Genomic DNA, 56588 nt, shown 5'->3' on the forward strand with positions numbered 1-56588 from the left:
ACAGCACCCCACCCAAGCCAGTACTCATGAACTCGTCCGGCGCCCCCGGCTTTTCGAGGACGGACATACCGCCGCGTCCCCACCCCGCCCCACCCACCACCGGCCCGCACGCACCCACGAGCCGAACGGCCGCCCCCTCAACCTCAACTCAGCCCACGCACACCCGAGTCGAGGAACCCCACCAGCTCCGCACTCACCCGCTCCGCCCGCTCCAGGTTGGGCAGGTGCCCCGCCCCCTCGACCACGACGAGCACCGCATGCGGGATCAGCTCACGCATGGCCTCGGCATCGGCGACGGGCGTATAGACGTCATCCGCACCGACCACGATCAGCGTGGGCACCCGGACCCCGGCGAGGGTGTCGCGATGATCGCGCCGCTCGGCCCGCCCCCGCAGCGCCGCCGCGGCACCCTCCGGATCGGTACCGCGCATCATCCCGAGGACATGCGCGGCAACATCCGGCAGCGCGACAACATTCCGGGGCGCAATCATCTTGTCGATCACCTCGTCCGCGTACCCGCCCATCCCCTCAGCGAGCAGCCGGTCCGCGAGGCCGTTGCGGAAGGCACGGCCCTCCTCGGTCTCGGCGACGGGCGAGGTGTCACAGAGCACGAGCCCCCGCACCCGCTCCGGATGCCGGTGCTGGAACTCCATCGTGATCTGCCCGCCCATGGAGACCCCACCGATCACCACCCGGTCCAGACCGAGCCGGTCGAGCAACCCCGCGATGTCATCGGCGAAGTCCCCGAGCAGCACCTTCCCCCGCACGACCTCGCTCTCCCCGTACCCCCGCAGATCGGGCACGATCACCCGGTACCCGGCCGCGGCGAGCACCTCGGCCTGCGGCGCCCACAGCGTCCGGTCGAACGGATGCCCATGGACCAGAACGACGGGCACCCCCGCCTCAGGCCCATGGTCGTCATACTGAAGCGTGACCCCGCTCACGACCACCGTGCCGTTCACCATCAAGTCCTCCACCCCACCCGGAAACGACGAAATCCCGCCCGATCAGAATGATCGGACGGGATCTCTTGTGCAGTGGACCTGAGGGGATTTGAACCCCTGGCCCCCTCGATGCGAACGAGGTGCGCTACCGGACTGCGCCACAGGCCCTTGCAACGAGTGAAACTCTAGCATCCCCATCCGGGTGCTTGGAAATCCGTTCCTGGCTGGTCAGGACGGCGGACCTCACGACGTCTCACACGCCGCTCACCGGTCGCTCATCCGCTCGCTCATTCGTTGGCCGCACGCGGCCGGTCACCGTCGGCGTACTGGTCGAACAGCGGGGTGCGGCCCCGCTCGCGGGCCCGCCGCGCGGAGGCGGCCCGCCGCGCATCACTGCGCCCACCACTCGCACCGTCGGCACTGTCCGCATCACCCCCCTCAGCGCTTCCAGCACTCCCAGCACCTCCAGCGCCTCCGGCCTCCCCGGCCTTCCGCTGCTCGGCAGCGGAAGCCGCGGCAGCAGCATCGGCCGCCGCCGTCGGCTCCACCGTGCTGGACCGCGCCGAACTCCACGCATCGGGAGCACCGAGGTCCACCGACCCGGTGGCACGCGGGGCGACCGGAGCGGTCACATACGTCGGCAGCGGCACGGGCACCGGGTCCCAGCTGTCACCGCGCCCCGGACCGCGCTGCCGCTCGCGCTGCTGGTCGACCCACTCCGCGTGGTCGGTCTGCTCGACGAGGGCGCGGCGGTCGGCGGCGAGCGCGGAGAGCCCGGTCTCCGTCTCGGGCGCCGGTCCCTCCTCCGCCTCGTCGGCCGCGACCGGCTCCGTCGTCGACACCCGCCTGCGCGGCTGCCGTTCGCGCTCCCGCAGCCGCTGCGCCGCGACCTCGGCCCGGCGCCGGTCCATCGTGTACGTGAAGCGACGCCGCTCCTGCCCGCGCAGATACACGATGTACGCGCTCAGCAGGAGAGCGGGCGCGGCAGGCGCCCAGAGGAACGCGAGCCCGCCGACCGCGGCGACGATCGCGCCCAGCGTGAAGGCGAGGAACAGCATCACTGTCGTGCGCCGACGGCGCGCGAGCACCTTCGAGCGCCGGGCGCGCGCGGCGGCCTCCGCCGGACTGACGCGTCTGCCGGACACCGACTGCCCCTGCTGCCCGTGCTGTGCCTGCTGCCCTTGCTGTCCCTGTTGCCCGTGCCGCTCCGGGGACTTGGGCCTGACCCGCTCCTCGGCGGGCGGCTCGGCGCGCTCCTCGTGCGGCACTTCGGCCCGCACGTCGGCCCGCGCTTCGGGACGCGCTTCCTGCCGGGACGGAGGCGCGGCAAAGGACCGGACGTCCACCGAACCGGTGGCGCCGTCCGGGTCGCCGCGCGACTCCCCCTCTTCAGGCGAGCGCGCTTGCAGGTCCTTGGCGTATCGGCGCTCCATCCCCGCCCGTCCGGACAGCAGCCGGATGGCGGTGCTGAAGCGTTCCGTCGGACGGGCTTCATTGAGCTCGTCCTGCCTACGGAGCCACATCGGCACCAAGTAGGCGGCCCAGGCCCCGACGATGACTGCGTAGATGAGGCCGCTGCTGCTCACGCCTCACACGGTAGAGGGGTTTGCGTGAGGCCATCTGCCAATTGGGCCGGTGTGTCGCACGATCTGGCTGATATCTCGAACTTTTTTTGTGACTGATGCGATCAACAGGCCGCCGAGACGGCGAATTTAATGGCTCAGGCAGCTTCGAGACGGTCGTTCAGCGATCAATTTCGAACACTTATTTTATTTAGGCCGGGACGAGTACCGGTCTAGGCCGTCTTTCGGGGTCGTGCCTGGTGCCAGCGGCGCAGCAGCCCTTCCGGCACCTCTTCCGCGGTGAGCGCGAACACGAGATGGTCGCGCCAGGCTCCGTCGATGTGGAGATAGCGTGGACGCAGTCCTTCTTCGCGGAATCCGAGTTTCTCGACGACCCGGCGGCTCGGCCCGTTCTCCGGCCGAATGCAGACTTCGATGCGGTGCAGACCCACGGTCCTGAAGCAGTGGTCGACCGCGAGCGCCACCGCTGTGGGCATCACTCCGCGCCCCGCCACCGACTCGTCGACCCAGTAGCCGACGTGGCCCGAGCACATCGAGCCCCAGGTGATCCCGGCGACCGTCAACTGCCCGACCAGGCGGCCCTGGTACTCGATGACGAAGGGCAGCATGCGCCCCGCGTTGGCCTCCGCGCGCAGGTGGCGGACCATCTGACGGTACGTCGGGCGGTGGGCGACGGGGCCGCTGGGCGTGGGCGGCGGGATGGTCGCCTCCCAGGGGCGCAGCCAGTCCCTGTTGCGCCGGTTGACCTCACGCCAGGCCCGCTGGTCGCGCATCTTTATGGGGCGGAGGGCGATGTCGCCGTCCCGCAGCTCGACGGGCCAGGAGGGCGTGTTCAGCTCGCACCCCCGGCGGGCCCGTCCGGCCGGGGGTGGTCGCCGCCCCGCAGCTGGTCGACGGCGTGCGTCAACAGGGGCTCCAGGACGGCGAGGCCGTCCCGTACGCCACCGGTCGAGCCCGGCAGGTTGACGATCAGGGTGCGGCCCGCGACTCCGGCGAGGCCGCGCGAGAGCACCGCCGTCGGGACCTTCTCGCGGCCGTACGCACGGATCGCCTCGGGGATGCCGGGGACCTCGTGGTCGATGACGCGGCGCGTGGCCTCCGGTGTCTTGTCGGTGGGTGAGACGCCGGTGCCGCCGGTGGTCAGGATGACGTCGTACGCGGCCTCGGCGCCCGCGCGCAGGGCCTGCTCCACCGGGTCGCCGTCCGGGACGACTTGGGGCCCCTCGACCTCGAAGCCGAGCTTCCTGAGGCCCTCGGCGATGATCGGGCCGCCCTTGTCCTCGTAGACCCCGGCCGCCGCGCGGTTCGAGGCCGTCACGACGAGGGCGCGGTAGGGCGCGCTCATGCGCCGGTTCCTTCGCGGCTCCACGTACCGGACTTGCCGCCGGTCTTCTCCTCCACCCGTACGTCGGTGATGACGGCGCCCTTGTCGACGGCCTTCACCATGTCGATGACGGTGAGGGCCGCGACGCTCACCGCGGTGAGGGCCTCCATCTCGACGCCCGTGCGGTCCGTCGTCTTCACCGTGGCGAGGATCTCCACGGCGTCGTCCGCCACGGAGAGGTCGAGCTTCACTCCGGAGACCGCCAGCGGGTGGCAGAGCGGGATCAGGTCGGGGGTGCGCTTGGCGCCCATGATGCCCGCGATCCGCGCGGTGGCCAGGGCGTCGCCCTTGGGGACTCCCTCGCCGCGCAGCAGCTCGATCACACGGGGGGAGACGAGGACGCGGCCGCTGGCGCGGGCGGTGCGCGCGGTCACGTCCTTCTCGGAGACGTCGACCATGCGGGCGGCGCCCGCTTCGTCGATGTGCGTCAGTCGCTGCTGCTCAGGGGGTCCGGGGGTCTCCCCCCGGGAAATGGCGGTCATGTGCTGTGGCGCTCCCGGTCCGGGCCCCTGGTGGCGCGGCACGCGGGGCCTGTTGTGCGCGACACGGTACCGCGCGGGAGGGGGCGTCAGCCGAGCAGCACCACTTCGACGTCCGCTCCCGGCTCCACCGACGTGGTGTCCTCGGGGACGACGATCAGCGCGTCCGCGTGCGCGAGGGCGGCGATGAGGTGCGATCCGGAGCCGCCGACGGGGGCGACGGTGCCCGCCTCCGCGTCGTACCGGCCGCGCAGGAACTGGCGCTTTCCGGAGGGGGAGGTGAGCGCCTTGTCGGTCGTCAGGGCCGCGCGGACGGTGGGGCGGTGGACCTCGGGCAGGCCCATCAGGGTGCGCACGGCGGGCCGGACGAAGATCTCGAAGGAGACGTACGAGGAGACGGGGTTGCCCGGCAGGGCGAGCAGCGGGGTGTGGTCGGGGCCGATGGAGCCGAAGCCCTGCGGCTTGCCCGGCTGCATGGCGAGCTTGCGGAACTCGACGCCGCTGCCCGCGCCGATGCCCTCCTCGTCGTCCGGGTCGCCGATGGCGGTGAGGGCCTCCTTCACCACGTCGTACGCGCCGACGCTGACGCCGCCCGTGGTGACGATGAGGTCGGCGCGGATCAGCTGGTCCTCGATGGTGGCGCGCAGCGTCTCGGCGTCGTCGGCCACCGCGCCCACGCGGTAGGCGATCGCTCCCGCGTCGCGGGCAGCGGCGGTGAGGGCGAAGCTGTTCGAGTCGTAGATCTGGCCGTCCGCCAACTCCTCGCCGGGCTGGACCAGTTCGGAACCCGTGGAGAGCACCACCACGCGCGGGCGTGGGCGCACCTTCACGGTGCCGCGGCCGATCGCGGCGAGGAGGGCGACCTGCGGCGCCCCGAGCACCGTGCCCGCCGACAGGGCGCGGTCGCCCGCCTGGACGTCGCTGCCCCGCGCGCGGACATGGGCGCGGGCCTGTGCCGGGCGGTGCACGCGGACCTCGCCGGAGGCGCCCTCGGGGGCGGCGCTGTGGGCGCGCATCCCGGAGGCGGGGCCCTCGCCCAGGCCGCCGTCGGTCCACTCCACGGGGACGACGGCCTCGGCGCCGGGCGGCAGCGGGGCGCCGGTCATGATCCGGGCGGCCTGGCCCGGGCCGACCGTGGGCTGCTCGCCCTGGCCCGCGGCCACGTCACCGATGACGGTCAGGACGGCGGGGAACTCCTCGCTCGCGCCCGCGACATCGGCGACCCGCACCGCGTACCCGTCCATGGAGCTGTTATCGAAGGGGGGCAGCGAGACCGGCACCGTGACGTCCTCGACGAGGACGCAGCCCTGAGCGTCGAGGAGTTGCAGCTCGATGGGCTCGAGCGGGCGGACGGTCGCGAGGATGTCGTCCAAGTGCTCGTCCACCGACCAGAGGTGGTGCTGACCGGTGTGGTGCGGGGTCGCGCTGCTCAAGGTGCTACATCTCCTCGGTGACGTAACTGCGAAGCCAGGTCCGGAAGTCGGGGCCCAGGTCTTCACGTTCGCACGCGAGTCTGACAATGGCACGCAGATAGTCGCCCCGGTCACCGGTGTCATAGCGGCGGCCCTTGAAGACGACGCCGTGCACCGGGCCACCGACCTTCTCGTCGGCCGCGAGCTGCTGGAGGGCGTCCGTGAGCTGGATCTCGCCGCCGCGGCCCGGCTCGGTCTTGCGCAGTATGTCGAAGACGTGCGGGTCCAGGACATAGCGGCCGATGATCGCGTAGTTGCTGGGCGCGTCCGCCGCGTCCGGCTTCTCGACCAGGTCGGTCACCTTCACGACGTCACCGTCGGCCGTGGGCTCCACGGCCGCGCAGCCGTAGAGGTGGATCTGCTCGGGCTCGACCTCCATGAGCGCGATGACGCTGCCGCCGTGCCGCTCCTGGACCTCGACCATGCGCGCGAGCAGCGGGTCGCGGGGGTCGATCAGATCGTCGCCGAGGAGGACGGCGAACGGCTCGTGGCCGACGTGCGGGGCCGCGCACAGGACGGCGTGCCCGAGGCCCCTGGGGTCGCCCTGGCGGACGTAGTGCATGGTCGCCAGGTCGCTGGACTCCTGGACCTTGGCGAGGCGGGCCTCGTCGCCCTTCTTCAGGAGGGCCGACTCCAGCTCGTAGTTGCGGTCGAAGTGGTCCTCCAGGGGGCGCTTGTTGCGGCCCGTGATCATGAGGACGTCATCGAGGCCCGCGCCGACGGCCTCCTCGACCACGTACTGGATCGCCGGCTTGTCGACGACCGGCAGCATCTCCTTCGGAGTGGCCTTGGTGGCGGGCAGGAAACGCGTGCCGAGACCGGCTGCCGGAATGACAGCCTTGGTGATCCGTGGGGGGCGAGACTCAGTCATGCCGTAACCATAACCGGTGCCTATGTGCGGAATCTGTGGCTCCGGAACATTGGCTCTGGTATGGGCCAACTAGGAAGGGTTTGTGAGTTCGCTATGGATCACACAGGGGGCGACATGACGGATCAGGCCGCGTCCGGCAAGGCAACCAAGAGGACATTGCGCGCGGAAGTCCTCGCGGTAAGACGCCGGTTGACTGAGGATGACGCACAGAAGGCCGCCGCGGTTCTCGCCGAACGGGCTCTGGAGCTACCGGAGCTGGCCGGAGCGGGCACCGTCGCCGCGTATGTCTCGGTGGGCGGCGAGCCCGGCACCCGCGCCCTCCTGGACGCCCTCCACGCGCGCGGGACGCGGGTCCTGCTGCCCGTGCTGCTCCCGGACAACGATCTGGACTGGGGGACGTACGGCGGCGAGGGCTCACTCGTGCGCGTACAACATGCCAGAAAAATGGCACTGTTGGAGCCCTCGGGGTCGCCCCTGGGGCCGGACGCCGTCCTGGAGGCGGACGTCGTGCTGCTGCCGGGGCTCGCGGTGGACGGGCGCGGGATGCGGCTCGGACGCGGCGGGGGCTCGTACGACCGGGTGCTCGCACGGCTGGAGCGCGAGGGCGTCGATCCCGCGCTCGTCGTGCTTCTTTACGACTCCGAAGTGGTCGCCCACGTCCCCGCGGAGGCGCACGACCGGCCGGTGCGCGCCGTGGTGACGCCCGCAGGGGTACGGCACTTCGGCTGAGCCCCGGCTCTCACGCGAACTGGCCCTCCACGCGCGCGTGGAGGGCCAGTTGAACAATCACCGGACGGCTAGCTGTCGGGCGTGAGCACCAACGTGTCGCTCGTGCTGTTGTCGACGGCGTCCTTCGAGTAGGCCCACGGCAGGAGTTCACCCTTGGCCCACTTGCCCGTCTGGTCGGTGTAGTGCGCGCTGTACGCGTGCCCGGAGGCGCCGGTGAGGTTGATCCACTTGGACTTGTCGAGGTCCTCCAGGTTCACCACCATCCGCATCGACGGCACCCACTGCACTCCGTAGCCGCCCGCCGCGTTCCAGCCGGTGGCGTTGACCGCCGCCTCACCGCCACCGAGGTTCCAGGGGCCGCGGTTGAGGATGAACTGGAGCCAGCCGGGGCCCTCGGTGCCGAGCGTCTGGTTCTTCAGCGTGAGGCGGTGCAGACGGCCCCAGCTCCACGTGTCGGCGTCCTTGCCCAGCTTGGCCGTCAGGTCCCAGCGGGCGTCCGCCATGGCCCGCTTGAGCAGCTGGTCGCGGGTCTTGGTCTCACCGTCGAGGCGGGTCTTGGGCGACTTCCACCAGTCGTTCTTCTCGTCCTTGAGGATCTTGCGGATGACCTCGAAGTAGCGGTCGCCGCCGTCCGGCTGGGCCGAGTCGGCGTCGCGCTCGCCGCACTCGCGCACCTTGCGGTCCTCGTCCGCCGGGCCGGTGTTGCCGGCCGGTTCGACGTTCAGGCACTGCCCCTTGACGCGCAGCTCCTTGGGGAGCTTGTTGCCGATGGCGAGCTTCAGGAGGCTGCGCCAGACCGCGTTGAAGTACGCGGCGGCCGCCGAGTCGGCGTCCTGGGTGTAGTCCCAGCCCTCCAGGAGCTTCTGCGCCTCACGGACGTACTTGTCGTCCGAGACGTCGATCTTGAGCAGGTAGGGCGTGAGCAGCTTGGCGATCTCGCTGCTGTTGTCCATCTGCATGAGGCGCATGTCCTCGGTGGAGATCTTGCCGCCGTTCTTGATCTTCGACTTGATGAGGTCGTCGATGCGCTGGCTGCGCGCTCCGTAGCCCCAGTCCGAGGTGAGCTTGTACGGGTACTTGTCCGGGTCGACCACGGCCTGGTTGGCGGTCACGATGTAGCCGCGCTTCGGGTTGTACTCGTACGGCAGCGCGCCCTGCGGGATGTACTTGGTCCACTTGTAGGCGGAGTCCCAGCCGGGCGCGGGGAGCGCGCCGTCGCCCTTGCCGCGGACCGGGATCTTGCCGGGCGCCTGGTAGCCGATGTTGCCCTTGGTGTCGGCGTAGATGAGGTTCTGCGAGGGCACCTCGAAGGAGGCGGCCGCCTTGCGGAACTCCTGCCAGTCCTTGGCCTTGTTCAGCTCGAAGACGGCGTCCATGGAGCGGCCCGGGGAGAGCGCGGTCCAGCGCAGCGCGACTCCGTAGCCGTCGCCCCGGTCGGGGGCCGCGGTGTCGACGGTGGCCTTCTTGCCGACCTTGACCAGCTCGTCGTCGCGGTCGGACACCAGGGGGCCGTTGTTGGTCTCGCGGACGGTGATCTTCTTGGGACTGCCGCCGGCGACCTTGATGGTCTCCTCGCGGGTCTTGAAGGGCAGCGTCTTGTTGTCGTACTGGTAGCCGTCCCCGCTGAACTTCTCCAGGTAGAGGTCGGTCACGTCCGCGCCGAGGTTGGTCATCCCCCAGGCGATGTCCTTGTTGTGGCCGATGACCACGCCCGGCATCCCGGAGAACGTGTACCCGGAGACGTCGTACTGGCAGTTCGAGGAGACCGAGCGGCAGTGCAGGCCCATTTGGTACCAGACGGACGGCAGCTGGGGCGCCAGGTGCGGGTCGTTGGCGAGCAGCGGCTTGCCGGTGATGGTGTGGTCCCCGGAGACCACCCAGGAGTTGGAGCCGATGCCGTTGCCGTTCGGGCCGAGGCCCGCGGAGGGGACCCGCTCCAGGATCTTGGAGAGGCCCGAGAGCTGCGACTGGAGGCCGCTGGGCGCCTGGGTGTTCCCCGCGAGCCCGGTGCCCGCCGCACCGCCCGTGGAGGCGCCCTGGGTGCCCGTGGCCTTGTCGTCGTAGGAGTTTGTGGCGCTGTTGTAGGCGCCCTCCTGGACGATCGGCTTGTTCCGCTTGTACGGGTACTTCGGGTACAGGTCGTCGATCTGCTTCGGGCCGAGGCGGCTCGTCATCAGAGAACGGTCGATCTCGTCCTGCATGTTGCCGCGCAGGTCCCAGGCCATGGCCTTGAGCCAGGCCACGGAGTCGACGGGCGTCCACTTCTGCGGCGCGTAGTCGTTCTCGAAGCTCAGCGCCGCGTACTCGACGGAGAGCTCCTTGCCGCTCTTGCCGTTCAGGTAGGCGTTGACTCCCTTGGAGTACGCCTGGAGGTACTTCTTGGTCTCCGGCGAGAGCTTGGAGTCGTACTCCTCCTGCGCCACCCGGTGCCAGCCGAGGGTGCGCAGGAACTCATCGGTCTTGACCTGGCTCTTGCCGAACATCTCGGAGAGCCGCCCGGAGGTCATATGACGGCGTACGTCCATCTCCCAGAAGCGGTCCTGCGCCTGGACGTAACCCTGCGCCATGAAGAGGTCGGCGTCGGAGTTGGCGTAGATCTGCGGGATGCCGTTGCCGTCGCGCTTGACGTCGACGGGACCGGCGAGGCCCTCGAGCTTGATCGTGCCCTTCGTCTGCGGGAAGGAGGCACGCACCGTGCTGATGCTCCAGTACGCGCCGAAGCCGATGCCCCCCACGATGGCCAGGACCAGGACGATCACGATGAGTCGGGCTCGGCGCCCCTTCTTCTTGCCCGACTTATGGCCGGAAGAGGCGTTGGTGTTGGAGGGCATCGCTGTCCTTGCTGTCCTTCGCGAGCGGCAGGGCGGGCTGTGCTGTCGGCTGGGCGGCTCTGGGAGCGCTGGAGCAACTGTAGGCGCAGGGCAGTGCGCGCCCGGACGCGGAGTCAGGAACCGGCAACGGATGCACGTTCGAAGATGTGGGGGGCGGCGTCAAGGAAACGTAAACGATTAGGTAAGGTAACGAAGTACCTGGCTCGTGACGGAGGAAGGAACGGCCCCTGACTGTCCACCACCTCAACCAGCTCCTGCTCGTCTGCTCGCTCGTGCTGCTCATCGCGGTCGCCGCGGTACGCGTCTCGTCGCGCAGCGGGCTGCCGAGCCTGCTGCTGTACCTGGGCATCGGCATCGCGATAGGCCAGGACGGCGTCGGCAACGTCACGTTCAACAACGCCGAACTGACGCAGGTCATCGGCTACGCGGCACTCGTCGTGATCCTGGCCGAGGGCGGCCTCGGCACCAAGTGGAAAGAGATCAAGCCCGCGTTGCCCGCGGCTGCGGTGCTCTCCCTCGCAGGCGTCGCGATCAGCGTCGGCGTCACGGCGGCGGGCGCGCACTACCTGGTCGGGCTCGAGTGGCGCCAGGCACTCATCATCGGCGCCGTCGTCTCCTCGACCGACGCGGCGGCGGTCTTCTCCGTGCTGCGCAAGGTGCCGCTCCCCTCCCGCGTGACCGGCGTCCTGGAGGCGGAGTCGGGGTTCAACGACGCCCCCGTCGTGATCCTGGTGGTGGCGTTCTCCACGGCCGGACCGGTGGACCACTGGTACGTGCTCATCGGCGAGATCGCCCTGGAGCTGGCCATCGGTGCGGCGATCGGCCTCGCGGTCGGCTGGCTCGGCGCCTACGGCCTGCGGCACGTGGCGCTGCCCGCCTCCGGCCTCTACCCGATCGCGGTCATGGCCATCGCGGTCACCGCGTACGCCGCCGGCGCCATGGCGCACGGCAGTGGCTTCCTCGCCGTCTACCTGGCGTCGATGGTGCTCGGCAACGCCAAGCTGCCGCACTGGCCCGCGACCCGGGGCTTCGCGGAGGGGCTCGGCTGGATCGCGCAGATCGGCATGTTCGTGCTGCTCGGCCTGCTGGTCACCCCGCACGACCTGCTCGACGACACCTGGCCCGCCCTCGTCATCGGCCTGGTCCTGACGGTGGTGGCGCGGCCGCTCGAAGTCTTCATCAGCCTGCTGCCGTTCCGGCTGCCCTGGCAGGAGAAGGCCCTGATGTCCTGGGCCGGCCTGCGCGGCGCCGTGCCCATCATCCTGGCCACCATCCCGATGGTGAACGGCGTCGAGGACAGCACCAAGATCTTCAACATCGTCTTCGTCCTCGTGGTCGTCTACACCCTCATCCAGGGGCCCACACTGCCCTGGCTGGCCCGCAAGCTGGAGCTCGGCAACGGCACGGAGACCGCCGACCTGGGCATCGAATCGGCGCCCCTGGAGAGGCTGCGCGGGCACCTCCTGTCCGTGTCGATCCCCAAGGGTTCGCGGATGCATGGTGTCGAGGTCGGCGAGCTGCGGCTGCCCAAGGGCGCCGCCGTCACCCTCGTCGTCCGCGACGAGACGTCCTTCGTGCCGTCCCCGACGACGGTCCTGCGGCGCGGGGACGAGCTCCTCGTGGTGGCGACCGACCCCGTGCGGGACGCCACCGAGCAGCGGCTGCGCGCGGTCACCCGGGGCGGCAAGCTGGCCGGCTGGCTGGGGGCGGGGAACGGGCCGCGCGGCGGGAACCAGGGGGCGGGGACCAGCAGGTCTCCTGGCGCGAAGTAGCGGTTACCAGGAGTTCAATCCCAGGCGACGTGCGCTCCATTTCTCGCAATCGCAGGCCCGACGGGGCCGCTCCCTGTACGATGAAGGCACCCAGATCGAACCAACTCTGCCTGAAGCAGAGCTGGCGCGACCGTATGGCGGCCGCGGTGCCCTCGCAGTGGGCGGCCCGGTATCTACCGCAGTTCCGCGCAAGAGGACAGCTCTCGGCGCCCCCGCACAGGCGCGCTACCAGGCGGCAGAAAGGCACGGGCCGTGGCATCCACGGTCACCTCGAAGTCGTCCCGCCCGGGGTACGGGCAGCTGCTGCGCACCCGCGGCGCCTGGACGTTCCTGCTCCCCGGCTTCGCCGCACGTCAGCCGTTCGCGATGCTGACGATCTCCATCGTGCTGCTGGTGCAGCACACCACCGGCTCCTACGGGATCGCGGGCGCCGTCTCCGCCGTCACCGGCGTCTCGATGGCGCTGTTCGCACCCTTCAGCGGCAAGTTCGCCGACCGGTTCGGGCAGCGCGCCGTGCTGCTGCCCGGCGTCCTCATCCACTCCGTGTCCGTGCTCGCCATGACGCTCCTGGCGCTCTCCCACGCCCCCTTGTGGGTGCTCTTCGCGGCCGCCGTGCCCGCCGGTGCCTCGACCCCGCAGATCGGCCCCATGGTGCGGGCCCGCTGGAGCGTCAAGCTGCACGGCACTCCCCTGGCCCAGACCGCGGTCGCCTTCGAGTCGGTCACCGACGAGCTGACCTTCGTCCTCGGCCCGCTCTTCGCGACGGCGCTGTGCACCGGCCTCCACCCCTCGGCCGGGCTCTTCACCGAGGCCGCGCTGACCCTGGTGGGCGGCCTGCTGTTCGCGGCGCAGAAGGGCTCTCAGCCGGTGCCCTCGCGGTCGGCGGCGGCCGCATCCGACGAGCACGCGCGCGTGGAGCACGTCTCGGCGCTGCGGATCCCCGGAGTGCGCGTCCTGATCGTGACGTTCCTCGGGATCGGCGCCGTCTTCGGCGGCATGCAGGTCTCGCTCGCGGCCCTCACGGAGTCGATGGGCAAGCCCGGCCTGAACGGCGTTCTGTACGGCATCTTCGCGGCGGGCAACATGCTCTCCGGAGTCGTGTGCGGCGCCGTCGCCTGGAAGGTCGCCCCGCAGCGGCGCCTCGTCGTCGGGTACGCGGCGCTGACCGTGATGGCGTCCGGCCTGTGGGCCGCGCACTCCTTGGTGCTGCTCGCCGGGCTCGGCCTCCTTGTGGGCGTCTGCATCGCGCCCGCGCTGATCACCGGCTACACCCTGGTCGACAGCCTGGTCCCGCCGACCGGCCGCACCGAAGCCTTCACCTGGCTCACCGGAGCGGTCGCGCTCGGGCAGGCGGCCGGGGTCACGGTCGCCGGTCAGCTGGAGGACGGCTTCTGGGACGGCGCCGGATTCCTGGTGCCGCTCGGCGGTACGGCCCTGGCGTTCGTCGTGCTCGTCTCGCTGCGTTCGCGGCTCGTGCCGCGGCCCGCGGGGCGCACGGTGGCGCGTGGCGTGGGTCACCGAGTTCCGGTCACGGTGGACTGATCTCGCGGAATACGTCACTATGGACCGTCGTTAGCACTCATCGAGTGAGAGTGCCAGGAGGAAGCAAGTGCCGACGTACCAGTACCAGTGCACCGAGTGCGGCGAGGGCCTCGAGGCGGTGCAGAAGTTCACCGATGACGCCCTGACCGTGTGCCCGAACTGCAACGGACGCCTCAAGAAGGTGTTCTCGGCCGTCGGCATCGTCTTCAAGGGCTCCGGCTTCTACCGCAACGACAGCCGTGGCTCGTCGTCGAGCAGCTCGCCTGCCTCGTCGTCGTCCGCCACGTCCACGTCGTCCTCCTCGTCGGACAAGAAGGCTTCGTCCTCGGACTCGAAGTCCTCCTCCTCGTCGTCGGGCTCCTCCGGCTCGTCGTCCAGCTCCTCCAGCACGTCCGCCGCGTAGGCGCAGCGCACTCGCTTCTTCCGAGGACCCCGCCGTCACGAGACGGCGGGGTCCTCGGCGTTCCGGCGCCCTGGTGCCGCCCGGCTACTGTGCTCGGCATGACTGACATGGCGAACGCGGCGCAGGCGGAGATCGGTGTCATCGGCGGCTCGGGCTTCTACTCGTTCCTGGAGGACGTGACCGAGATACAGGTGGACACCCCCTACGGAGCACCCAGCGACTCCCTCTTCCTCGGCGAGGTCGCGGGCCGGCGGGTCGCCTTCCTGCCCCGGCACGGTCGCGGCCACCATCTGCCGCCCCATCGCATCAACTACCGCGCGAACCTGTGGGCGTTGCGCTCCGTGGGAGTGCGCCAGGTGCTCGGCCCGTGCGCGGTGGGCGGGCTGCGCGCCGAGTACGGACCGGGCACGCTGCTGGTGCCCGACCAGCTCGTGGACCGCACCAAGTCCCGTGCGCAGACGTACTTCGACGGGGTGCCGCTCGTGGACGGGACCGAGCCGAACGTGGTGCATGTGTCGCTGGCCGACCCGTACTGCCCCGTCGGGCGGGGGGCCGCGCTGAAGGCGGCGCGCGGGCGGGACTGGGAGCCGGTGGACGGCGGGACGCTCGTGGTGATCGAGGGGCCGCGGTTCTCGACCCGGGCCGAGTCGCGCTGGCATGCCGCGCAGGGCTGGTCGGTGGTCGGCATGACGGGCCACCCCGAGGCGATCCTGGCCCGTGAACTCGAGCTCTGCTACACGTCGTTGACGCTGGTCACGGACCTGGACGCGGGGGCGGAGACCGGCGAGGGAGTCTCGCACGACGAGGTGCTGCGGGTGTTCTCGGCGAATGTGGACCGGCTGCGGGGCGTGCTGTTCGACGCGGTGGGCGCGCTGCCGACGGGTGAGCGGGACTGTCTGTGCGCACAGGCGCTGGGTGGGATGGATCCGGGGATTCGGCTGCCGTGACTTCTCCCTCGAATTGCCCCTTCGGGTGAGGGAGTTGTCCACAACCGGCGAGTAGCGCACGGGGCTCAGCGGGATGTGGCGCGGGCCTGCATCGTGAGATCGAAATCCGAGCTCCTCACGGCAGGCGGTGGTCGCCATGGCCCAGTTCTCTCACCGGTCCTCTTCCCCCACCCAAGTCCCTTTCCCCGCGCGTCCGTACCCGGGTGACGCGCCACAGGTCGGGCAGGTGCCGCTGTTCCCGCCCCTGCGGGTGCGCGGGGACCGGCTGCGGCTGCGCCGACTGCTGCGCCAGCGGCGGCGGGTCATCGCCGTGGGCCTCGCCATGACCGCCGCCGCGCTCGCGGCCACGGGCCCGCCGGACGCCGGGCGGGCCCGGGCGCAGAGCGGGCGGCCGGACGACGGGCGGGGCGTGGCCGTCGCACCCGCGCGAGAGCAGTCGGCGGCCGAGGCGAGGGTGACGGCCCCAGTGCGCATCGCGGACGCCGGGGCGGCACGGCTCCTGCGGCCCGGCGACCGGGTCGACGTCATCGCCGGGGACAGTGGTGGAGGCGGGGCGCCACGCGTCGTGGCGGCGGGCGCCCGAGTGTCCGAGGTGCCCGAGTCGCGGGAAAGCGCGGGCGAGGGCGGGGCGTTGGTGGTCCTCTCGGTGCCGCGCTCGACGGCGACGCGGCTTGCCGGAGCCGGGGCCACGTCACGGCTGGCGGTGACGCTGTGCTGAGCCACACCGCGGGAGGCTTCCCGAGCGCCCGGCCTGACGCGCTGTCAAGTCCCTCGTTCGTGTTGCCCAATTGGACAGGGCTGCCACGGCCTGCCGTAGGTTGCCATGCTGGTCGCTCCATGCGCACCGGCGTCAACCGCACATGCAACGAAAGGTCTCGTGGTGAGCGAGAAGAAGGAACCGGGCGTCTGGGAGGGCTTCAAAGCCTTCTTGATGCGCGGCAACGTCATCGACCTGGCGGTCGCGGTGGTCATCGGCGCGGCCTTCACGAACATCGTGAACTCCGTGGTGAAGGGCGTCATCAACCCGCTCGTCGGCGCCTTCGGCACGAAGGATCTCGACCACTACAGCTCGTGCCTGAAAGCGCCGTGCGACGTGGCGAAGGACGGGACGGTCAACAGCGGGATCCCGATCATGTGGGGCTCCGTGCTCAGCGCGGTCCTCAGCTTCCTGATCACCGCGGCCGTCGTCTACTTCCTGATGGTGCTGCCGATGGCCAAGTACCTGGCGCGGCAGGCCGCGCAGAAGGCCGCGAAGGAGGGCACGCAGGAGATTCTGGAGGTGACCGAGCTGGAGGTCCTCAAGGAGATCCGCGACGCGGTGGTGGCGCAGCGCGGCTCGGGCGGGAACAGCCCGGGCAGCGGGACCGGCAGCGGGAGCTAGCGCAGCCTCACAGGTGGTGGGGCGGCTTCTCGTCGAGGAAGCGGGCCAGGTCGGCGGCGCTGTCGCCGCTGCTGGAAGGCCGCTCGCCCCACCCCTGGTCCGTATCGTCCGAGGACTGCTGGGACAGCGGGTCGTCGAAGACCAGGCCGTTCTTCGGCTTCTTCGGCGCCGTGTTCTGCGGCTTCTTCGACGACGCGTCCTTCGGATCGCGCGGTTCGGGGGCGGGGGCGGTGCTCATGCCTCCAGGGTACGACCGTGGGGTGCTCCCCCGCCCCGGGTCAGCTCGGGGCCTCGGCGCCCGGGCGGGCGTAGAACCACCAGCAGACGGCCAGGCACGTGACGTAGAAGCCGATGAACAGCCAGAGCGAACTGGTCACGGCGAAGTTCGCGAACATCGCTGGGATGAAGAAGAAGCCGTACGCGGCGATCGCGGCGGAGAAGCCGGTGACGGCGCCCGCCTCCATCTCGGCCTGCTTCAGCGCGGCCTGCTCCGCCTCCGCGCCCTTGCCCTCAGCCTGCTTCAGGTGGTGGTCCCGGAAGATCACGGGGATCTGCCGGAAGGTCGAGCCGTTGCCGATGCCGGAGAAAGCGAAGGCGCACAGGAAGCCGACGTAGAAGGCCCAGAAGTTGCCCTGGTTGCCGCCGGACGGCAGGGCGTTGATCACCACGATCAGCGAGGCCGCCATGCCGACGAAGGCGACCATCGTCACCCTGGCCCCGCCGATCTTGTCCGAGAGCCAGCCGCCCGCCCAGCGGGTGATCGCGCCGACGAAGGGGCCGATCCAGGCGTAGGTGGTGGCCTGGTAGCCCTGTGCGGCGAAGTTGTTCTTGATCAGCAGCGGCAGGCCCGCGGCGAAGCCGATGAAGGAGCCGAAGGTGCCGACGTAGAGCCAGGTCATCAGCCAGTTGTGCTTGCGCTTGAAGATGATCTTCTGCTGGCTGAAGGGGGCCGCGGCGACCTTGAGGTCGTTCATGAAGAACCAGGCGAGCAGCGCCATGATCACCAGGAGCGGTACCCAGAGGAAGGCGCCGTTCTGCAGCCAGACGTCCTTGTTCTTGACGGTGTCGCGCTGCGAGTCGCCGGCCGGGGCGCCGAGGACGGCCGCCGTGACGACCAGCGGGGCGACCAGCTGGACGACGGAGACGCCGAGGTTGCCGAGGCCGCCGTTGAGGCCGTTGGCGCTGCCCTTCTCCCGCTTGGGAAAGAAGAAGCCGATGTTCGCCATGGAGGAGGAGAAGTTGGCGCCGCCGATGCCGCAGACCGCGGCGATCAGCGCCAGCTCCCAGTACGGGGTTCCTGTGTCCTGCAGCGCGAAGCCCAGCCACAGCATCGGGGCGATCAGGATGATCGTGGAGAACGCGGTGAACTTCCGCTCGCCGAAGATAGGCCCGATGAAGGTGTAGAGGATCCGGAAGGTGCCGCCGGTGATGCCCGGGATCGCCGTCAGCCAGAACAGCTGCGACGTGGTGAGGCCGAAGCCGACGTCGTTGAGGCGGACGGCGGTGACCGACCAGACCTGCCAGACGACGAAGCCGAGCATCAGGGCCGGGATCGAGATCCACAGATTGCGGTTGGCGACCTTCTTGCCGGTCGTCCGCCAGAAGGAGTCGTCCTCGGGACGCCATTCCGCGATGGTGGATCCGGGACGGTAGGTGTCGCCCGTCCGCCTGTGGCTGGTGGGAGCACTCATGGGGCCACGGTAGGTAGGGCCTGCCGGGGCCGCCTGTCCGCTGGGCCATTCGGGTGGCCCGGGCCCTTGGAGCGGGCCCGGTGCTCAGACGGCCTTGAGGCCCTGGGCCTCGAAGATCTCCTTGGCTGCGGCCACCTGGTCCGGGGTGGGCGAGGGGGTGTCGTGCAGCGTGAAGTTCTTGCCGAGGGCCTGCCACTTGGCCTCGCCCAGCTTGTGGAAGGGCAGCACGTCGACGCGGGAGATGTTGCCGAGGGAGGCGGCGAAGCGGGCGACGCCCTCGATGTTCTCGGGGTCGTCGGTCAGGCCCGGGACGAGCACGAAGCGGACCCAGACGTCCTGGCCGAGGTCGGCGAGACGGCGGGCGAAGTCGAGGGTCGGCTGGAGCGGGCGCCCGGTGACCTTCTTGTAGGTGTCGGGGTCCCAGGACTTGATGTCGAGCAGCACCAGGTCGACGTCGCGCAGCAGCGCGTCCGTGGCGCGCGCGCCGAGGAAGCCGGAGGTGTCGAGGGCGGTGTGCAGGCCCAGCTCGTGCTTGAGGCGGTGCAGCAGTTCGCCGGTGAAGACGGGCTGCAGGAGGGGTTCGCCGCCGCTGACGGTGGCGCCGCCGCCCGCGGCCGAGATGAACTTCGTGTACTTGGCGGCCTCGGCGATCACGTCGTCCGCCGTGGTGCGCTTGCCGTCGCGCATCCGCCAGGTGTCGGGGTTGTGGCAGTACAGGCAGGTCAGCGGGCAGCCCGAGAGGAAGGTGACGAAGCGGGTGCCCGGTCCGTCGACGCCCGTGGACAGGTCCCAGGAGTGGATGGAGCCGGTGACCGGCCGGTGGGTGGCGGCGGCGGCCGGGGTGGCCGCGTCCTCCTCGCACCCGAGGGGACGGACGGGGATGTCGCTACCGAGAAGCACAGCCATGACGGAACTCCCGAAGTACTGCTGGCAGAAAGTGGAGTTCGCGGCCTCCGGGGCCGGGGTGAGGGCCCGGCCCCGGGGCCGCGAGTCTGGGGTGGCTCAGAGGGAGCCGTGGAAGGTGCGGTTGATGACGTCCAGCTGCTGGTCGCGGGTGAGCCGGATGAAGTTCACCGCGTAGCCGGAGACCCGGATGGTGAGCTGCGGGTAGTTCTCCGGGTGCTCCATGGCGTCCTCGAGCGTCGCCTTGTTGAGGACGTTGACGTTCATGTGGAAGCCGTCGCTGGCCATGAAGCCGTCCAGCACGCCGGAGAGGTTCTCGATGCGCTCCTCGGGAGTGCGGCCGAGGGCGTCCGGGGTGATGGTGTTGGTCAGCGAGATGCCGTCCTCGGCGTCGTCGTAGTTGAGCTTGGCGACCGACATCGCGGAGGCGATGTAGCCGTGCTCGTCACGGCCGTTCATCGGGTTGGCACCGGGGGCGAACGGCTCGCCGGCGCGGCGGCCGTCGGGGGTGTTGCCCGTCTTCTTGCCGTAGACGACGTTCGAGGTGATCGTCAGGACGGACTGGGTGTGCAGCGCGCCCCGGTAGGTCTCGTGCTGGCGGATCTTGCCCATGAAGTCCGAGACGATGCGCTGGGCGATCTCGTCGGCACGCTCGTCGTTGTTGCCGTAGGCGGGGTAGTCGCCCTCGATCTCGTAGTCGACGGCGAGGCCCGTCTCGTCGCGGATGACCTTGACCTTGGCGTGCTTGATGGCCGAGAGGGAGTCCGCGGCGACCGAGAGGCCGGCGATGCCGCACGCCATGGTGCGCAGGATGTCCTGGTCGTGCAGGGCCATCTCGATGCGCTCGTAGGCGTACTTGTCGTGCATGTAGTGGATGACGTTCAGCGCGTGCACGTACGTCTTGCCGAGCCAGCCGAGCATCGCGTCGTACTGCTGGGCGACGGTCTCGTAGTCGAGGTACTCGCCCTCGATGGGCTCGAAGCCCTTGACCACGAGCTTGCCGGACTTCTCGTCGCGGCCGCCGTTGATCGCGTACAGGAGGGCCTTGGCGACGTTCACGCGGGCGCCGAAGAACTGCATCTGCTTGCCCACGGCCATCGCGGAGACGCAGCAGGCGATCGCGGTGTCGTCACCGTACTTGGGGCGCATCAGCTCGTCGGACTCGAACTGGATGGCCGAGGTGTCGATGGCGACCTGGGAGGCGTACTCCTTGAAGCCCTGCGGGAGTTCCTGCGCCCAGAAGACCGTGAGGTTCGGCTCGGGGGCCGGGCCCAGGTTGTAGAGGGTCTGCAGCGCCCGGAAGGTGGTGCGCGAGACGAGCGGGCGGCCGTCCTCACCGATGCCGGCCATCGACCAGGTGACCCAGGTGGGGTCGCCGGAGTACAGCTCGTTGTACTCGGGAGTGCGCAGGAAGCGGACGATGCGGAGCTTGATGACGAAGTCGTCGATGAACTCCTGGGCCTCGGCCTCGGTGATGAGGCCGGCCTCGATGTCGCGCTGGAGGTAGATGTCGAGGAAGTTGTCGATGCGGCCGATCGACATGGCCGCGCCGTTCTGCTCCTTCACCGCGGCGAGGTAGGCGAAGTACAGCCACTGGACGGCCTCGCGGCCGGTCTTGGCCGGGCCGGAGATGTCGTAGCCGTACGACATCGCCATGTTCTTCAGCTCGCCCAGGGCCTTGATCTGCTCGGAGATCTCCTCGCGGTCACGGATGACGTGCTCGGTGGGCCACTCGTCGGCGAGCTTGTCCTTGTCGGCCTGCTTGGCGGCGATCAGGTGGTCGACGCCGTAGAGGGCGACGCGGCGGTAGTCGCCGATGATGCGGCCGCGGCCGTAGGCGTCCGGCAGGCCGGTGATGATGCCGGAGGAGCGGCAGGCGCGGATCTCGGAGGTGTAGGCGTCGAAGACACCCTCGTTGTGGGTCTTGCGGAGGTGCGTGTAGACGTCCTTGACCTCGGGGTCGGCCTCGTAGCCATAGGCGTTGAGGGCACCCTCGACCATGCGCCAGCCACCGTTGGGCATGATCGCGCGGCGCAGCGGGGCGTCGGTCTGGAGGCCGACGATCAGGTCCTTGTCGGCGTCGATGTAGCCCGGCTTGAAGGCGTCGATGCGGGACGGGGTCTTCACGTCCACGTCGTAGATGCCGCGCTCGATCTCGGTCGGGAACATCGAGAGGAGCTTGTCCCAGACGGCCGTGGTGCGCTCCGTCGGCCCGGCGAGGAAGGAGCTGTCGCCTTCGTACGGGGCGTAGTTCTGCTGCACGAAGTCGCGGACGTCGATGGCGTCCCGCCACAGCCCGCCCTTGAAGCCCTTCCAGGCTTCACCGTGCACTGTCGTTTCCGCAGGAGTGGCAGTCATGGCCTGCACCTTCCGAGTCGCTTCTTCGCTACGCCTCCATTGCACTCCCGTTTGATCGATCAAAGGGGCCGCAATGGTCCTCGATTCCGGGCCGGAGGGCCCTATTCGGAGGGTCGGGGCGACAGCGGCACTGCCCTGACCTGGTGTTTCTCATGGGACTTTGGGCCTAAGTTCGCTTGTGAAAGCATTCACAAGAATTTCCGGGCTTTCCTGTGGTACGCCCGGAATGCCGGTTCAGGCCAGGAGTTCCGCGATCCCGAAGCCCGTGAGGACCGAGACCGTGACGGTGACCAGGCCCGGCAGCATGAAGGAGTGGTTGACCACGAAGCGGCCGAGCCGGGTGGTGCCCGTGCGGTCGAAGTTGATGGCCGCGAGGAAGGTGCCGTAGGTGGGCAGCAGGAAGTAACCGTTGACGGCCGGCCACATCGCGATGAGCAGCGGGGCCGGGATGCCGAGGGCGACGCCGAGCGGCATCAGGGCCTTGGTGGTCGTCGCCTGGCTGAACAGCAGGGCGGACAGGACCAGGAGCATCACCGCGAAGAACCACGGCTGGGAGCGGGCGACGCCGCCGAGGGCGTCGGTGATGCGGTGCTCGTTGGCGCCGATGAAGGAGAGGCCGAGCCAGGACAGGCCGAACACCCCGATGACGGCGACGAGTCCGGAGCGGGCGACGTCGGAGCCGGGGATCTTCTTCGCGTCGACCTTGCACACAAGGAGGATCAGCGCGGCCACGGCCATCATCAGGATCTCGATGGTGGCCGCCATGGACAGCGGCCCCTTGCCGTCGGCGGCTCCGGGGCGCAGGGAGGGGAAGAGGCCGCTGAGGACGACGGCCGCGGTGCCGAGGAGGAAGAGGTAGGCGGACCAAGCGGCGCGCGGGGGAAGGGGGTTCGGCTTCGCGAGGGGGTCGAGGGCAGGCGTCACCTCGGGGCCGGGCACCGGCTCCAGTTCGCCCGCGGCCAGGCGGCGCTGGTACTCGGCGTCCTGCTCCAGTGGCTTGCCCACGCGGCTCTGCACCGCCGCCGCGACCAGGACGCCGACGAGGGTGGCAGGGACCGCGACCGCCATGATCTTGGGCAGCCCCCAGCCGTCCTTGTCGAACAGCACGATCATGGCCGCCATCGCGGCGGAGACCGGGGACGCGGTGATGCCGACGGTGGCGGCGATCGACGAGACGGCGATGGGGCGTTCGGGCCGCACACCGCCCTCGCGGGCCACGTCGTGGATGACCGGCAGGAGCGGGTAGAAGACATGCGCCGTGCCCGCGCCGAGGGTGAAGAGCCAGGAGACGACGGGTGCGATGAAGGTGATGCGGGACGGGTTGCGGCGGATCACGCGTTCGGCGACGCCGACCAGGTAGTCGATCCCCCCGGCCGTCTCCATGGCCGCGGCGGCCATGATCACGGCGAGGATGATCAGCATCACGTCGACGATGCCGGAGGTGTCGGCCGGGGCCACGCCGAAGACGGTGGCCAGGACGAAGACGCCCACCGCGCCCCACAGCCCCATCGCCACCCCGCCCCTGCGGGAGCCGAGGGCGATGGCGCCCACCATCACGGCGAGTTGGAGGAACATGCTGAGCACGGCGGTGGCCCTTCACGGTTCAACGGCGGGTGCGGGACATGGCGGAGGGCCGGACGGTTTCCCGGCCGGCCCCCTGGAATCCGTACGAGCGTCGGATCAGCTCGGCGACTCCGCGCCCTTGCGGGCGTAGTACCACCAGCAGACGACGATGCAGCTGGCGTAGAAGCCGACGAAGCCCCACATCGCGCTGGTCACGGCGAAGTTGGCGAACAGCGCCGGGATGAAGAAGAAGCCGTACGCCGCGATGGCCGCGGTGAAGCCGGTGACGGCGCCCGCCTCCATCTCGGTCTGCTTCAGCGCCTTCGCGTACTCGGGCGTGCCCTCCGTGAGGCCCTTCAGGTGCTGGTTGCGGAAGATCACCGGGATCTGGCGGAAGGTCGAGCCGTTGCCGATGCCGGAGAAGAAGAAGGCCGCGAGGAAGCAGAGGAAGAAGCCCGCGAAGTTGCCCGAACCGGAGCCGGAGGGCAGGAAGTTGATCACGCCGATGATCGACGCGGCCATGCCCACGAAGGACAGGATGGTGACGCGGGCGCCGCCCAGCTTGTCCGCGATCCAGCCGCCCGCCCAGCGGGCCAGGGCACCGAGGGCGGGGCCCATCCAGGCGTAGGTCGCGACCGAGTAGGACGGGAACGTGGTCTTGATCAGCATCGGCAGGGCCGCGGCGAAGCCGATGAAGGAGCCGAAGGTGCCGACGTAGAGCCAGGTCATCAGCCAGTTGTGCTTGCGCTTGAAGATGATCTTCTGCTGGCTGAAGGAGGTCGAGGCGGTCTTCAGGTTGTTCTGGCCGAACCAGGCGATGAGCGCCAGGACGATCAGGACCGGGACCCAGATGAAGGCGGCGTTCTGGAGGTAGACCTCCTTGCCGGTCTTGCTGTTGTGCTGGCCCGAGCCGAGGGCGAGCACCGAGCTGGTGATCACGATCGGGGTGAGCAGCTGGACCACGGAGACACCGAGGTTGCCGAGGCCGCCGTTGATGCCGGTCGCGTTGCCCTTCTGCGCCTTCGGGAAGAAGAAGCCGATGTTCGCCAGCGAGGAGGAGAAGTTGGCGCCGCCGATGCCGCACAGGGCGGCGATCATCGCCATGGTGGTGAAGGACGTGGAGGTGTCCTGGATCGCGATGCCCAGCCAGATCAGCGGGACGATCAGGACGACCGTGGACAGCGCCGTGAAGGTGCGCTGGCCGACCTTCGGGCCGAGGAACGTGTAGAAGATCCGGGCCGTACCGCCGGTGATGCCCGGGATCGCCGTCAGCCAGAACAGCTGAGAGGTGGAGAAGCCGAAGCCGACGTCCTTGAGGTTGGTCGCGGTGACCGACCAGACCTGCCAGACCACGAAGGCGACCAGGAGCGCGGGGACCGCGATCCACAGGTTGCGGGTGGCGACCTTCTTGCCGGTGGCCTTCCAGAAGAGTTCGTTCTCCGGCTCCCAGTCGGTGATGGTCTTGCCGGGGCGGTATTGCGCGGGGTCGTACGACGTACCAGCGTCGGCGGCCTGTGCCTGAGTGGCAGCGGATCTCATGACGTGTCCCAGTTCGCTACGGGTCCTGACCTATCCACGATCCGTCCCAAAGCGCTGTCGGAGCAGAGGCGTTGGACACCCGCTGAGCAGCCTGAAGTCACCCATGTAAAGGGGACTTCAGACCCCGCGCACCCGGATCCCGCGCACTCAGACCTCGTGCACTCAGACCTCGTGCACCGGCAGCGTCACCGACGGGTCGTCCAGGCACGCCCCGGTGCGCAGGTCGAACTCCTGCTTGTGCATGGGCGAGGCGACGACGGGGACGCCGCCGCGGGTGCCCATGACGCCGTTGGCGATGACGTCGGCGCCGGAGAACGGGTCACGGTTGCCGAGGGCGTACACCTTGCCGTCCTCGTCCTTGAAGAGGGCGGCCTCGGTGCCGTCGGGCAGCACGGCGGCGCGCCCACGGCCCGGCTCCAGGAACTCGGGGGCGCCGCCGAGGTCGTAGCCGACGTCGATGCGGCCGAAGCGGGCCAGGGCGGCCGGGTCCTCCAGGACGGCCTTCCACTCGTCGCGGTAGGCGGCCACGTGCCGCTCCATCTGCGCCTCCAGCTCGGCACAGAGGCCCAGCTCGTCCTCGATCAGGACGGCCTTGAGGTGGTCCAGCCCGCCCATGCGCTCGAACCACGGGGCGGTGCGCTCCAGGCGCTCGCCGGTGCGCAGGTAGTACATGAGGAAGCGGTCGATGAGGCGGAAGAGCTCGGCGGCGGTCAGGTCGGCGGCGAGGAGGTCGGCGTGGCGGGGGGTGGTGCCGCCGTTGCCGCCGACGTAGAGGTTCCAGCCGTTGGCGGTGGCGATGACGCCGATGTCCTTGCCCCGGGCCTCGGCGCACTCGCGCAGACAGCCGGAGACGCCGCCCTTGATCTTGTGCGGGGTGCGCAGGCCGCGGTAGCGCAGCTCCAGGTCGATGGCGAGCTGCACGGAGTCGCCCTGCCCGAACCGGCAGAACTTGGACCCGACGCAGGACTTCACCGTACGCAGCGACTTGCCGTAGGCGTGGCCGGACTCCAGGCCCGCGTCCACCAACCGCTTCCAGATCGCCGGGAGTTGTTCGGCGCGGGCGCCGAAGAGGTCGATGCGCTGGCCGCCGGTGATCTTCGTGTAGAGGCCGTAGTCGCGGGCGACCTCGCCGATCGCGATGAGCTTGTCGGGGGTGATCTCGCCGCCGGGGATGCGCGGGACGACGGAGTAGGTGCCGTCCTTCTGGAGGTTGGCGAGGAAGAGGTCGTTGGAGTCCTGGAGGGTGGCCTGTTCGCCGTCGAGGACGTGGCCGATGCCCAGTTCGGGCGCGAGCGTGCCGAGGACGTTGCCGACGACCGGCTTGCACACGGCGCAGCCCGCGCCGCCCCGGCCGTGCTTCTCCAGGAGCTCGGTGAAGGAGCGGATGTGCTCGGTGCGGATCGTCTCGTAGATCTCCGAGCGGGTCAGCGCGAAGTGCTCGCACAGGCCCCGGTCCTTCTCGATGCCCGCCGCTTCCAGTTCGGCGTCGAGCACGGCCTGGAGCGTGGAGACACAACCGCCGCAGCCGGTACCGGCCTTGGTGCACTTCTTGATGCCGCCGACGTCGGTGAGGGAGTTCTCGGCGACGGCGGCGCGGACGGCGCCCTTGGTGACGTTGTGGCAGCTGCACACGACGGCGTCGTCGGGCAGCGTGTCGGCGCCCGGCGCCTCCGCCCCGGAGTTCGGCACCACGTACGCCTCCGCGGGCGCCGGGAGGGCGCGGCCCGCGTGCGGCTTCAGGGTGCCGTACGCCTCGGCGTCACCGACGAGGATGCCGCCGAGCAGCTGTCCGTCGGGGCCGAGCAGCAGCTTCTTGTAGACGCCCTCGCGGGAGTCCGAGAAGACGACGGAGACCGCGCCGTCCTGCCCCTCGGGGGCGAACGGGTCGCCGAAGGAGGCCACATCGGCCCCCATGAGCTTCAGCTTCGTGGAGGTGTCGGCGCCGGTGAAGACCGACATCCCGTCCCCCGCGAGGGCGCTGGCCGCCGCGTCGGCCATCTGGTAGCCGGGCGCCACCAGGCCGTAGACGCGGCCGTCGGCGGTCTGCGCGCACTCGCCGATCGCGTAGACGTACGGGTCGGTGGTCCGGCAGTGCTCGTCGACGACGACGCCGCCCCGGTCGCCCACGGCCAGGCCCGCCTCACGGGCGAGCCGGTCCCGGGGACGTACGCCCGCGGAGAAGACCACGACGTCGGCGCTGATGGTGCGGCCGTCGCTCAGGTGCAGGGTGCGGGCGGCGCCGTCCGCGTCCGTCTCGACACTGCTCGCGCCGACGCCGGTGTGCACGGCCACGCCCATGCCCTCGATGGTGGCGCGCAGCGCGGCGGCGCCCCCGTCGTCGACCTGCAGCGGCATGAGCCGGGGGGCGAACTCGACGACGTGCGTCTGCAGCCCGAGGGTGCGCAGCGCGCCCGCCGCCTCCAGGCCGAGCAGGCCGCCGCCGATGACGACGCCGGTGCGCTTGTCGCCGGCCTTGGCGTACTCGGTGAGGGACTCGACGTCGTAGAGGGTGCGGTAGGTGAAGCAGCCGCGGGCGTCGGCGCCGTCGATGGGCGGCACGAAGGGGTAGGAGCCGGTGGCGAGGACCAGCGCGTCGTACGAGAAGCGCGTGCCGGAGGTGGTGGTGACGGTGCGGGCCGCGGTGTCGATGTGCTCGGCGGGGTCGCCGAGGCGCAGCTCGATGCCGTGGCGGGCGATGAACTCCGGGGTGCAGAGCGAGAGTTCGTCCTCGCCGGAGCCCGTGAAGGCGGAGGAGAGGTGCACGCGGTCGTACGCGGCCTTGTCCTCCTCGGCGAGCACGACGACCTGCCAGCCGGGGCCCGCGGGGTCGGCGGGGTCGATGAGGGCACCGCGTTCGGCGAGGGTCTCCAGGAGACGCTGACCCACCATTCCGTGGCCGATGAGCACCAGGGTCTGGATCATGAGGGGCACACTCCGTCGTACTGGGGGCTCCGCCTTCGGGGGCCGCTGTGTCTGCCTGTTCGAGGGCCGCTGTCTCTGCCTGCGAGGGCCACGCCTACGAGGTCTCTGCCTGCGAGGGCCACGCCTACGAGGGCCGTTTCCTCTTCGACGGTAGGCCGGGGGCGGGGTGCGTCCCGTCCGGGAAAGGCCCCTGTGCTGGGGACCAAGGGCCCCCGGGGTCAGGGCCTTTGGCGCGCGGGACGGGCGCTCGGGAGGCATAGCGTCGTAAGGGACGGGCTGCTCCCCGACCGAGAGCGCGGCCCGCACGATGCGGCTTCCGGAGCGGGAAATGCGGCGACACCGTTTCCCGCTCCGGTTCCCGCTAGCCCTGCCGTGAGGGCTGAGGTCGAGAGGTTCCCTTCCCCGATCCCGCCCCTTCCCGAAACCGGCTTCGCCGATGGGGGTGCCGTATGTCACCGGCTTCGCCGAGTCCGTCCCCGAGCGCAGGACGGGCCGAGAGCGCCGGGCGAGTGGTCTCAGACCTCGTCCTCGCCGTGCACGGCAGCGCGCTGCCCGCCGCCTCGGCCACCATCTCCCGCCTCTGCGACGCCGTCGAACTCCGGCTCGGCATACGCCCGTTGGTCGGCCATCTCGACCACCAGTCCCCCTCCCTCTCCGAAGCACTCGACTCCGCAGGGCCCGGTGCCGTCGTCGTCCCCCTCCTCCTCGGTGACGGGTACCACCGCACCATCGACATCCCCGCCGTCGTCGAGGGGCGCGGCTGTGTGCTCACCGAGAGCCTCAGCGGTGCGCCCGCCGTCGCCGCCGCACTGCACGGCCGCCTCCGGGAGACGGAGAACGCGTACGGGGACAGGGCCGACGCCGTCGTCCTCGCCGCCGCCGGATCCTCGCGGGCCGGGGGCAACGACGGGGCCCAGATCGCGGCCCGGCAGCTGCGCGCGCGGCTGCCCGTGCACGGGGCGCCCGTGGAGGTCCCCGTCGTGGTGGCGTACTGCTCGGCGGCCGAGCCGACCGTTCCGGACGCCGTCGCGCGGCTGCGCGCCGCGGGGTACCGGAGGATCGCGATCGCCACGCATCTGCTTGCGCCCGGGCGGTTCACCGTGGCCCTCGCGCGGGCCGGGGCCGACCTGGTCGCCGAGCCGCTCGCGGACCACCCGAGGATCGCGGAGCTGGTGGCGGACATCGTGGGGCGTGCGGGTGTCCGTGCCGCTCCCGTGGGTGCCGCAGCCTGAATCGGCGTTCCGGTTCTGCTGTCCTTGGCCCATGACGCCAAGCAGCGACCTGCCGTCCGGGTCCTCCGGGCCCCACACCGCACCCACCGCACCCACCGCACCCACCGCTCCCGCCGCACCCGCCTCTCCCGCCGCCCCTCCCCCACTGCGCCCCATGGCCGCCCGCGGCCGCGAGGAGGAGCACCGCGCGGCGACCCCGCTGGAGCTCTTCTTCGACCTCTGCTTCGTCGTGGCGGTGGCCCAGGCCGGTGCCCAGCTCGTGCACGCCGTCGCCGAGGGGCACACCGGCGAGGGCGTGCTCAACTACGCGATGGTGTTCTTCGCCATCTGGTGGGCCTGGATGAACTTCTCCTGGTTCGCCTCCGCGTACGACAACGACGACGTGCTGTACCGCGTCGTGACCCTCGTGCAGATCGCCGGGGTGCTCGTGCTCGCCGCCGGGGTGTCGAAGGCGTCCCAGGACCATGAGTTCCTGGTCGTCTGGCTGGGCTACGCGATCATGCGCGTGGCGATGATCTCCCAGTGGCTGCGCGCCGCCCGGTCCACGACGGGGACCGAGCGCGGCACGGCGCTGCGGTACGCGGGCGGGATCGCGCTCTGCCAAGTCGGCTGGCTGGGGCTGCTGTTGCTGCCGGAGGCGGGGCGGCCCTGGGTGTTCCTGGTGATGGCGGTCCTGGAGATGTGCGTACCGGCGTACGCCGAGCGGCGCTTCACCACGGCCTGGCATCCGCACCACATCTCGGAGCGCTACGGCCTGTTCACCATCATCGTGCTCGGCGAGACGATCGCCGCGGCGACGGTCGCGGTGAAGGAGGGCATCGACGAGAACGACGCGCTGAGCGAGCTGCTGCCGCTCGCCGCGGGCGGACTCCTCGTCGTCTTCGCCGCCTGGTGGATCTACTTCGTGGTGCCGATCCAGGGCCATCTGCGCTCCAACAACCAGGCGTTCCTGTGGGGTTACGGCCACTACCTGATCTTCGCCTCGGCGGCCGCGATCGGTGCGGGCATCGAGATCGCCGTGGAGCAGGACCTCGGCAAGGCGCACATCTCGACGACGGCCGCGTCCGCCGCCGTGACGATCCCGACGGCCGTCTACCTCCTCACGGTCTGGCTGCTGCACTCGCGCTATTTCAAGGTGGGGCTCGCCCAGCAGCTGGTGCTGCCGGTGACGGCGGTGGCGGTGCTCGCGTGCACGTTCGCGGGGCGGTCCGCGGTGCTGCTCGCCGGGATCGTCTCGGCGCTCGCGGTGGTGACGGGGACGACGCTGACCTCCCGGATGGTCCGCGCGGAGGCCGGGGCGGCCGCCTGAAACGCCCGCCCCCGCCCGCCTCCCGCCTCCCGCCGCCCAACTCCCGTGATACGTATGGAAGATGGCCACTACAACCGGCACCCCAGGCGCCACCGCCAAGAACCCGGCGGGCGCCCTCACCGACATCCCCGGCCTGCGCGTGGGCCACGCCACCCGCACCGGTGACGGCTACCTCACCGGCACCACCGTGGTCCTGGCCCCGCCGGGCGGCGTCATCACCGCGGTGGACGTGCGCGGCGGCGGCCCCGGCACCAAGGAGACCGACGCCCTGGACCCGCGCAACCTCGTCCAGCGCATCGAGGCGATCGTCCTGACGGGCGGCAGCGCGTACGGGCTCGACGCGGCGACAGGGGTGATGGCGTGGCTGGAGGAGCAGGGGCGCGGCGTCCCCGTCGACCCGTCCGACCCGGCGCGCGTGGTGCCCGTCGTCCCGGCCGCCGCCGTCTTCGACCTCGGCCGGGGCGGCGACTTCACGGCCCGCCCCGACGCGGAGACGGGCCGCGCGGCCGTCCTCGAAGCGGCCCGCAGCGAGGCGGGCGCCCCGGTCGCGGAGGGCAGCGTCGGCGCGGGCACGGGCGCCCTCGTGGGCCGGATCAGGGGCGGGGTCGGCACGGCGTCGACAGTGCTGCCGTCGGGAATCACGGTCGCCGCCCTCGTCGTGGCGAACGCGGCGGGCTCGGGCGTGGATCCGCGGACGGGGGTGCTGTACGGGCGGTACTTCGAGGACCCCGGAGATGTCCTCGGCGCGCCCGCGCTCCCCGCGCACCCCTCCCCCGAGGCCCACGCCGCCGCCACCCGCCGCCTCGCCGACCTCGCCGCCGCGAACGGCCCGGCACCCCTCAACACCACCCTCGCCGTGGTCGCCACGGACGCCGACCTGAACCGCGCCCAGGCCCAGAAGCTCGCGGGCACCTCGCACGACGGCATGGCGCGCGCCGTCCGCCCGGTGCACCTCCTCAACGACGGGGACACGGTCTTCGCCCAGGCGACCGGCGAGCGCCCCCTCGCCGAGGGCAACCCCCTTGCCCTCAACGAGATCCTGGCGGCGGGCGCCGACCTGGTGACGCGGGCGATCGTGCGGGCGATCCTGGCGGCCGGGTCGGCGCGGACTCCGGGCGGGACGTTCCCCTCGTACGGCGATCTCTACGGAGATATCTGATCCAACGGGGCATATTGCACATATAGCAACACACGCCACGAAAGGGCTCAACTCCAGCCACTCAGGCTGGAGTTGAGCCCTTCTTGTGCTCTCGCTCACATCAAGCGGAGGGAACCTTTCCGACCCTGAGCCTCTCTTTACTCGTACTGGAACAGACCCCACGTTCGCCGCCTACCTCGCACAAATGGGAGCAATCCGTGTCCAAGCGCATCCTTCTGGCCACCGCCGCACTCGCCGTCGGCGCGCTGACCCTTACGGCCTGCGGCGGCGACGCGGACGCCAAGGACGACGGCGGCAAGAAGGGCTCGGCCGCCCAGGGCGCCGACATCAGCATCTCCTCGAAGGACGGCGCGACCGACGCCTCCATCAACGCCACCGGGGTCAAGGTCAAGGGCGGCAAGCTCACCGACGTGAAGATGACGCAGGTCAGCAGCGGCGCCGCCGTCGAGGGCACGCTGGCCTCCGACGGTTCCAGCTGGAAGCCCAAGGCCCAGCTGGAGCGCGGCACGAAGTACAAGGTCACGGCCAACGCGAAGGACGGCAGCGGCAACGAGGCGACGGAGAACGCGACGTTCACGACGGTCACGTCCGCCAACAGCTTCATCGGCACCTACACCCCGGACGACGGCAGCAAGGTCGGCGTCGGCATGCCGGTCTCCTTCACCTTCGACAAGCCGATCACCGACAAGAAGGCCGTGCAGTCGCACATCACGGTCAGCTCGGACAGCGGCCAGAAGGTCGTCGGCCACTGGTTCGGCACGCAGCGCCTCGACTTCCGGCCGCAGGAGTACTGGAAGGCCGGCTCCAAGGTGACGATGAAGATAGCCCTGGACGGCGTGAAGGGCGCGAACAACGCGACGGGCGTGCAGAACAAGACGGTGACGTTCACGATCGGCCGCGCCCAGGTCTCCACGGTCGACGTCAAGTCCCACCAGATGACCGTCGAGCGCGACGGCAAGGTCGTCAAGACCATCCCGATCTCCGCGGGCAGCCCGTCGAACCCCACGTACAACGGCCAGATGGTGATCTCCGAGAAGTTCACGCAGACGCGGATGAACGGCTCGACGGTCGGCTTCGGCGGCGAGTACGACATCAAGGACGTGCCGCACGCCATGCGCCTGTCGAACTCCGGCACCTTCATCCACGGCAACTACTGGGGCGCCCCGTTCGGCAGCGGCAACACCAGCCACGGCTGCGTCGGCCTCCAGGACGCGCGCGGCGCGGGCGACCCGGGCACGCCGGGCGCCTGGTTCTTCAGCAACTCGATGATCGGCGACATCGTGACGGTCAAGGGCTCCCCGGACAAGACGATCGCCCCGGACAACGGCCTCAACGGCTGGAACATGGACTGGAGCGCGTGGACGGCGGGCAGCGCGGTCTGACGCGCCCGCGCACCACACCGGGACACCGGGGCGCCAACACCACCGAGCCGCGCGGGAACTTGCCCGCGCGGCTCGCACGTTTTCCCGTTCCCGGGCATGATGTCCGACCGAGGGGCTACGTTATGCACCCACGGGGTGACATGCAGCAACGCACAACGCCGGGAGGTGCCTTGAGCGTTCCGTACGAGACGGCGTACGAGTACGAGCCACCCGAGTCGCACGAGCCCATCGCCCCTGATGAGCACCTCGCGCGGCTGCTCGCCCGCGCCATGAATTCCTTCGATCTGCCGGACGAGACGGTGCACCGCCTGGAGTTCGCCCTGGCGTACGACAGTTCGCTGCACTCCGCGCACCACAGCGCGGGCCTGCACCGCGAGACGTACCGGCACACCTGGCTGCTCAGCGACGGCAGCGCGCTCACCCTCTGGGAGCTCGCGCACAACACCGCCCCCGGCAGCCGCCCCCAGCACGAGGTGTACGCGGACGAGGAGGAGGCCGGCGTCGCCACGGCCCGGCTGCCGCTGCCCCCGGACGCACCGGTCTGCGAGTTGCCCGTGGCGCTCCAGCTCCCGGCCCGCACCCTGCCCCGGCACACGTACGTTCCGGACGACTCGGCGGATCACGGGCGCCGGCTGCTGCGCCGCGCGGAGAACCCGCCGGGCGCGGACCGCCCCGGCGAGGAGACGGCGCGGCTGCTGCGCTCGGCGTTCGCGCACCAGATCACGCAGGCGTTCGGCCGCCCCTGTGTGGCGGGCGAGGCGCGGCTCGGCTTCTCGCTGTACGAGCACGCGTTCCTGCTCTTCGACGGCTCGGAGCTCAGCCTCTGGGAGGTCGAGCACACGGCGACGCCGGACGGACGGCACATGTGCGAGGTGTATGTGAGCGAGGCCGCGGCCCGCGCCGCGATGGAGTGCCGGGCGTCGTCGGCCGCTGCGAACGGCCTGTATCAGCCATAGCGGCGGACAGCCTCTACCAGCCGCAGCTACCTACGAACGGCCCTCGCTGAACTGCCGGACCAGACCGGCGAAGGCGACGCGCTCGGTGGGCGTCAGCTCCACCGTCTCGATGTGCGGCGGGCCCGACTGCGCCGGGAGGCCCTCCAGGGCCTGGGTCTGGCGCCAGACCTCCACGTCGAAGCGGTCCTTGCGCAGCACCCGCACCAGGCCGACGGCCCAGACGACGGTCGCCACGGCGAGAACGGCCACGCCTATCTGCTGAACGATCGAGACACCCTGGAACATGCGGCCCAGTAGACAACACGGTCCGGGACTTCGGACAGGGGGGTTATGGGACTTAGGTCCTGAAGTGACGCAAGTCGCATAACCCCCCGCAACTCAACCGCTGCCGCGGAAGGCCCCGGACCGCCTCAGGCGGCCACCGCGACCTTCGAGTCCCCGGCCGTCTCCGCCGCCGACTCCGTCGCCGCCGACTCCGACTCCGACTCCGACTCCGACTCCGACTCCGAAGGCACCGTCTTCCGCGCCCCCTTGAGGAGCACCACCACGGCCGTGGAGACCGCGACCCCGGCGGCGATCGCGACCAGGTAGAGCCACGGCTGGCCGATCAGCGGGACCACGAAGATGCCGCCGTGCGGAGCCCGCAGCGTGCAGCCGAAGGCCATCGACAGGGCGCCGGTGACCGCGCCGCCCGCCATCGACGCGGGGATGACCCGCAGCGGGTCGGCCGCGGCGAACGGGATCGCGCCCTCGGTGATGAAGGAGGCGCCGAGGAACCAGGCCGCCTTGCCGTTCTCCCGCTCCGTCTTGGTGAAGAGCCGGCCGCGGACGGTCGTGGCGAGCGCCATCGCGAGCGGCGGCACCATGCCCGCCGCCATCACGGCGGCCATCACCTTCAGGGACCCCTCGGTGGGGTGGGTGAGCCCGCCGACCGCGAAGGCGTAGGCCACCTTGTTGAGCGGGCCGCCGAGGTCGAAGCACATCATCAGGCCGAGGATCACGCCCAGGATGATGGCGTTGGCACCGGACAGGCCCTCCAGCCAGTCGGTGAGCGCGCTCTGCAGCGAGGCGATGGGCTTGCCCACGACGAGGAACATCAGGAAGCCGACGACCGCCGAGGAGATCAGCGGGATCACCACCACCGGCATGATGCCGCGCAGCACGGCCGGGATCCGCACCTTCTGGATGCCCATGACGACCGCGCCCGCGAGCAGACCGGCGGCGAGTCCGCCGAGGAAGCCCGCGTTGATGGTGATGGCGACGGAGCCGCCGACGAAGCCGGGCACGAGCCCGGGCCGGTCCGCCATTCCGTACGCGATGTAACCGGCGAGGACCGGCACCAGGAAGGCGAAGGCCAGCCCGCCGATCTGGAAGAGCAGCGCGGCCCAGCTGGTGTGGTCGGTCCAGATGAAGTGCTCGGCGACCGACGGAGCCTTGTCGATCTTCCAGCCGCCGATGGCGAAGCCGAGCGCGATGAGGAGGCCGCCCGCGGCCACGAACGGGACCATGTAACTGACGCCGGACATCAGCCACTTGCGGAGCTTGGTGCCGTAGCCGTCGCCCTCGTCCCCGCTGCCCTCCACCGGCGTGGGGCCGGTGGGGGCCGTGGTCTCGCCCCGGGCCGCCTTCTCCCGCACCTCGGCGATGAGTTCGGCGGGGCGGTTGATGCCCGCCTTGACGCCGACGTCGACGGTGGGCTTTCCGGCGAAGCGGGGCTTGTCCCTGACCGGGACGTCATGGGCGAAGATCACGGCGTCCGCGGAGGCTATGACCGCCGGGTCGAGGCGGGTGAATCCGGCGGAGCCCTGCGTCTCGACGACGAGCTCGACGTCACCTGCGTCTCGCGCCGCGGCCTCCAGCGACTCGGCCGCCATGTAGGTGTGAGCGATGCCCGTCGGGCAGGACGTGACGGCGACGATCCGGAAAGGTTGCCCGAGGCTCGGTTCCGGGTCGTCGCTCCCTGCGTCGTGGGCTGTGCCCACCCGTTCCGCCCCGGCGGAACGACTGCCCACGGCGGTAGCGGTCGGCTCGTCCTCGTCGCCGCGTATCAGAGCCGCTGCCGCCTCCGCCGACTCGGCACCCCGCAGCGCCCCCGTGAACTCCGCGTCCGTCAACTGCCGCGCCAGCGACGAAAGAATCGTCAGGTGCGCGTCGTCCGCCCCCGCCGGGGCCGCGATCAGGAAGATCAGGTCCGCGGGGCCGTCCGGGGCGCCGAAGTCGATGCCTCGGGCCGAGCGGCCGAAGGCGAGGGTCGGCTCGGTGACATGGGCGCTGCGGCAGTGCGGGATGCCGATGCCGCCGTCCAGGCCGGTCGGCATCTGGGCCTCGCGCGCGGCCACGTCCGCGAGGAACCCGTCCAGGTCGGTCACCCGGCCGAGGGCCACCATCCGCTCGGCGAGCGCGCGGGCGGCCGCTTCCTTGGTGTCGGCGGACCGGTCGAGTTCGAGGTCGACCAGATCCGCGGTGATCATGTCGGTCATCGCGGGCTCCTTCGCACGCGTATCGCCTGAGCGGCGGGGACAACTACGGGGACGGGGAATGCGGCAGCAGGAATACGGGGGTTCATGACGCGGGCTCCGTCAGTACGCGGTCCAGCGGGACCTCCGCCGTCACGGCGACCGCCTCCGGCGCGAGGTCGGACGGCTTCGGCATCACGCTGCCGGGCAGCTGGACGGCGGCCGCGCCGTGCGCCACCGCCGAGGCGAGGGCGTAGGGACCGGCGCCGCCCGCGATGAGGAATCCGGCGAGGGACGAGTCACCGGCACCCACGTTGCTGCGGACCGTGTCGACGCGGGCGCTCGCGAAGTAGCTGCCCGAGTCATCGACGAGGAGCTGGCCGTCGGCGCCGAGGCTGGCGAGGACCGCTCGCGCGCCCGACTCCCGCAGTTCCTCGGCCGCCTTGACCGCGTCGCCGACCGTGGTGAGGGGGCGCCCCACGGCCTCGGCGAGCTCTTCGGCGTTGGGCTTGACGACGTCGGGGCGCTCGGTGAGCGCGGCGAGCAGGGCGGGGCCCGAGGTGTCGAGGGCGATCCGGGCGCCGGCCGCGTGGGCGCGGGCCACCAGCTCGGCGTACCAGGAGGGTTCCAGGCCGCGCGGCAGGCTGCCGCAGCAGGCGATCCAGTCGGCGCCCGCCGACCGCTCGCCGACGGCGGAGAGCAGCGACTCCCGCTCCTCGGCGGAGAGTTCGGGGCCCGCCGCGTTGATCTTCGTCAGGGTGCCGTCCGGTTCCGCCACCGCGATGTTCGAGCGGGTCTGCCCGGCGACCGGGACCGGGGCGACCTCGATGCCCTCCTGCGCCAGCAGCTCGGCGACGAGCGCGCCGGGCGCCCCGCCGAGGGGCAGCACGGCGAGGGTGCGGACGCCCGCGGCGGCGACGGCCCGGGAGACGTTGACGCCCTTGCCGCCCGGGTCCATGCGGTCGGCGGTGGCCCGGACGACCTCGCCGCGGTCCAGGGACGGGACCTCGTAGGTGCGGTCGAGCGAGGGGTTGGGGGTGACGGTGAGGATCATGGGGGTGGGGGCCAGTTCCTTGGTCGTACGGGGGTCCGGGCCCGGCTCCGGCTCCGGCTCCGGGGACGGGGACGGGGACAGGGACGGGGACAGGTCGGTCGCGGCGGCGTTCACGGGCGGACTGTTTCCGTCATGCGCGGACGACTTCCGTGCCCGCGCGCTCGATGGCGGCGGCGTCGTCGTCGGACAGCCCGCCGTCGGTGATCAGCAGGTCCACGTCGGCCAGGTCGCCGAAGCGGGCGAAGTGCTCCTGGCCGTGCTTGGCGGAGTCCGCGAGCAGCACCACGCGGCGGGCGGCGGCGACGGCGGCGCGCTTCACGGCGGCCTCCGCCAGGTCGGGGGTGGTGAGCCCGGCGGCCGGGGAGAAGCCGTTGGCCGCGAGGAAGACGACGTCGGCGCGGATCTCCCCGTACGCCCGCAGCGCCCAGGCGTCGACGGCCGCGCGCGTGCGGTGGCGGACCCGGCCGCCGATGAGGTGCAGCTGGATGCCGGGGTGGTCGGCGAGCCGGGCGGCGGTGGGCAGGCCGTGGGTGACGACGGTGAGCTCCGACTCCAGCGGGATCGCCGCCGCGAGCCGCGCCACGGTGGAGCCCGCGTCGAGGATCACGCTGCCCTCGGCGGGGAGTTCGGCGAGGGCGGCGCGCGCGATGCGGTCCTTCTCGTCGGCGGCGGTGGACTCCCGCTCGGCGAGGTCCGGCTCGAAGTCGAGGCGCCCGGCCGGTATGGCGCCACCGTGCACGCGCCGCACGAGCCCGGCCCGGTCGAGGGCCTTCAGGTCGCGCCGGATGGTCTCGGCGGTGACCTGGAACTCCTCGGCCAGGGACAGCACATCGACCCGGCCGCCGTCGCGCGCGAGCCGCAGGATCTCCTGCTGTCGCTCCGGTGCGTACATGTCCGTCTGCCTCCGCCTGCTGCCCGAATCTGTGGTTTCACCGCGAGGCTACGGCTGGATATGGGGAAAGTAAACAGGTTCGGGCGCGATGCGGACACAAACGGACTTTGGACCTGAGGACGGAGGACCGAGGTCCGCCCCGGCCAGGGGGCGCGCCATGCCCCTGTGGCACAATCTGCCACCTAGTCAGACCTGGTCATGTGTGTCCTGTGCGTCATGTGAGGTGTCTCAGCGGTGCGTCGGCGGCGGTTCCTTCTCTCCACGGCCGGGCTCACCGGCACCACCGCGCTCGGCGCGGCGGGCTGCGCCACGGACGGCCAGGTGACGCTCAAGGTCCTCGTCGCGAGCTACGACAAGAGCGTGGGCTCCTCGATCAGCGACCAGTGGGACGGGCTCGTCGACTCCTTCGAGAAGAAGAACTCCGGCATCAAGGTCGACCTGGAGCGCGTCCCCTTCGAGAAGCTCGACCGCACCCTGGCCCGCCGGGTCGCGGACGGCGACGCCCCCGACGTCGCGCACGCGAACGTCTTCGCCCCCTACGCCGAGGACGACAAGCTCTACGGCGCGGACGACCTCTTCGACATCCGCACCCAGGCCGACTTCACTCCCTCGTACGCGGAGGCGGGCAGCGTCGACTACGTCCAGTACGGCATCCCGTTCCTCGCCAGCACCCCGCGGCTCTTCTACAACAAGGAGCTCTTCAAGCGGGCCGGTCTCACCGGAGCCCCCACCTCCTGGGTCGAACTCCGCGCCGCCGCTCGGGCGTTGAAGGGCATCGGCGTGAAGACCCCGTACGGGCTCCAGCTCGGCCCCGAGGCCGCCGAGGACGAGGCGCTGTCCTGGATGCTCTCGGCCGGGGGCGGCTACGCGGGCCTGTCCGGCTATGACTTCGCGAGCCCGAAGAACGTCCAGACGCTGACCTGGCTGCGGGACGAGCTGGTCACGGCCGGGCTCGCCGGGGAGGAGCCGGGCGGGCTCAGCAGGACGGCGGCGTACGCGCAGTTCCTGCGGGGCGACATCGGCATGATGATCGCGCACCCCGTCCTGATGGGCGCCGCCGACAAGGCCCGGTTCCCCTACGCCCACGCCGCGTTCCCCAAGCGGGAGGGCGGGGCCGCGGCGCCGCTCGGCCTGTGCGACTGGATGATGGCGTTCAAGCAGCGCGGCCACCGCGACGCCTGCGGCGCCTTCCTCAGCCACATCTACAGCGCCGACTCGGCGACCACGTACGGCGGCGGCCAGTCCACCCTCCCGGTGACCAGCTCCGGCTCGGACGCGCTGCGCGCCGACTCCGCCCACCGCGCGCTGTGGAAGTTCGTGGACCAGATGCCGCGGGCCGAGTTCCAGCCGGTGAACCTGCGGTCGTGGCCGACGGTCCGGGCCGCGATTCGCAAGGAGATCGGCTCCGCGGTCGTACGGGGCGGCGACCCGGCCACCGTCCTGAAGTCCCTGGACACGGCGGCGACCCGGGCGGACCTGCGAGCCCCCTGAGCCCCCCCCGAAGACGCCGCGACCCCGGCAGTGCCGTGGGGGCCTGCCGGGGTCGCGGTCATCACCTGTCCTGCGGGGGCGTCACGGGGTCAACGCGGGCTCCCGGTCGGCGAGTTCACCGCTCTCGCCGGGGGTGTCGTCACCGGCCGCTTCCTCCTCCACGTGCTGGCGCGGCTTCTTCGGCAGCGCGAACATCAGCAGGAAGATGACGCCGAGGACGGCCGCCGCGTAACCGAGCGAGTTCTGGAAGGCGTCCGTGAACTCCGGGCCGATCTGCTGCGGCGTGATGCGGTCGTCGATCGTGCCGAAGAAGACCGCCGAGACCAGGCCGAGGCCGAGCGCGTTGCCCATCTGCATCGTGGTGTTGAGGAGTCCGGACGCCGAGCCCGAGTGCTCACGCGGCACCTCCGAGAGGATGGCGTCGGTCAGCGGCGCCACGATCAGGCCCATGCCGAGGCCCATCACCACGAGCGGCAGCGCCATCTGCCAGGAGGCGATGTCCTGGCCGTAGTGCCCGGCCTCCCAGATGTAGATGCCGATGCCCGCGGCCATGATGAGCGCGCCCGCCTGGAGCACCTTGCGCCCGAAGCGCGGCACGAACTTCTGCACGGAGATGCCCGCGGCGACCGACACCGCGATGGAGAACGGCACCCCGGTCAGCCCGGCCCGCAGCGCGCTCCAGCCGAGCCCGGTCTGCATATAGAGCGTCCACACCAGGAAGAAGATGCCGCACACGATGCCGAAGGTGAGCTGCACCGCGATGCCCGCCGCGAAGCTCTTCACCTTGAACAGGGACAGCTCCACCAGCGGCGAACCGTCCTTGCGCGTCTTGTACTTCTCGTACGCCACCAGGGCCGCGAAGACGAGCAGCGAGCCGCCCATCGACAGATAGCCCCACAGCGGCCAGCCCAACTCCCGCCCACGGGTGAGCGGGTAGAACACCATCAGCAGGCCGACCACGACGAGGACGACGCCGACGAGGTCGAGCTTCAGGGCCTTGGGCGCCTTGGACTCGCTGATGAACTTCCGGCCGAGCAGCAGCCCCGCGATGCCGACGGGCAGGTTGATCAGGAAGATCGGCCGCCACTCCAGACCGGCGATGTTCCACTCGGTGAGCAGCGCACCGAGCAGCGGGCCCATGACCGCGCCCATGCCGACGACCGCGCCGAAGAGCCCGAAGACCTTGCCGCGCTCGTGCGCCGGGAAGGTGGCGTGCACGATCGACAGGACCTGCGGCACCATCATCGCGGCCATGCCGCCCTGCAGGATGCGCGAGGCGACCAGCATCTCCGGGTTCGCCGCGAAGCCGCAGAGGGCGGAGGCCAGGGTGAAGCCGGTGATGCCGACGAGGAAGAGGCGCTTGCGGCCGTGGATGTCGCCGAGCCGCCCGCCGGTGATGAGCCCGGCCGCGAACGCGAGGGCGTAACCGGCGGTTATCCACTGGATCTGGCTGAACGAGGCGCCGGTGTCGCGCGTGATCGACGGGATCGCGATGTTCACGATCGTCACGTCGACCAGATCCATGAAGGCCGCGGTCATCACGATCGCGAGGGCGAACCAGCGGCGCCGGTCCGCGGGCGCGCCGATGGCCGCGCCACTGCTGGGCTGAGAAGTCATGCCGTAAGGCTAGAGTCCATATAGGTCAGATCGCGTCCTAGTTTTACGGGAGTCTGGGGGCATGACGAAGAGCGGCACGTGCGACGAGAAAAGCAAGTCGAATACGGCGGACCGGTCCCGCTCCGCGAACACGGACAGCTCCCGCTCCGGGAACACGGACACCCCCGCGCGCCTCCTCCAGCTCCTCTCCCTGCTCCAGACCCCGCGCGAGTGGCCCGGCGGCGAGCTCGCCGAGCGCCTGGACGTCTCGCGCCGCACGGTCCGGCGCGACATCGACCGGCTCCGTGAGCTCGGCTATCCGGTCCAGGCCACCCAGGGCGCGGCCGGCGGGTACCGCCTGGTGGCGGGCAAGGCGATGCCGCCGCTGGTCCTCGACGACGAGGAGGCGGTGGCGATCGCGGTGGGCCTGCGCGCCGGGGCCGGGCACGCGGTCGAGGGGGTGGAGGAGGCGTCGGTGCGGGCCCTGGCCAAGCTGGAGCACGTGCTGCCGTCGCGGCTGCGCCACCGGGTGTCCGCGCTTCAGATGGCGACGACCCAGCTGACCAGCGGCGACGGGCCGAGCATCGCGCCCGAGACGCTCACCGTGATGGCCTCGGCGGTGGCCGCGCAGGAGCGGTTGCGGTTCACGTACCGGGCCAAGGACGGCATCGAGTCACGGCGCCAGACGGAGCCCTACCGCCTCGTCTCGACGGGCCGCCGCTGGTATCTGGTCGCCTACGACCTGGACCGCGAGGACTGGCGGACGTTCCGCGTCGACCGGGTCTTCGAGCCCTTCCCGACGGGGGCGCGCTTCACGGCGCGGGAGCTCCCCACCGGGGACGCGGCGGAGTTCCTGCGCCAGTCCATGTGGCGCGGCCAGCAGGCGCAGACGCACGACTTCGACGTGAGCTTCGACGCGTCGGCCGACTTCATCGCGGCACGCCTGCCCGCCTCGCTCGGCACGGTGACCCCGCAGGGCGCCACGCGCTGCCGCGTCCGCGGCACGGTCGCGGGCTCGCTGGACTGGCTGGCGGTGCGGCTGGCCCTGACGGACGCGGACTTCACGCCGCACGCCCCGGCGGAACTGGTCGATGTCGTACGGGAGTTGGGGTACCGCCTCACTCGGGCGGCGAGGTAGAGGGCAGCAGAAAGCCCACCCGGTGTCGCCGGGTGGGCTTCAGCTCAGGTCCCGTTACGCCGCCGCGTCGAACCCGGTGTCCCGGGCCAGCCGCTTCAGCTCAAGGAGTGCGTGCTTCTCGATCTGGCGGATCCGCTCGCGCGTGAGACCGTGCTCCTTGCCGACCTCGGTCAGGGTCCGCTCGCGGCCGTCGTCGATGCCGTAGCGCATCTTGATGATGGACGCCGTGCGCTGGTCGAGGCGGCCGATCAGGTCGTCCAGCTCCTCGCTGCGCAGCAGGGAGAGGACGGACTGCTCGGGCGAGACGGCCGAGGTGTCCTCGAGGAGGTCGCCGAACTGGGTGTCGCCCTCGTCGTCCACTCCCATGTTGAGCGAGACCGGGTCGCGGGCCCAGTCCAGGACGTCCGTGACGCGCTCCGGGGTGGAGGAGAGCTCCGCGGCGATCTCGGCGGGCTCGGGGTCGCGGCCGTGCTCGCGGTTGAACTCGCGCTGCACGCGGCGGATCCGGCCGAGCTCCTCCACGAGGTGGACGGGGAGGCGGATGGTGCGGGACTGGTCGGCTATGGAGCGGGTGATGGCCTGGCGGATCCACCACGTCGCATACGTGGAGAACTTGAAGCCCTTCGCGTAGTCGAACTTCTCGACGGCGCGCACCAGGCCCGCGTTCCCCTCCTGGATGAGGTCGAGCAGGGGCAGGCCGCTGCGGGGGTAGCGGCGGGCGACCGCGACCACGAGCCGGAGGTTCGACCGGATGAAGACGTCCTTGGCGCGCTCACCGTCGGCGACCAGCGCTTCGAGCTCCTCGCGGTCCGCGGTGACCTTGCTGTCCTCGACCTCGCCGCCGAGGATCTTCTGGGCGTACACGCCCGCCTCGATGATCTGGGACAGCTCGACTTCCTTGGCGGCGTCGAGCAGCGGTGTGCGCGCGATCTCGTCGAGATACATGCCGACCAGGTCGCGGTCGGCGATCTCGCCGCCTACGGCGCGAACACTGCGTGCACCGTCGGTCTCGCCGGACGCGGCGGACTTACGACGGGCGACGGCACGGGTTGCCATGCGTGCTCCCTTGCAATGGTGGGCTACTGGTCGGCTCTGACCTGCTGTGGTGGACCGCACACCCTCCCGGGTGCCCTGCATCCGATGGAAACAACGACTGGAATCCGGACAGAATTCCCAAGCCGCACATCTATTTTCGTGATCATGCAGTACCCTGTGCCGCCACAGAGGAGGCCCGATGCCGGTGGAAGCGACAGAGGTGCAGGTCAGGCCGGGCGCCGAGGGGGATCTGGAGGCCCTCACGGACATCTACAACCACTACGTCCGTGAGACCGCCGTCACCTTCGACACGGCCGCGTTCCTGCCGGAAGAGCGCCGCCCTTGGCTGCTCTCCCACCCCAAAGACGGCCCGCACCGCCTCTTGGTTGCCCAAGAACGCAAATGCGACATTCTCGGCTCCGCTCCCGGCGCCGTCCTGGGCTACGCCACCTCAAGCCCTTTCCGCCCCAAGCCCGCCTACTCCACCTCGGTCGAGGTCAGCGTCTACTGCGCGCCCGAGGCGGCCGGACGCGGCATCGGCACGCTTCTTTACAAGGCGCTCTTCGAGGCCCTCGCGACGGAGGACCTGCACCGCGCGTACGCCGGGATCGCCCAGCCCAACGAGCCCTCCGTCCGCCTCCACGAACGCTTCGGGTTCCGCCACGTCGGCACGTACGAGGAGGTGGGCCGCAAGTTCGGGCGGTACTGGGACGTCGCCTGGTACGAGAGGCGGCTCGGTCCTGGGGACTAGGGCCTGCGGCCGTTACGGCGGGCGCGGGGGCGCGCCTACCTTGCGCCTATGAACGTCATCGCGGACGACACCAGCGGCACTCCCGACACCAGCGGCACCCTCGACGAAGCCCTCCAGCGCCTGCACGCCTCCGGCCCCGAGCGGAACGGCTGGCTGAGCAACCACGGGCCGATGGCCGTCGAGTCCCTCGTACGGCACGGCCAGGCGCCCGCCGTGCACCGGTGGCTCGACTACTACCGGGCCAAGCTCGAGGACATGCCGGAGCCCGACACCGCCATCACGGAGGACAACTGGCGCGAGGCCCTGGGCGATCCGCGGCGCATCGCGGACTGGACCCGCTACTTCGAGCGGGCCGTGGCCGAGCGGCCCTGGCGCGACGTGCTCGCCGCATGGTGGGAGCCGCTGCTGCCCGGCATCGCGGCGGGCTCCACGCATCCGGCGATCCGGGTGGGCCACGCGGTGCGCACCCTGCTCGGCGGCGACGAGACGGAGCCGCGGCTCGCGGAGCTCGCGCACGGGCTCGGCTACTGGGCGGCCCGCCATCAGCCGCTGCCACGGCTCCGCACCCTCGCGGCCGCGCAGAGCGCCGCCGCCGCGCTGGACGCGGTGCCGCGCGTGGCCCGTCAGGAGGGCGGCATCCGGGAGCGGCTCGCCCAGCTCACCGCGTTCCCCGCGTGGGTGGACCCGGCCGCCACGAACCCGGCCGCCACGAACCCGGACCTCGCCCGCGACCGGCTCCGCGAACTGGTCACCGCCGCCGTCCACCGCTACGCCACCCACGGCCACGGCGAGCCGGTCATGCTGGTGCACGCCGCGACCGCGCCCAACGCCGTCCTGCGCACCCTGCCCGCGCTCCCCCGCGAGCTGTGGCCCGCATCCCTCCAAGCGGCCTGGTCGGCGAGCGCGGCGGTCACGGCCGCCTACTCCCCGGCCGCCCCACAGGCGTACGGGCCCGCGGGCACGCTCACCGCCGACGAGATCTTCGCGCGGGCCGCCGCGCACGGCGACGACCACACCATCAAGTTCGCGGACACGGCCCTCGACGTGGGCGACGAGGTCGCGCTCGCGGCGGCCCTGCGCGGGATCGAGCTCAACGACCCGGTGCTGTAGGCCGGTTGACCGGCTGGCACTCGGCCGAAGTCTCAGCCGGACTCTCAGCCGAACTGCACCGACCTCTTCGCGAGCCCCATCCAGAACCCGTCGATCACCGACCGCTGCGCCCCCAGCTCCCCCACCGCGTCCGCCGCGCCCAGCGTCACGAACAGCGGGGCGAAGTGCTCGGTGCGCGGGTGGGCGAGCCGGCCCGCCGGGGACGTGGTCTCGAAGTCGAGCAGCGCGTCCACGTCGCCCGCCGCCAGCGCCTCGCGCCCCCACGCGTCGAACTCGGCCGACCACGCCGGCGTACCGGACTGGCGGAGCGCGGCGAGGTTGTGGGTGAAGAAGCCGCTGCCGACGATCAGCACGCCCTCGTCGCGCAGCGGCGCCAGCCTGCGGCCGATCTCCATCAGGCGCTCGGGTTCGAGGGTCGGCAGGGAGATCTGGAGGACGGGGATGTCGGCCTCGGGGTACATCTCGACGAGCGGGACGTACGCGCCGTGGTCGAGCCCCCGGTCGGGCACGTCCTGGACGGGCGTGCCCGCGGAGCGCAGCAACTTCCGTACGGATGCGGCGAGTTGCGGGGCGCCGGGAGCGGCGTACGTCACCTGGTAGTAGTGCTCGGGGAAGCCCCAGAAGTCGTACACGAGCGGCAGCGTCTCGGTGGCGCCGAGCGCGAGCGGGGCCTCTTCCCAGTGGGCGGAGACCATCAGGACCGCGGTCGGGCGCGGCAGATCCGCGGACCAGGCGGCCAGCTCGGCGGGCCAGACCGGGTCGTCGGCGAGCGGCGGGGCGCCGTGGCTGAGGTACAGGGCGGGCATGCGGGACATCGCGCACCTCCGGGAGCGGACTCCATTGAATCCACTGGAAGTTGATCCACTGGAAGCTGACGCTTGAAAGTTCAAGCTATTGGGGCGACCCTGAGCCTACGCCTGGTTTGTTTAAGGTTCAAGGAGGGGTTGCGTACAGTGGAGTACATGGATACGGCACCGACTGCGCCCGGGGGCGGGGAACCGCGCTGGCTCGACGACGATGAGCAGCGCGTTTGGCGGATCTACCTCCAGGCGACCACGCTCCTCGAAGATCATCTGGACCGGCAGCTGCAGCGCGACGCGGGCATGCCGCACATCTACTACGGCCTATTGGTCCAGCTGTCCGACGCCCCCCGGCGGCGGCTGCGGATGACCGAGCTGGCCAAGACCATGAAGATCACCCGCTCCCGGCTCTCGCACGCGATCGCACGCCTGGAGAAGAGCGGCTGGGTGCGGCGCGAGGACTGCCCCTCCGACAAGCGCGGCCAGCTCGCGATCCTCACCGACGAGGGCCACGCGGTGCTCCGCCGGACGGCGCCCGGCCACGTCACCGCCGTACGGCAGGCGCTCTTCGACCGGCTCACCCCGGAACAGCAGAAGTCCCTCGGCGAGATCATGACGATCGTCGCCGAGGGACTTCAGCCCAAGGAGGCCGGGGCGGACCTGCCTTGGCTCCGCTAGGGGCTCACCTGCTCCCGGGGGTCAGTGCGCGACCACCGGGATCCTGACCTCGTCCTCGACGCCCTCCGAGTCCCCGCCGGACGCGGCGGGGGTGCCGCCCTGGGCGCCGGTGGTGATGAACGTGGCGGCGATCAGGGCCGAGACGACCAGGATGCCGACCGCCCACCAGATGGCGTGGCTGTAGCCGCTCACCATGGCCTGCGCCTGGAGGAGCTTCGGGTCGGTGGCGCCGGCCGCGTGGTCCGTGAGGTACGCGGTGGTGGCCGAGGCGGCGATGGTGTTCAGGAGGGCCGTGCCGATGGCGCCGCCGACCTGCTGCGAGGTGTTGACCATCGCGGAGGCGACACCGGCGTCACGCGGCTCGACGCCGTGCGTGGCGAGCGACATGGCGGGCATGAACGCCGTACCCATGCCGAGGCCGAGCAGCACCATCGCGGGCAGCACCAGCGCGGCGTACGAGGAGCCGACCTCCATCTGCGTGAAGAGGAGCATGCCGAGCGCCGCGACCAGGAAGCCCGGGGCCATCAGGAGCCGCGGCGGGACGCGGGTCATCAGCCGCGTGCCGATCTGGGTGGAGCCCACGATCATGCCCGCGATCATCGGCAGGAAGGCGAAGCCGGTCTTGATCGGCGAGAAGCCCTGGACGACCTGCAGGTAGTAGGTGAGGAACAGGAACGTGCCGAACATCGCGATGACCGCGAGGCCGAGCGACAGGTAGACACCGCCGCGGTTGCGGTCGGTCAGGACGCGCAGCGGAAGCAGCGGCGAGCGGACCTTGGCCTCGGTGAGGACGAAGGCGAGCAGCAGCAGCGCGGAGGCGACGAACATGCCGACCGTCACGGCGTCCGACCAGCCGTCGGACTCGGCGCGGGTGAAGCCGTAGACCAGGGCGACCAGGCCGAGGCTGGACAGGATCACGCCGGGGATGTCGAGCGGCGAGCGGTTGCGGCCCTCGGCCGGCTCACGGATCACGAAGTACGCGCCCAGGGCGGCGACGATCGCGAACGGGACGTTGACGAAGAAGGTCCAGCGCCAGTCCAGGTACTCGGTCAGGGTGCCGCCGAGGATGAAGCCCACGGCGCCGCCGCCACCGGCGATCGCACCGTAGATGCCGAACGCCTTGGCGCGCTCCTTGGCGTCGGTGAACATCACCGCGAGCAGCGACAGGGCGGCGGGCGCGAGCAGCGCGCCGAACACGCCCTGCAGCGCGCGGGCGCCGAGCATCATGGCCTCGTTCTGCGCGGCACCGCCGAGCACGGAGGCTCCGGCGAAGCCGATCAGGCCGACGACGAAGGCGCGCTTGCGGCCCCACAGGTCGGCGATGCGGCCGCCGAACAGGAGCAGTCCGCCGAAGGCCAGGGCGTAGGCCGTGATGACCCACTGCCGGTTGCCGTCGGATATGCCCAGGTCGACCTGGGCGGAGGGCAGCGCGATGTTCACGATCGTCGCGTCGAGCACGACCATGAGCTGCGCGAGCGCGATGAAGACGAGCGCCTTCCAGCGCATGGGGTCCGCCGCCACGGGCGGTCGGAGGGCTGTTTCAGACATGGAGGTAGCCACCTAGGGATACGGAGTGGTGAAAAACAGACGTAAGAGACGTAAGTGAGAGACGTACGAAGGAGCCGTACGAAGGAGCCGTACGAAGGCGCCGTACGAGAGGAACCGGCAGCGCGCGTCAGTCCTTTCGGAGATCCTCCAAAGTCGCTGCCTCCCCCGGAAGTTCGGAGCGGGCCGGCGTCATCAGGCCGTCGAGGAACAGCTGCAGATGGCGGTGGATGAAGCCGTCCATGTTGGCGCAGGGCGTGCCGGGCAGCGGGCGGGTCAGCTGGGAGAGGGCGACCATCAGGTCTCCGACGGCGATGTCGGTGCGCAGCTGCCCGGCCGCGCGCGCCCGCTCCATGAGCTCCTCGACCCGGTCCTGGATGCGGTCCCGGGCCTCGAAGAGATCGGGGTGGTCATGGTCGAAGTGGGCCGAGAGCATCGGGCACAGGGCGCCGATCCGCTCGTCGGCCGCGTCGTGCACGAAGCCGCGCAGGGCCTCGAAGGTCCCCGCCTCGTCCGCCGCGGACTCGGCGAGGGCCTGCTCGGCGCGGGCCACGATGCGGTCGCTGACGTGCAGCACGACCTCGCGCTGGAGGTCGCCGCGGTCGGGGAAGTGCCGGTAGAGCGTGGCGTTGCCGACGCCCGCACGGCGCGCGATCTCGTCGAGCGGCACGTCGGCGCCGAACTCCACGAACATCTCGCGCGCGGCGCCGATGATCCGCTCCCGGTTGCGCAGGGCGTCGGCCCGGGGGCGGGGTACGCGGCGCTGCGTGGCGGTCGCAGTCACGGCACTCTCCCTTACTTCCTCGGTCGTTCTGTCGGGTAGACCGGGCGGCCCACGGAAAGTCATCGGTCCGCCCCGCCCCGGTTGTCGCCCGCATGCGGGGAGTGAATCCCCGTTTCGTGCGGACACAGGTCTAAACGGGGAGGGAGTCCCCGGATATTTCCCGGAGCCGGAAAAGGATTCTGTGACCCGTGTCACACCCCCTCCGCCGAGAAAGCCCCGATCGGTCGCACTCAGCGAGCGCCCGCGCACCCTCCGGCACAGGGTGATCGGACAGGGTGCAGCCAGACCGGCGGCTGCCGCGGACCGGAAGGCCCATGGATGCAGCAGCAGCCGACGCAGCCGCCGACCAGACGTCGCATACGTGGAGCCCGCAGAGGCATCGCCCTCGCCTCGCTCACCGCCGTCGCCCTCGCGGTCACCACGTCGGCCAGCACCGGCCGCCTCATGGAGGAGCCGACCACGGCGGGCCCGGTGGCCCTGGCCCGGGCCACCGCCCTCGGCCCGTGCATGATCAACGGCGCGATGGGCGTGCAGATGTCGGAGGGCGTGCCCACCGCCCCCGGCTACTCCCGCTCCACGGGCACCGTCCGCGCCCTCAACCTGATGGTCGACTTCTCCGACGCCCCCGGACAGGGCAGCGCCCTCGACCGGCTCGCGGAGTTCTTCCCGCAGACCTCGGAGTGGTTCCGCACCAGTTCGTACGGGCGGCTCGACTACCGCCCCGAGTCCCCCGTCCCGCACTGGCTGCGGATGCCCAAGCCCTTCGCCGCGTACGGGATAGAGCGCGGCGCCCCCTTCGACCCCGGCTACCGGGAGCTCGTCCAGGACATCGTGGCGGCGGCCGACCCGGACGTGGACTTCCGCAGTTACGACCTCGTGAACATCCTGATCACCCCGAACGCGGGCCCGTCCGCGCTCGACACGGTCCTGTCCGTGACCTTCGCGGGCAACCACGAGGCACCGGTCGCCGACGGCGTGCCCGTCTCCAACGCCTCGTTCGTCTACAGCCGCCAGGACGACGGCTCCGGCTCCTACACCGAGACCGGCTACCGGGTGCTCCCGCACGAGAACGGCCATGTCTTCGGGCTGCCCGACCTCTACACGCAGGAGGGCGGCGGCGCGGTCGGGCACTGGGACATCATGAGCGAGGACTGGGGCGCCAACAACGACCTCCTCGGCTGGCACAAGTGGAAGCTCGGCTGGCTCGACGACACCCAGGTGGGCTGCGCGTCGACACCCGGCACCACCGAGCACCTGCTGAGCCCGCTCGCGACGCCGGGCGGCACCAAGATGGCCTTCGTCCCGCTGACGGGGACGACCGGCATCGCCGTCGAGGTCCGCACCCGCGCCGGGAACGACGCGGCGGTGTGCCGCCCCGGGGTGCTCGTCTACAAGGTGGACGCGGACGTCGACACCGGCCACGGCCCGGTGACCGTGCAGGACTCCACGAAGGACAGCGGCGGCTGCACCCGCCGCCCCAACGTCCACGGCGAACTCTCGGACGCCCCCTACGGCCCCGGCGAGACGTATGTGGACCGCGCGTCCGGGGTGCGCGTGACGGTGGCGGGCGTGGACGAGAACGGCAACTACCGGGTGAACATCACGCGTTCGTGAGCCTCCCGGGGCGCCGGACCCGCTCAGGGCCCTCAACTCGCCTTGCCCTCCTGGGCGCCCGCACCGGGCACGGTCTGCTGGACCTGGCGCAGGAAGGCCGCATTGGACGGGGTGTGCCGCAGGCGGTCGAGGACGGCCTCCAGGGCGCCCTGCCCGTCCCGCCCGTGCAGCGCCCGCCGCAGCCCGTGCAGGGCGGTCAACTCCTGTGCCGGTACGAGGAGTTCGTCCTTGCGCGTACCGGACCTGGTGATGTCGATGGCCGGGAACACCCGCCGGTCGGCCATGCCCCGGTCGAGGCGGAGCTCCATGTTGCCGGTGCTCTTGAGCTCCTCGAAGTAGTAGTCGTCGGCGCGCGAACCGGTCTCCACGAGGACGGTCGCGAGCATCGTGAGGGAGCCGCCCTCCTCGGCGCTGCGGGCGGCGCCGAAGAGCTTCTTCGGCCCCTGGATGGCGGCCGCGTCGACACCGCCGCTGAGGGTGCGGCCGCTGCCGGCGGCGGCGTTGTTGTAGGCGCGGCACAGCCGGGTCAGCGAGTCGAAGAGCATGACGACGTCACGGCCCTCCTCCACCAGGCGCTTGGCGCGCTCGACGGCGAGTTCGGCGAGGGCGATGTGCTGGTTGGCGGGCCGGTCGAAGGTGGAGGCGAGCACCTCGCCCTTCACGGACCGCCGCATGTCGGTGACCTCTTCGGGCCGCTCGTCGAGCAGCACCACCATGAGGTGGCACTCGGGGTGGTTGGCCGCCACGGCGGCGGCCAGCTGCTGGAGCAGGACGGTCTTGCCGGTGCGGGGCGGGGCGACGATGAGCCCGCGCTGGCCCTTGCCGATGGGCGCGACGAGGTCGACGAGCCGGGTCGGGACGAGGTCGCCGGCCGTCTCCAGCCGCAGCCGGCTGCTGGGGTAGAGGGGGGTGAGGCCGGCGAACTTGGTGCGGCCGCGCAGGGATTCGGGCGTACGGCCGTTGACCCGCCAGACGCGGGTCACGGCACCGTTCTTGCCCGCCTTGGCATCCTTGGCGCCCTTGGCGTCCTTGGCATCCCTGCCCTCCTTCCCTTCTTTGGCCTCGCCTTCGACGAAGTCACCTGTGCGCAGCCCGAGTTGGCGGACGAGCGGGGCGGGGACGCGGACGTCGGCGGGGCCGGGCAGGCACCCTTCGACGCGCAGGAAGCCGTGGCCGTCGCGGCCGAGGTCGAGGACCCCGGAGACGGGCCGGGCGGCGAGCTGGTTCTGTGTCTGAAGTTCAGGGAGTGTGCTGGTCATGGTGGGGTCCTTTCGAGGACTTCGCGGATGTCGCTGCTGGTGCGGACATGCGAGGGAGAAGGCGCTGCGGGTTTGGAACCAAGGGCTCACAGAGGCCCGGAACCGCAGTGACCTGGAGAAACCCGGATGCCGTACGGAGATCTACTGAGATCCACGGCATCGCCGGGAGAAGAGAAGAGATTCAGCACGGGCGCCACAGAGGGGCGTTTCACACGTGCTTTCGGCAAGGTAACACACGCGGATGCCGAGCGTCTTCCCCTCACAGCAGGAGCGGGAGGCGGCACCGCCGCCTCCCGCTCCTGACCACCCCTCCCACCAGAGGGGCACTACTCACTACTTGCTGACGGCGAACCGCATCAGGGCCTGCTCGTCGCCCTGCTTGATCTTGCCGGTCTGGTTGATGACCTCGAGCTTCCAGCTCCCGCCGACGCGTATGGCCTTGGCGACCGCGCAGCCGTTGTCGTTGCTGAGCAGGCTCGGCCAGATGTCGGCGACCTGCTGGCTGCTGCCGCCCGAGGCGTCGTACACCTTGAAGCTGATGTTGCGCGCGGCCTGGAACGAGCTCTGCTTCTTGTACGCGGCGGCGATGAACACGATGGACGTGATCTGCGAGGGGACCCGGGCGAACTCGACGGTGACCGTCTCGTCGTCACCGTCGCCGTGGCCGGTCTGGTTGTCCCCGCTGTGCACCAACGAGCCGTTGCCCATCGGGTCCAGGGAGTCGAGGCCCGCGAGCCGCACCGGGTCCGCGCCCTGCATCGCGACGGCGATCAGGTCGAGGTCGGTGCCCTTCTTCCGCTTGAGCTTTCCGAGCACCCCGCCGCTGCTTCCCGCGGTGGGGTCCCAGGAGACACCGATGGACAGGTGCGTCACGCCGTCCAGGTCGGCGGGGCCGTCTTCCTTGGTGAGCGTAATCATGCGTGATCCCCAAAAGTCATGGCATTGATGGTGACATTGATGCAATTGCTGCACTTGAAGTGTGCCTGGCCCGATGACTTACGGGGTGAACGGGGGTCTACGCCGCCCTCGTCCCGCGCCGGTACCCGCCCGGCGCCACCCCGAACTCCCGCTTGAACGCCTTGGCGAAGGCGAACTCCGAGCCGTAGCCGGTGCGGGCGGCCACCGCCGTCAGCGGGGCGTCCGTCTCCCGCAGCAGCCGGGCCGCCGTCGTCATCCGCCAGCGGGTCAGGTACGCCATCGGCGGCTCCCCCACCAGCGTGCTGAAGCGGCGGGCGAAGGCCGCGCGGGACAGACCGGACCGCCCCGCGAGCGACTCGACCGTCCACGTGGCCGACGGGTCGGCGTGGATGGCCGACAGGGCCGGTGCCACCGCCGCGTCGCTCAGCGCGGCGGCCCAGCCCCGGGCCACGGCCGCGGGCTGGTCGTCCAGCCAGGCCCGCAGGATGTACAGGAGCAGCGAGTCGATCAGGGTGGGCACGATGCCGACCGAGCCGATGCGCGGGTTCTCCAGCTCCGTGGACAGGAGTTGGACGGCCGCGCTCAGCTCCGGGTGCCTGCCGTGCCGCGTCGGCAGATGGATCAGCTCGGGCAGCTGGCGCACCAGGGGGTGCGGACGCCCTTGGTCCAGGTGGTAGTTGCCGCACAGCAGGCTCGTCTCGGGCCCGTCGCCGCCGAGCGTCACCGACCCGATCGGCGAGCCCTCCTCGAACCGTTCGGCCTCCGGCACCTGGGGCGGGGTGGAGGGCTGGTCGGCGAGGATGTGGCCGCGCCCGTCCCGCAGGAACACCACGTCGCCGGGGTTCAGCGGGACCGGCTCCAGGTGCGGGGCGTCGCCCAGCGGCACCAGCCAGCACGTCCCGTGCAGCACCACATGGAATCCGGCCCCCGCGACGGGCGGCAGCCGCAGCCCCCACGGCGCACGGCCGTTGGTCCGCACGGAGGCCGGCTGCCCCGTACGCATCGAGGCCAACGCCTCGGTGAGGATGTCCATCCCGCCCTCGCTCCCCGCCCGTTCAGGCTCTTCGGCCTGTCCCGTCCCGGCACCGCGCCGGTCCCGCCCCACTCACTCCACCGTCAGCACAATCTTGCCCTGGACGTGTCCCGCCGCGACCAGCTCGTGCGCCTTGCCCGCCTCCGCCAGCGGGAACGTCTCCTCCACGTAGGGGCGGATCCGCCCCGCGTCGACCAGCTCGGCGATCGCTTCGAGCGCCGCGTAGTCCGGCTCGACCGAGATCCCCGCGAAGCGCCGCCCCGCCGCCTCCACGCGCTCGATCAGCGCCGCGTCCCCGTGCTCCAGGACGCTGATGAGGGTGCCGCCCGGCCGCAGCACCCCGAGGGAGCGGTCCCCCTGGGCCGTGGAGTCGAGGACGATGTCGGCGTCCGTGACGACGTCGGTGAAGTCGGTGGTCCGGTAGTCGACGACCTCGTCGGCACCGAGCCCGCGCACGAAGTCGCGCCGCCCCTCGCTCGCGACGGCGATCACATGGGCGCCGCGCGCCTTCGCGATCTGCACCGCGAAGTGGCCGACCCCGCCGGCCGCCCGCTGGATCAGCACCCGGTCGCCCGCCTGGACGTCCGCCGCCTGCACGAGGCCCTGCCAGGCGGTGAGCGCCGCGAGCGGAATGGCGGCGGCGTGCACATGGTCGACCGAGGCGGGCTTGCGGGCGAGCTGGCGGGAGGGGGCGGCGACGTACTCGGCGTACCCGGTGGCGGCACGCGGGAAGAACGGCATCCCGTACACCTCGTCCCCGACCTTGAACCGAGCACCGGGCCCCGCCTCCTCGACGACACCCGAGATGTCCCAGCCGACCCCGAAGGGCGGCTCCCCGAGCAGCGGGAAGGCCCCGGCCCGGACGGCCACGTCGACGGGATTCACGGCGCTGGCCCGGACCCGCACAAGCACCTCACCGGACAGCGGCTTCGGCCGCTCGGCCTCGACGACCTCGAGGACCTCGGGACCGCCGAAGGACTTCTGAACGACTGCACGCACGGCAACTCTCCCTCACATACGGCGGGTTGCCACTGAATCCAGTGGGCCGCCTCTGGCTGATGTGCCCAACCGTAGAGAGCCCGAACGAGCCGCTGAATAGCCTTCTGTCTCGCCCACATGTCCCAGCGTCTTGCTCCCCCGGCGCCATGGACAGCAACCAACCCCACCCCCGCCCCCACCCCGCCACTTCCCGCCATCAGCTACCCTGTCTGGGCTGGCCTTCGTAGCTCAGGGGATAGAGCACCGCTCTCCTAAAGCGGGTGTCGCAGGTTCGAATCCTGCCGGGGGCACACTTAAGCAGCAGGTCAGAGGCCCTGTCGCCCACTAGGGCGACAGGGCCTCTGGCTTCCGGCACGGATTCAGCACACATGAGGTGTGCGCCGAGGGTGGGGAGCTGTACCGCGATGCCCGCTAAGGACGAACTGGCCAAGCGCCGCCACGACAACCTGGTCGACCGCCTGGAGACCCTGATGAAGGCTTCGCTGAAGCCTGGTTACCAGGGCTACCACGGGCAACTGGTCCTGGGCAGCGATGACCTTGAAGAGATGGGCGAGCTCAAGGACGTACGGCGTGCCGCTCGCGAGGCGGGCCGTCGCCTCGGCTGGCAGCCGAAGACCCAGCTCGTGGACGGACGCCTCTTCGTCTACGACGACCGCGAGGTACCCGAAGAGATCAGCCGCCTGGCAATGCGCGACGCCGCCGAGGCAATGGACGCCTTCATGCGGCCGTACCTGAACCGGGCCCCGCGGAACATCTGAGCGACACCCTGCCATCAGGTGCCGCCCCTGCCTGTCTGGCGGGCAGCACCTGGCTGGCCTCGGCACGGATCAGGCACACATCACGCTGCGGCGTCCTCCAGGTCCGCCACCGCCTCGGCAGCCTTGCGGGCCTTCTTCTCAGCTTTCTCCAACTTGGCCTTCACCTTGGCCAGTTGCTTCGCCCGACGCTTGTGCATCTTCTTCGAGACCTCGTCGAGACGGTCGGGGAAGAGATGACCGTACGTGTCCAGCGTCAGGGTCGCGGACTTGTGGCCGAGCATCGTCTGGACGACGTTGACGTCCGCGCCGCTGGCGATGGCGAGCGAGGCCGCCGTGTGGCGCAGTTTGTGCGGGGTGAGCTTGAGGTGGCCGAGGCCCGCCTTGGTGACCGCGGGGGCGAAGAACCGCTGCCGGAAGTTCCGGGCGCGCAGCGGCCCGCCCTGCGGTGCGGTGAACAGCAGTTCATCCTCACCCCGCTCCTCGACGTGCGGCTTCAGCTCCTCGGCGAGGAAGCGCGGGATCGGTACCGACCGGCGCTCGTGGTTCTTGGGCGAGTCGAGGTAGAGCTTGCCGTTGTCCTCGACGTACGCCTCGACGATGTGCGCGCGGCAGGCATCGAGGTCGACCCGGCCCACCTTCAGCGCGGACGCCTCCCCCCAGCGCAGCCCGGTGTACGCCAGCAGCAAGATGAAGACGCGGTACGCGCCCGCCGCCTCGGCGAGCGCCTCGGCCTGCATGTCGTCCAGGTAGACATGGTCAGCCGGTGCCGCTTTCGGCAGGGGGACGCCGGCGGCCGGGTTGAAGGCCAGTCGCCTGGACTTGACTGCGAAGCCGAGTACGCGGCTGAGCACGACGTACGCCTTGCGCACCGAGCGCGCACTGAGCTTCCTGCCGCCCGCCGTCTCGCCGGACAGCATGTCCGCCAGCCACTCGGCGACATCCTCATAGTGGATGCGGTCCAGCGAGGTGGTGCCCCACTTGGGGATCACATGGACGTCGAGAACGCCTCGATAGCGGTTGCGAGTTGAGCGCTTGAGGTGGACCTGGGCAGCCAGCCAGGACTCCGCCACCTCCGCGAACTTCACGCGCGAGGCCGCCGGATCGCGGTACGTGCCGTCGGACAGGCGGGACTCCACCCTCGTCCGCTCGGCCTCCGCGTCGACCTTGCGGGCCAGGGTCTTCATCTTCGGCTTGCCGTCAGGGCCGTACCAGCGCACGCGATAGCGGCCGGGCGGGGTGCGGCCAGTCTTCTTGGCTGCTGCCACCGCCCGCGTGTACGCCGCGTGCCCGTTGCGGTCCTCGATCCAGACTCGCGCCATCAGCCC

49 protein-coding genes and 2 tRNA genes (1 of these 51 running past the window's edge) are annotated in these 56588 nt (G+C 70.9%); 20 read left to right on the top strand and 31 right to left on the bottom strand.

The genetic code is table 11. From position 1 onward, the window contains the following. Positions 1-143: 143 nt before the first annotated feature. From ACFWYM_RS23370 to galU, 8 genes are all read right to left on the bottom strand, one after another. Entirely contained in the window at positions 144-965 is an 822-nt protein-coding gene (locus ACFWYM_RS23370) for an alpha/beta fold hydrolase (protein WP_384840387.1), read from the bottom strand. A gap of 73 nt (positions 966-1038) precedes the next feature. Beyond that, a tRNA-Ala gene (locus ACFWYM_RS23375) sits at positions 1039-1112 on the bottom strand. Positions 1113-1231: 119 nt separating this feature from the next. Next, positions 1232-2530, bottom strand: coding sequence for a gephyrin-like molybdotransferase receptor GlpR (gene glpR, locus ACFWYM_RS23380; protein WP_384840390.1), 1299 nt, complete (start codon positions 2528-2530; stop codon positions 1232-1234). Between the two features lie 209 nt (positions 2531-2739). After that, positions 2740-3363 carry a GNAT family N-acetyltransferase gene (locus ACFWYM_RS23385; protein ID WP_384840724.1) on the bottom strand — a complete coding sequence of 208 codons (624 nt, stop codon included), beginning with the start codon at positions 3361-3363 and terminating at the stop codon, positions 2740-2742. Then, positions 3360-3872, bottom strand: a complete 513-nt coding sequence (locus tag ACFWYM_RS23390; RefSeq protein WP_384840393.1) for a molybdenum cofactor biosynthesis protein B — start codon at positions 3870-3872, stop codon at positions 3360-3362. Before ACFWYM_RS23390 ends, ACFWYM_RS23385 begins: the two co-directional genes overlap by 4 nt. Next, positions 3869-4393 (bottom strand): cyclic pyranopterin monophosphate synthase MoaC, encoded by a 525-nt coding sequence (gene moaC / locus ACFWYM_RS23395; RefSeq protein WP_384840395.1) that lies wholly within the window; start codon positions 4391-4393, stop codon positions 3869-3871. The genes ACFWYM_RS23390 and moaC overlap by 4 nt, the downstream gene beginning before the upstream one ends. Before the next feature lie 86 nt (positions 4394-4479). Further along, complete coding sequence (gene glp, locus ACFWYM_RS23400) at positions 4480-5823, bottom strand: gephyrin-like molybdotransferase Glp (protein ID WP_384840398.1); 1344 nt, start codon at positions 5821-5823, stop codon at positions 4480-4482. 4 nt (positions 5824-5827) lie between these two features. Then, complete coding sequence (galU, locus tag ACFWYM_RS23405; RefSeq protein WP_384840401.1) at positions 5828-6733, bottom strand: UTP--glucose-1-phosphate uridylyltransferase GalU; 906 nt, start codon at positions 6731-6733, stop codon at positions 5828-5830. Positions 6734-6847: 114 nt separating this feature from the next. On the opposite strand from galU, the gene ACFWYM_RS23410 reads away from it, so the two are divergent. Continuing rightward, positions 6848-7462, top strand: coding sequence for a 5-formyltetrahydrofolate cyclo-ligase (locus ACFWYM_RS23410; protein WP_384840404.1), 615 nt, complete (start codon positions 6848-6850; stop codon positions 7460-7462). A gap of 68 nt (positions 7463-7530) precedes the next feature. Here ACFWYM_RS23410 and ACFWYM_RS23415 read toward each other — a convergent pair whose 3' ends face one another. Then, a complete protein-coding gene (locus ACFWYM_RS23415) occupies positions 7531-10293 on the bottom strand; it encodes a penicillin acylase family protein (RefSeq protein ID WP_384840407.1) in 2763 nt (920 codons plus the stop codon). A 227-nt stretch (positions 10294-10520) separates the two neighbouring features. On the opposite strand from ACFWYM_RS23415, the gene ACFWYM_RS23420 reads away from it, so the two are divergent. The 6 genes from ACFWYM_RS23420 (at position 10521) to mscL (ending at position 16338) form a co-directional block, all read left to right on the top strand. Beyond that, positions 10521-12065, top strand: a complete 1545-nt coding sequence (locus ACFWYM_RS23420) for a potassium/proton antiporter (RefSeq protein ID WP_384840728.1) — start codon at positions 10521-10523, stop codon at positions 12063-12065. Positions 12066-12317: 252 nt separating this feature from the next. Continuing rightward, entirely contained in the window at positions 12318-13607 is a 1290-nt protein-coding gene (locus ACFWYM_RS23425; protein ID WP_384840410.1) for an MFS transporter, read from the top strand. Positions 13608-13674: 67 nt separating this feature from the next. After that, a complete protein-coding gene (locus tag ACFWYM_RS23430; protein ID WP_384840412.1) occupies positions 13675-14010 on the top strand; it encodes an FmdB family zinc ribbon protein in 336 nt (111 codons plus the stop codon). A gap of 107 nt (positions 14011-14117) precedes the next feature. Then, entirely contained in the window at positions 14118-14957 is an 840-nt protein-coding gene (locus ACFWYM_RS23435; protein ID WP_384840730.1) for an S-methyl-5'-thioadenosine phosphorylase, read from the top strand. A 226-nt stretch (positions 14958-15183) separates the two neighbouring features. Continuing rightward, the gene (locus ACFWYM_RS23440) at positions 15184-15675 is read left to right on the top strand and encodes a hypothetical protein (protein WP_384840416.1); all 492 of its coding nucleotides are present in this window, start codon (positions 15184-15186) and stop codon (positions 15673-15675) included. Between the two features lie 162 nt (positions 15676-15837). Continuing rightward, a complete protein-coding gene (gene mscL, locus ACFWYM_RS23445) occupies positions 15838-16338 on the top strand; it encodes a large conductance mechanosensitive channel protein MscL (protein WP_384840418.1) in 501 nt (166 codons plus the stop codon). Positions 16339-16345: 7 nt separating this feature from the next. Here the strand turns inward: mscL and ACFWYM_RS23450 are convergent, their stop codons facing one another. The 7 genes from ACFWYM_RS23450 to nirB form a co-directional block, all read right to left on the bottom strand. Further along, on the bottom strand, positions 16346-16576 hold the full coding sequence (locus ACFWYM_RS23450) for a hypothetical protein (protein WP_384840421.1): 231 nt from the start codon (positions 16574-16576) through the stop codon (positions 16346-16348). A gap of 40 nt (positions 16577-16616) precedes the next feature. Then, positions 16617-18029 (bottom strand): NarK family nitrate/nitrite MFS transporter, encoded by a 1413-nt coding sequence (locus tag ACFWYM_RS23455; protein ID WP_384840424.1) that lies wholly within the window; start codon positions 18027-18029, stop codon positions 16617-16619. An 84-nt stretch (positions 18030-18113) separates the two neighbouring features. Beyond that, entirely contained in the window at positions 18114-18935 is an 822-nt protein-coding gene (pflA, locus tag ACFWYM_RS23460; RefSeq protein ID WP_384840427.1) for a pyruvate formate-lyase-activating protein, read from the bottom strand. A gap of 96 nt (positions 18936-19031) precedes the next feature. Next, complete coding sequence (gene pflB, locus ACFWYM_RS23465) at positions 19032-21290, bottom strand: formate C-acetyltransferase (protein WP_384840430.1); 2259 nt, start codon at positions 21288-21290, stop codon at positions 19032-19034. Positions 21291-21524: 234 nt separating this feature from the next. Next, on the bottom strand, positions 21525-22865 hold the full coding sequence (locus ACFWYM_RS23470; RefSeq protein WP_384840733.1) for an anaerobic C4-dicarboxylate transporter family protein: 1341 nt from the start codon (positions 22863-22865) through the stop codon (positions 21525-21527). A 105-nt stretch (positions 22866-22970) separates the two neighbouring features. Continuing rightward, complete coding sequence (locus ACFWYM_RS23475) at positions 22971-24392, bottom strand: NarK family nitrate/nitrite MFS transporter (protein ID WP_384840433.1); 1422 nt, start codon at positions 24390-24392, stop codon at positions 22971-22973. 162 nt (positions 24393-24554) lie between these two features. Further along, positions 24555-27314 carry a nitrite reductase large subunit NirB gene (gene nirB / locus ACFWYM_RS23480; protein WP_384840436.1) on the bottom strand — a complete coding sequence of 920 codons (2760 nt, stop codon included), beginning with the start codon at positions 27312-27314 and terminating at the stop codon, positions 24555-24557. 509 nt (positions 27315-27823) lie between these two features. Between nirB and ACFWYM_RS23485 the strand changes: the two genes are divergently transcribed. The 5 genes from ACFWYM_RS23485 to ACFWYM_RS23505 all read left to right on the top strand — a co-directional run bounded on the left by ACFWYM_RS23485 (position 27824) and on the right by ACFWYM_RS23505 (position 33352). Beyond that, positions 27824-28546, top strand: a complete 723-nt coding sequence (locus ACFWYM_RS23485; RefSeq protein ID WP_384840439.1) for a sirohydrochlorin chelatase — start codon at positions 27824-27826, stop codon at positions 28544-28546. A 31-nt stretch (positions 28547-28577) separates the two neighbouring features. Beyond that, complete coding sequence (locus ACFWYM_RS23490; protein WP_384840442.1) at positions 28578-29855, top strand: low temperature requirement protein A; 1278 nt, start codon at positions 28578-28580, stop codon at positions 29853-29855. A 61-nt stretch (positions 29856-29916) separates the two neighbouring features. Continuing rightward, the gene (locus tag ACFWYM_RS23495; RefSeq protein ID WP_384840445.1) at positions 29917-31014 is read left to right on the top strand and encodes a P1 family peptidase; all 1098 of its coding nucleotides are present in this window, start codon (positions 29917-29919) and stop codon (positions 31012-31014) included. A gap of 197 nt (positions 31015-31211) precedes the next feature. Continuing rightward, positions 31212-32396, top strand: coding sequence for an Ig-like domain-containing protein (locus ACFWYM_RS23500; protein ID WP_384840448.1), 1185 nt, complete (start codon positions 31212-31214; stop codon positions 32394-32396). A gap of 170 nt (positions 32397-32566) precedes the next feature. Beyond that, the gene (locus ACFWYM_RS23505; RefSeq protein ID WP_384840451.1) at positions 32567-33352 is read left to right on the top strand and encodes a DUF6227 family protein; all 786 of its coding nucleotides are present in this window, start codon (positions 32567-32569) and stop codon (positions 33350-33352) included. Positions 33353-33382: 30 nt separating this feature from the next. On the opposite strand, the gene ACFWYM_RS23510 is transcribed toward ACFWYM_RS23505, so the two are convergent. The 4 genes from ACFWYM_RS23510 to ACFWYM_RS23525 form a co-directional block, all read right to left on the bottom strand. Continuing rightward, positions 33383-33637, bottom strand: coding sequence for a hypothetical protein (locus tag ACFWYM_RS23510; protein ID WP_384840453.1), 255 nt, complete (start codon positions 33635-33637; stop codon positions 33383-33385). A gap of 125 nt (positions 33638-33762) precedes the next feature. Next, positions 33763-35832, bottom strand: a complete 2070-nt coding sequence (locus tag ACFWYM_RS23515; protein WP_384840456.1) for a fructose-specific PTS transporter subunit EIIC — start codon at positions 35830-35832, stop codon at positions 33763-33765. Positions 35833-35914: 82 nt separating this feature from the next. Further along, the gene (gene pfkB, locus ACFWYM_RS23520) at positions 35915-36862 is read right to left on the bottom strand and encodes a 1-phosphofructokinase (protein ID WP_384840735.1); all 948 of its coding nucleotides are present in this window, start codon (positions 36860-36862) and stop codon (positions 35915-35917) included. A 130-nt stretch (positions 36863-36992) separates the two neighbouring features. Beyond that, on the bottom strand, positions 36993-37754 hold the full coding sequence (locus ACFWYM_RS23525) for a DeoR/GlpR family DNA-binding transcription regulator (RefSeq protein WP_384840459.1): 762 nt from the start codon (positions 37752-37754) through the stop codon (positions 36993-36995). Between the two features lie 234 nt (positions 37755-37988). Here ACFWYM_RS23525 and ACFWYM_RS23530 point away from each other — a divergent pair, with 234 nt between their 5' ends. Further along, the gene (locus ACFWYM_RS23530) at positions 37989-39245 is read left to right on the top strand and encodes an ABC transporter substrate-binding protein (protein WP_384840462.1); all 1257 of its coding nucleotides are present in this window, start codon (positions 37989-37991) and stop codon (positions 39243-39245) included. A gap of 81 nt (positions 39246-39326) precedes the next feature. Here the strand turns inward: ACFWYM_RS23530 and ACFWYM_RS23535 are convergent, their stop codons facing one another. Then, positions 39327-40862 (bottom strand): MFS transporter, encoded by a 1536-nt coding sequence (locus ACFWYM_RS23535; RefSeq protein WP_384840464.1) that lies wholly within the window; start codon positions 40860-40862, stop codon positions 39327-39329. 61 nt (positions 40863-40923) lie between these two features. Between ACFWYM_RS23535 and ACFWYM_RS23540 the strand changes: the two genes are divergently transcribed. After that, the gene (locus tag ACFWYM_RS23540) at positions 40924-41979 is read left to right on the top strand and encodes a helix-turn-helix transcriptional regulator (RefSeq protein WP_384840467.1); all 1056 of its coding nucleotides are present in this window, start codon (positions 40924-40926) and stop codon (positions 41977-41979) included. A 54-nt stretch (positions 41980-42033) separates the two neighbouring features. On the opposite strand, the gene ACFWYM_RS23545 is transcribed toward ACFWYM_RS23540, so the two are convergent. Next, positions 42034-43035 (bottom strand): RNA polymerase sigma factor RpoD/SigA, encoded by a 1002-nt coding sequence (locus ACFWYM_RS23545; RefSeq protein WP_384840470.1) that lies wholly within the window; start codon positions 43033-43035, stop codon positions 42034-42036. Positions 43036-43213: 178 nt separating this feature from the next. On the opposite strand from ACFWYM_RS23545, the gene ACFWYM_RS23550 reads away from it, so the two are divergent. Then, the gene (locus tag ACFWYM_RS23550) at positions 43214-43765 is read left to right on the top strand and encodes a GNAT family N-acetyltransferase (protein WP_384840473.1); all 552 of its coding nucleotides are present in this window, start codon (positions 43214-43216) and stop codon (positions 43763-43765) included. A gap of 48 nt (positions 43766-43813) precedes the next feature. Continuing rightward, positions 43814-44875 (top strand): questin oxidase family protein, encoded by a 1062-nt coding sequence (locus ACFWYM_RS23555; RefSeq protein WP_384840476.1) that lies wholly within the window; start codon positions 43814-43816, stop codon positions 44873-44875. 44 nt (positions 44876-44919) lie between these two features. Here the strand turns inward: ACFWYM_RS23555 and ACFWYM_RS23560 are convergent, their stop codons facing one another. Continuing rightward, complete coding sequence (locus ACFWYM_RS23560) at positions 44920-45690, bottom strand: dioxygenase (RefSeq protein WP_384840479.1); 771 nt, start codon at positions 45688-45690, stop codon at positions 44920-44922. Positions 45691-45837: 147 nt separating this feature from the next. Here ACFWYM_RS23560 and ACFWYM_RS23565 point away from each other — a divergent pair, with 147 nt between their 5' ends. After that, a complete protein-coding gene (locus ACFWYM_RS23565; protein ID WP_384840482.1) occupies positions 45838-46353 on the top strand; it encodes a MarR family winged helix-turn-helix transcriptional regulator in 516 nt (171 codons plus the stop codon). 21 nt (positions 46354-46374) lie between these two features. Here the strand turns inward: ACFWYM_RS23565 and ACFWYM_RS23570 are convergent, their stop codons facing one another. Both ACFWYM_RS23570 and ACFWYM_RS23575 read right to left on the bottom strand, forming a co-directional pair. Beyond that, on the bottom strand, positions 46375-47901 hold the full coding sequence (locus ACFWYM_RS23570) for an MFS transporter (protein WP_384840485.1): 1527 nt from the start codon (positions 47899-47901) through the stop codon (positions 46375-46377). A gap of 127 nt (positions 47902-48028) precedes the next feature. Then, entirely contained in the window at positions 48029-48745 is a 717-nt protein-coding gene (locus tag ACFWYM_RS23575) for a TetR/AcrR family transcriptional regulator (RefSeq protein WP_384840488.1), read from the bottom strand. A gap of 255 nt (positions 48746-49000) precedes the next feature. On the opposite strand from ACFWYM_RS23575, the gene ACFWYM_RS23580 reads away from it, so the two are divergent. Next, the gene (locus ACFWYM_RS23580; protein ID WP_384840491.1) at positions 49001-50296 is read left to right on the top strand and encodes a M6 family metalloprotease domain-containing protein; all 1296 of its coding nucleotides are present in this window, start codon (positions 49001-49003) and stop codon (positions 50294-50296) included. Positions 50297-50328: 32 nt separating this feature from the next. On the opposite strand, the gene rho is transcribed toward ACFWYM_RS23580, so the two are convergent. From rho to ACFWYM_RS23600, 4 genes are all read right to left on the bottom strand, one after another. Beyond that, entirely contained in the window at positions 50329-51555 is a 1227-nt protein-coding gene (gene rho, locus ACFWYM_RS23585) for a transcription termination factor Rho (protein WP_384840494.1), read from the bottom strand. Positions 51556-51888: 333 nt separating this feature from the next. Beyond that, the gene (locus ACFWYM_RS23590; RefSeq protein ID WP_384840497.1) at positions 51889-52473 is read right to left on the bottom strand and encodes a TerD family protein; all 585 of its coding nucleotides are present in this window, start codon (positions 52471-52473) and stop codon (positions 51889-51891) included. 97 nt (positions 52474-52570) lie between these two features. After that, the gene (locus ACFWYM_RS23595) at positions 52571-53506 is read right to left on the bottom strand and encodes an AraC family transcriptional regulator (RefSeq protein ID WP_384840500.1); all 936 of its coding nucleotides are present in this window, start codon (positions 53504-53506) and stop codon (positions 52571-52573) included. A gap of 72 nt (positions 53507-53578) precedes the next feature. Then, complete coding sequence (locus ACFWYM_RS23600) at positions 53579-54505, bottom strand: NADP-dependent oxidoreductase (RefSeq protein WP_384840503.1); 927 nt, start codon at positions 54503-54505, stop codon at positions 53579-53581. A 217-nt stretch (positions 54506-54722) separates the two neighbouring features. On the opposite strand from ACFWYM_RS23600, the gene ACFWYM_RS23605 reads away from it, so the two are divergent. Further along, a tRNA-Arg gene (locus ACFWYM_RS23605) sits at positions 54723-54795 on the top strand. Between the two features lie 114 nt (positions 54796-54909). Continuing rightward, complete coding sequence (locus ACFWYM_RS23610) at positions 54910-55263, top strand: hypothetical protein (RefSeq protein WP_384840506.1); 354 nt, start codon at positions 54910-54912, stop codon at positions 55261-55263. Between the two features lie 80 nt (positions 55264-55343). On the opposite strand, the gene ACFWYM_RS23615 is transcribed toward ACFWYM_RS23610, so the two are convergent. Both ACFWYM_RS23615 and ACFWYM_RS23620 read right to left on the bottom strand, forming a co-directional pair. After that, positions 55344-56582: a tyrosine-type recombinase/integrase gene (locus ACFWYM_RS23615; RefSeq protein ID WP_384840508.1), complete on the bottom strand. Its 1239-nt coding sequence runs from the start codon at positions 56580-56582 to the stop codon at positions 55344-55346. After that, positions 56582-56588, bottom strand: partial view of a helix-turn-helix domain-containing protein gene (locus ACFWYM_RS23620; protein WP_384840511.1) — the end only. The gene runs 293 nt beyond the window's last position; 7 of the gene's 300 nt are visible here — the last part of the coding sequence; the start codon falls outside the window, past its right edge; it ends in the stop codon at positions 56582-56584. The genes ACFWYM_RS23615 and ACFWYM_RS23620 overlap by 1 nt, the downstream gene beginning before the upstream one ends.

This window comes from Streptomyces sp. NPDC059009 (genome assembly GCF_042740175.1).
In the GTDB taxonomy this organism is placed as follows: domain Bacteria; phylum Actinomycetota; class Actinomycetes; order Streptomycetales; family Streptomycetaceae; genus Streptomyces.

What these genes read in the sequence shown, in the direction of transcription:
- ACFWYM_RS23595 (WP_384840500.1), bottom strand. Translation starts at nt 53,506, where the DNA reads ATGGACATCCTCACCGAGGCGTTGGCCTCGATGCGTACGGGGCAGCCG.
- ACFWYM_RS23555 (WP_384840476.1), top strand. Translation starts at nt 43,814, where the DNA reads ATGAACGTCATCGCGGACGACACCAGCGGCACTCCCGACACCAGCGGC.
- ACFWYM_RS23470 (WP_384840733.1), bottom strand. Translation starts at nt 22,865, where the DNA reads ATGTTCCTCCAACTCGCCGTGATGGTGGGCGCCATCGCCCTCGGCTCC.
- rho (WP_384840494.1), bottom strand. Translation starts at nt 51,555, where the DNA reads ATGACCAGCACACTCCCTGAACTTCAGACACAGAACCAGCTCGCCGCC.
- ACFWYM_RS23510 (WP_384840453.1), bottom strand. Translation starts at nt 33,637, where the DNA reads ATGTTCCAGGGTGTCTCGATCGTTCAGCAGATAGGCGTGGCCGTTCTC.
- moaC (WP_384840395.1), bottom strand. Translation starts at nt 4,393, where the DNA reads ATGACCGCCATTTCCCGGGGGGAGACCCCCGGACCCCCTGAGCAGCAG.
- ACFWYM_RS23545 (WP_384840470.1), bottom strand. Translation starts at nt 43,035, where the DNA reads ATGGCAACCCGTGCCGTCGCCCGTCGTAAGTCCGCCGCGTCCGGCGAG.
- ACFWYM_RS23455 (WP_384840424.1), bottom strand. Translation starts at nt 18,029, where the DNA reads ATGAGTGCTCCCACCAGCCACAGGCGGACGGGCGACACCTACCGTCCC.
- ACFWYM_RS23415 (WP_384840407.1), bottom strand. Translation starts at nt 10,293, where the DNA reads ATGCCCTCCAACACCAACGCCTCTTCCGGCCATAAGTCGGGCAAGAAG.
- ACFWYM_RS23525 (WP_384840459.1), bottom strand. Translation starts at nt 37,754, where the DNA reads ATGTACGCACCGGAGCGACAGCAGGAGATCCTGCGGCTCGCGCGCGAC.
- ACFWYM_RS23580 (WP_384840491.1), top strand. Translation starts at nt 49,001, where the DNA reads ATGCAGCAGCAGCCGACGCAGCCGCCGACCAGACGTCGCATACGTGGA.
- ACFWYM_RS23495 (WP_384840445.1), top strand. Translation starts at nt 29,917, where the DNA reads ATGGCCACTACAACCGGCACCCCAGGCGCCACCGCCAAGAACCCGGCG.
- ACFWYM_RS23450 (WP_384840421.1), bottom strand. Translation starts at nt 16,576, where the DNA reads ATGAGCACCGCCCCCGCCCCCGAACCGCGCGATCCGAAGGACGCGTCG.
- pflB (WP_384840430.1), bottom strand. Translation starts at nt 21,290, where the DNA reads ATGACTGCCACTCCTGCGGAAACGACAGTGCACGGTGAAGCCTGGAAG.
- ACFWYM_RS23565 (WP_384840482.1), top strand. Translation starts at nt 45,838, where the DNA reads ATGGATACGGCACCGACTGCGCCCGGGGGCGGGGAACCGCGCTGGCTC.
- galU (WP_384840401.1), bottom strand. Translation starts at nt 6,733, where the DNA reads ATGACTGAGTCTCGCCCCCCACGGATCACCAAGGCTGTCATTCCGGCA.
- ACFWYM_RS23370 (WP_384840387.1), bottom strand. Translation starts at nt 965, where the DNA reads ATGGTGAACGGCACGGTGGTCGTGAGCGGGGTCACGCTTCAGTATGAC.
- ACFWYM_RS23410 (WP_384840404.1), top strand. Translation starts at nt 6,848, where the DNA reads ATGACGGATCAGGCCGCGTCCGGCAAGGCAACCAAGAGGACATTGCGC.
- ACFWYM_RS23490 (WP_384840442.1), top strand. Translation starts at nt 28,578, where the DNA reads ATGACGCCAAGCAGCGACCTGCCGTCCGGGTCCTCCGGGCCCCACACC.
- ACFWYM_RS23475 (WP_384840433.1), bottom strand. Translation starts at nt 24,392, where the DNA reads ATGAGATCCGCTGCCACTCAGGCACAGGCCGCCGACGCTGGTACGTCG.
- ACFWYM_RS23560 (WP_384840479.1), bottom strand. Translation starts at nt 45,690, where the DNA reads ATGTCCCGCATGCCCGCCCTGTACCTCAGCCACGGCGCCCCGCCGCTC.
- ACFWYM_RS23540 (WP_384840467.1), top strand. Translation starts at nt 40,924, where the DNA reads ATGACGAAGAGCGGCACGTGCGACGAGAAAAGCAAGTCGAATACGGCG.
- nirB (WP_384840436.1), bottom strand. Translation starts at nt 27,314, where the DNA reads ATGATCCAGACCCTGGTGCTCATCGGCCACGGAATGGTGGGTCAGCGT.
- pfkB (WP_384840735.1), bottom strand. Translation starts at nt 36,862, where the DNA reads ATGATCCTCACCGTCACCCCCAACCCCTCGCTCGACCGCACCTACGAG.
- ACFWYM_RS23575 (WP_384840488.1), bottom strand. Translation starts at nt 48,745, where the DNA reads ATGACTTTCCGTGGGCCGCCCGGTCTACCCGACAGAACGACCGAGGAA.
- ACFWYM_RS23515 (WP_384840456.1), bottom strand. Translation starts at nt 35,832, where the DNA reads ATGACCGACATGATCACCGCGGATCTGGTCGACCTCGAACTCGACCGG.
- ACFWYM_RS23590 (WP_384840497.1), bottom strand. Translation starts at nt 52,473, where the DNA reads ATGATTACGCTCACCAAGGAAGACGGCCCCGCCGACCTGGACGGCGTG.
- ACFWYM_RS23390 (WP_384840393.1), bottom strand. Translation starts at nt 3,872, where the DNA reads ATGAGCGCGCCCTACCGCGCCCTCGTCGTGACGGCCTCGAACCGCGCG.
- ACFWYM_RS23570 (WP_384840485.1), bottom strand. Translation starts at nt 47,901, where the DNA reads ATGTCTGAAACAGCCCTCCGACCGCCCGTGGCGGCGGACCCCATGCGC.
- pflA (WP_384840427.1), bottom strand. Translation starts at nt 18,935, where the DNA reads ATGGCTGTGCTTCTCGGTAGCGACATCCCCGTCCGTCCCCTCGGGTGC.
- ACFWYM_RS23610 (WP_384840506.1), top strand. Translation starts at nt 54,910, where the DNA reads ATGCCCGCTAAGGACGAACTGGCCAAGCGCCGCCACGACAACCTGGTC.
- ACFWYM_RS23535 (WP_384840464.1), bottom strand. Translation starts at nt 40,862, where the DNA reads ATGACTTCTCAGCCCAGCAGTGGCGCGGCCATCGGCGCGCCCGCGGAC.
- ACFWYM_RS23435 (WP_384840730.1), top strand. Translation starts at nt 14,118, where the DNA reads ATGGCGAACGCGGCGCAGGCGGAGATCGGTGTCATCGGCGGCTCGGGC.
- ACFWYM_RS23550 (WP_384840473.1), top strand. Translation starts at nt 43,214, where the DNA reads ATGCCGGTGGAAGCGACAGAGGTGCAGGTCAGGCCGGGCGCCGAGGGG.
- ACFWYM_RS23615 (WP_384840508.1), bottom strand. Translation starts at nt 56,582, where the DNA reads ATGGCGCGAGTCTGGATCGAGGACCGCAACGGGCACGCGGCGTACACG.